Origin of the sequence: Dyella acidiphila, from assembly GCF_014863405.1 — a bacterium.
Classification (GTDB): Bacteria; Pseudomonadota; Gammaproteobacteria; order Xanthomonadales; family Rhodanobacteraceae; genus Dyella_B; species Dyella_B acidiphila.
The window spans coordinates 57672-114327 of record NZ_JACZZA010000010.1 but is presented as its reverse complement, the minus strand read 5'-3'; the positions used below and the strand labels follow the sequence as shown (position 1 = coordinate 114327).

General features: G+C 63.9%; 54 protein-coding genes (2 of these 54 only partly in view). 33 read left to right on the top strand and 21 right to left on the bottom strand.

What is annotated here, in order from left to right; genetic code table 11:
* On the top strand, window positions 1–206 hold the 3' portion of the coding sequence (locus IGX34_RS15920) for an MFS transporter (RefSeq protein WP_192556712.1). 1069 nt of this gene lie to the left of the window's left edge; 206 of the gene's 1275 nt are visible here — the last part of the coding sequence; its start codon lies beyond the left edge, outside the window; its stop codon occupies window positions 204–206.
* 324 nt (window positions 207–530) lie between these two features.
* On the top strand, window positions 531–1568 hold the full coding sequence (locus IGX34_RS15915; protein ID WP_192556711.1) for an AraC family transcriptional regulator: 1038 nt from the start codon (window positions 531–533) through the stop codon (window positions 1566–1568).
* Window positions 1569–1577: 9 nt separating this feature from the next.
* Here IGX34_RS15915 and IGX34_RS15910 read toward each other — a convergent pair whose 3' ends face one another.
* Genes IGX34_RS15910 through IGX34_RS15895 form a run of 4 tightly spaced genes read right to left on the bottom strand, consistent with a single transcriptional unit; the run spans window position 1578 to window position 3900 of the window.
* Window positions 1578–2114: a GTP-binding protein gene (locus IGX34_RS15910; protein WP_192556710.1), complete on the bottom strand. Its 537-nt coding sequence runs from the start codon at window positions 2112–2114 to the stop codon at window positions 1578–1580.
* Window positions 2101–3024, bottom strand: a complete 924-nt coding sequence (locus tag IGX34_RS15905; RefSeq protein ID WP_192556709.1) for a hypothetical protein — start codon at window positions 3022–3024, stop codon at window positions 2101–2103. The genes IGX34_RS15910 and IGX34_RS15905 overlap by 14 nt, the downstream gene beginning before the upstream one ends.
* Window positions 3025–3060: 36 nt before the next feature.
* Entirely contained in the window at window positions 3061–3420 is a 360-nt protein-coding gene (locus tag IGX34_RS15900) for a roadblock/LC7 domain-containing protein (RefSeq protein WP_192556708.1), read from the bottom strand.
* A gap of 33 nt (window positions 3421–3453) precedes the next feature.
* Window positions 3454–3900, bottom strand: a complete 447-nt coding sequence (locus IGX34_RS15895; RefSeq protein WP_192556707.1) for a roadblock/LC7 domain-containing protein — start codon at window positions 3898–3900, stop codon at window positions 3454–3456.
* A gap of 297 nt (window positions 3901–4197) precedes the next feature.
* On the opposite strand from IGX34_RS15895, the gene IGX34_RS15890 reads away from it, so the two are divergent.
* From IGX34_RS15890 to IGX34_RS22125, 9 genes are all read left to right on the top strand, one after another.
* Window positions 4198–4635 carry a type IV pilin protein gene (locus IGX34_RS15890; RefSeq protein WP_192556706.1) on the top strand — a complete coding sequence of 146 codons (438 nt, stop codon included), beginning with the start codon at window positions 4198–4200 and terminating at the stop codon, window positions 4633–4635.
* A 6-nt stretch (window positions 4636–4641) separates the two neighbouring features.
* Window positions 4642–5166: a pilus assembly FimT family protein gene (locus IGX34_RS15885; protein ID WP_192556705.1), complete on the top strand. Its 525-nt coding sequence runs from the start codon at window positions 4642–4644 to the stop codon at window positions 5164–5166.
* Entirely contained in the window at window positions 5141–5569 is a 429-nt protein-coding gene (locus IGX34_RS15880) for a hypothetical protein (protein ID WP_192556785.1), read from the top strand. Before IGX34_RS15885 ends, IGX34_RS15880 begins: the two co-directional genes overlap by 26 nt.
* Window positions 5569–6318 (top strand): PilW family protein, encoded by a 750-nt coding sequence (locus IGX34_RS15875; RefSeq protein ID WP_192556704.1) that lies wholly within the window; start codon window positions 5569–5571, stop codon window positions 6316–6318. The genes IGX34_RS15880 and IGX34_RS15875 overlap by 1 nt, the downstream gene beginning before the upstream one ends.
* A gap of 9 nt (window positions 6319–6327) precedes the next feature.
* Window positions 6328–8508 (top strand): beta strand repeat-containing protein, encoded by a 2181-nt coding sequence (locus tag IGX34_RS15870; protein WP_192556703.1) that lies wholly within the window; start codon window positions 6328–6330, stop codon window positions 8506–8508.
* A 67-nt stretch (window positions 8509–8575) separates the two neighbouring features.
* Window positions 8576–10930: a winged helix-turn-helix domain-containing protein gene (locus tag IGX34_RS15865; RefSeq protein ID WP_192556702.1), complete on the top strand. Its 2355-nt coding sequence runs from the start codon at window positions 8576–8578 to the stop codon at window positions 10928–10930.
* 585 nt (window positions 10931–11515) lie between these two features.
* A complete protein-coding gene (locus IGX34_RS15860; RefSeq protein ID WP_192556701.1) occupies window positions 11516–13183 on the top strand; it encodes a YadA family autotransporter adhesin in 1668 nt (555 codons plus the stop codon).
* Between the two features lie 426 nt (window positions 13184–13609).
* Window positions 13610–15958: a winged helix-turn-helix domain-containing protein gene (locus IGX34_RS15855; RefSeq protein ID WP_192556700.1), complete on the top strand. Its 2349-nt coding sequence runs from the start codon at window positions 13610–13612 to the stop codon at window positions 15956–15958.
* A gap of 176 nt (window positions 15959–16134) precedes the next feature.
* A complete protein-coding gene (locus IGX34_RS22125; RefSeq protein WP_225737513.1) occupies window positions 16135–16308 on the top strand; it encodes a hypothetical protein in 174 nt (57 codons plus the stop codon).
* 230 nt (window positions 16309–16538) lie between these two features.
* On the opposite strand, the gene IGX34_RS15845 is transcribed toward IGX34_RS22125, so the two are convergent.
* Complete coding sequence (locus tag IGX34_RS15845) at window positions 16539–17036, bottom strand: SgcJ/EcaC family oxidoreductase (protein WP_192556699.1); 498 nt, start codon at window positions 17034–17036, stop codon at window positions 16539–16541.
* Window positions 17037–17515: 479 nt separating this feature from the next.
* Here IGX34_RS15845 and IGX34_RS22455 point away from each other — a divergent pair, with 479 nt between their 5' ends.
* Window positions 17516–20860, top strand: a complete 3345-nt coding sequence (locus IGX34_RS22455; protein ID WP_192556698.1) for an autotransporter outer membrane beta-barrel domain-containing protein — start codon at window positions 17516–17518, stop codon at window positions 20858–20860.
* A gap of 128 nt (window positions 20861–20988) precedes the next feature.
* Window positions 20989–21513 carry a dihydrofolate reductase family protein gene (locus IGX34_RS15835; RefSeq protein ID WP_192556697.1) on the top strand — a complete coding sequence of 175 codons (525 nt, stop codon included), beginning with the start codon at window positions 20989–20991 and terminating at the stop codon, window positions 21511–21513.
* Window positions 21514–21547: 34 nt separating this feature from the next.
* Here the strand turns inward: IGX34_RS15835 and IGX34_RS15830 are convergent, their stop codons facing one another.
* The 5 genes from IGX34_RS15830 to IGX34_RS15810 form a co-directional block, all read right to left on the bottom strand.
* Window positions 21548–22969, bottom strand: a complete 1422-nt coding sequence (locus IGX34_RS15830; RefSeq protein ID WP_192556696.1) for a family 4 glycosyl hydrolase — start codon at window positions 22967–22969, stop codon at window positions 21548–21550.
* Entirely contained in the window at window positions 22947–23894 is a 948-nt protein-coding gene (locus IGX34_RS15825) for a carbohydrate kinase family protein (protein WP_225737512.1), read from the bottom strand. Before IGX34_RS15825 ends, IGX34_RS15830 begins: the two co-directional genes overlap by 23 nt.
* Window positions 23873–25249: an APC family permease gene (locus tag IGX34_RS15820; protein WP_192556695.1), complete on the bottom strand. Its 1377-nt coding sequence runs from the start codon at window positions 25247–25249 to the stop codon at window positions 23873–23875. Before IGX34_RS15820 ends, IGX34_RS15825 begins: the two co-directional genes overlap by 22 nt.
* Window positions 25249–27117 carry a beta-galactosidase gene (locus IGX34_RS15815; protein WP_192556694.1) on the bottom strand — a complete coding sequence of 623 codons (1869 nt, stop codon included), beginning with the start codon at window positions 27115–27117 and terminating at the stop codon, window positions 25249–25251. The genes IGX34_RS15820 and IGX34_RS15815 overlap by 1 nt, the downstream gene beginning before the upstream one ends.
* Window positions 27118–27314: 197 nt before the next feature.
* A complete protein-coding gene (locus IGX34_RS15810; protein ID WP_192556693.1) occupies window positions 27315–30293 on the bottom strand; it encodes a TonB-dependent receptor in 2979 nt (992 codons plus the stop codon).
* A gap of 851 nt (window positions 30294–31144) precedes the next feature.
* Here IGX34_RS15810 and IGX34_RS15805 point away from each other — a divergent pair.
* Both IGX34_RS15805 and IGX34_RS15800 read left to right on the top strand, forming a co-directional pair.
* Entirely contained in the window at window positions 31145–32467 is a 1323-nt protein-coding gene (locus IGX34_RS15805; protein WP_192556692.1) for an ABC transporter permease, read from the top strand.
* Between the two features lie 11 nt (window positions 32468–32478).
* Complete coding sequence (locus IGX34_RS15800; protein ID WP_192556691.1) at window positions 32479–33690, top strand: ABC transporter permease; 1212 nt, start codon at window positions 32479–32481, stop codon at window positions 33688–33690.
* A 6-nt stretch (window positions 33691–33696) separates the two neighbouring features.
* On the opposite strand, the gene IGX34_RS15795 is transcribed toward IGX34_RS15800, so the two are convergent.
* The gene (locus IGX34_RS15795; RefSeq protein ID WP_192556690.1) at window positions 33697–34041 is read right to left on the bottom strand and encodes a hypothetical protein; all 345 of its coding nucleotides are present in this window, start codon (window positions 34039–34041) and stop codon (window positions 33697–33699) included.
* Between the two features lie 203 nt (window positions 34042–34244).
* On the opposite strand from IGX34_RS15795, the gene IGX34_RS15790 reads away from it, so the two are divergent.
* Window positions 34245–34760, top strand: a complete 516-nt coding sequence (locus IGX34_RS15790; RefSeq protein WP_192556689.1) for a DUF4142 domain-containing protein — start codon at window positions 34245–34247, stop codon at window positions 34758–34760.
* Window positions 34761–35061: 301 nt separating this feature from the next.
* On the opposite strand, the gene IGX34_RS15785 is transcribed toward IGX34_RS15790, so the two are convergent.
* Window positions 35062–35757, bottom strand: a complete 696-nt coding sequence (locus IGX34_RS15785) for a UdgX family uracil-DNA binding protein (protein WP_192556688.1) — start codon at window positions 35755–35757, stop codon at window positions 35062–35064.
* A 301-nt stretch (window positions 35758–36058) separates the two neighbouring features.
* Between IGX34_RS15785 and IGX34_RS15780 the strand changes: the two genes are divergently transcribed.
* The 3 genes from IGX34_RS15780 to tkt all read left to right on the top strand — a co-directional run bounded on the left by IGX34_RS15780 (window position 36059) and on the right by tkt (window position 38844).
* Window positions 36059–36460 (top strand): hypothetical protein, encoded by a 402-nt coding sequence (locus tag IGX34_RS15780; protein WP_192556687.1) that lies wholly within the window; start codon window positions 36059–36061, stop codon window positions 36458–36460.
* A gap of 50 nt (window positions 36461–36510) precedes the next feature.
* Window positions 36511–36699, top strand: coding sequence for a hypothetical protein (locus IGX34_RS15775; RefSeq protein WP_192556686.1), 189 nt, complete (start codon window positions 36511–36513; stop codon window positions 36697–36699).
* Between the two features lie 96 nt (window positions 36700–36795).
* Window positions 36796–38844 carry a transketolase gene (gene tkt, locus IGX34_RS15770; protein ID WP_192556685.1) on the top strand — a complete coding sequence of 683 codons (2049 nt, stop codon included), beginning with the start codon at window positions 36796–36798 and terminating at the stop codon, window positions 38842–38844.
* Window positions 38845–38850: 6 nt separating this feature from the next.
* Here the strand turns inward: tkt and IGX34_RS15765 are convergent, their stop codons facing one another.
* Entirely contained in the window at window positions 38851–39036 is a 186-nt protein-coding gene (locus tag IGX34_RS15765) for a hypothetical protein (RefSeq protein WP_192556684.1), read from the bottom strand.
* A 171-nt stretch (window positions 39037–39207) separates the two neighbouring features.
* Here IGX34_RS15765 and IGX34_RS15760 point away from each other — a divergent pair, with 171 nt between their 5' ends.
* From IGX34_RS15760 to IGX34_RS15730, 7 genes are all read left to right on the top strand, one after another.
* Complete coding sequence (locus IGX34_RS15760) at window positions 39208–39570, top strand: response regulator (protein WP_192556683.1); 363 nt, start codon at window positions 39208–39210, stop codon at window positions 39568–39570.
* Between the two features lie 46 nt (window positions 39571–39616).
* Complete coding sequence (locus tag IGX34_RS15755; RefSeq protein ID WP_192556682.1) at window positions 39617–41518, top strand: CHASE3 domain-containing protein; 1902 nt, start codon at window positions 39617–39619, stop codon at window positions 41516–41518.
* 116 nt (window positions 41519–41634) lie between these two features.
* Complete coding sequence (locus IGX34_RS22380; protein ID WP_192556681.1) at window positions 41635–41976, top strand: glycine zipper 2TM domain-containing protein; 342 nt, start codon at window positions 41635–41637, stop codon at window positions 41974–41976.
* 287 nt (window positions 41977–42263) lie between these two features.
* A complete protein-coding gene (locus IGX34_RS15745) occupies window positions 42264–42554 on the top strand; it encodes a hypothetical protein (RefSeq protein ID WP_192556680.1) in 291 nt (96 codons plus the stop codon).
* Window positions 42551–42904, top strand: a complete 354-nt coding sequence (locus tag IGX34_RS15740; protein WP_192556679.1) for a hypothetical protein — start codon at window positions 42551–42553, stop codon at window positions 42902–42904. Before IGX34_RS15745 ends, IGX34_RS15740 begins: the two co-directional genes overlap by 4 nt.
* Window positions 42901–43692, top strand: a complete 792-nt coding sequence (locus tag IGX34_RS15735; RefSeq protein WP_192556678.1) for an SCO family protein — start codon at window positions 42901–42903, stop codon at window positions 43690–43692. The genes IGX34_RS15740 and IGX34_RS15735 overlap by 4 nt, the downstream gene beginning before the upstream one ends.
* On the top strand, window positions 43689–44138 hold the full coding sequence (locus IGX34_RS15730) for a cytochrome c oxidase subunit II transmembrane domain-containing protein (RefSeq protein WP_338015492.1): 450 nt from the start codon (window positions 43689–43691) through the stop codon (window positions 44136–44138). Before IGX34_RS15735 ends, IGX34_RS15730 begins: the two co-directional genes overlap by 4 nt.
* 50 nt (window positions 44139–44188) lie before the next feature.
* On the opposite strand, the gene IGX34_RS15725 is transcribed toward IGX34_RS15730, so the two are convergent.
* A complete protein-coding gene (locus IGX34_RS15725; RefSeq protein WP_192556676.1) occupies window positions 44189–44530 on the bottom strand; it encodes a PRC-barrel domain-containing protein in 342 nt (113 codons plus the stop codon).
* Between the two features lie 322 nt (window positions 44531–44852).
* Between IGX34_RS15725 and IGX34_RS15720 the strand changes: the two genes are divergently transcribed.
* Complete coding sequence (locus IGX34_RS15720) at window positions 44853–45014, top strand: hypothetical protein (protein ID WP_192556675.1); 162 nt, start codon at window positions 44853–44855, stop codon at window positions 45012–45014.
* Window positions 45015–45021: 7 nt separating this feature from the next.
* Here the strand turns inward: IGX34_RS15720 and IGX34_RS15715 are convergent, their stop codons facing one another.
* The gene (locus IGX34_RS15715) at window positions 45022–45312 is read right to left on the bottom strand and encodes a hypothetical protein (RefSeq protein ID WP_192556674.1); all 291 of its coding nucleotides are present in this window, start codon (window positions 45310–45312) and stop codon (window positions 45022–45024) included.
* Between the two features lie 236 nt (window positions 45313–45548).
* On the opposite strand from IGX34_RS15715, the gene IGX34_RS15710 reads away from it, so the two are divergent.
* On the top strand, window positions 45549–47489 hold the full coding sequence (locus tag IGX34_RS15710; RefSeq protein WP_192556673.1) for a glycoside hydrolase family 15 protein: 1941 nt from the start codon (window positions 45549–45551) through the stop codon (window positions 47487–47489).
* 108 nt (window positions 47490–47597) lie between these two features.
* Here IGX34_RS15710 and IGX34_RS15705 read toward each other — a convergent pair whose 3' ends face one another.
* Both IGX34_RS15705 and IGX34_RS15700 read right to left on the bottom strand, forming a co-directional pair.
* On the bottom strand, window positions 47598–47792 hold the full coding sequence (locus tag IGX34_RS15705) for a hypothetical protein (RefSeq protein WP_192556672.1): 195 nt from the start codon (window positions 47790–47792) through the stop codon (window positions 47598–47600).
* A gap of 55 nt (window positions 47793–47847) precedes the next feature.
* Window positions 47848–48417: a BON domain-containing protein gene (locus IGX34_RS15700; protein WP_192556671.1), complete on the bottom strand. Its 570-nt coding sequence runs from the start codon at window positions 48415–48417 to the stop codon at window positions 47848–47850.
* Between the two features lie 190 nt (window positions 48418–48607).
* On the opposite strand from IGX34_RS15700, the gene IGX34_RS15695 reads away from it, so the two are divergent.
* The 4 genes from IGX34_RS15695 (at window position 48608) to IGX34_RS15680 (ending at window position 53087) form a co-directional block, all read left to right on the top strand.
* Window positions 48608–49117 (top strand): CBS domain-containing protein, encoded by a 510-nt coding sequence (locus IGX34_RS15695; protein ID WP_338015494.1) that lies wholly within the window; start codon window positions 48608–48610, stop codon window positions 49115–49117.
* A 270-nt stretch (window positions 49118–49387) separates the two neighbouring features.
* Window positions 49388–51871 carry a PAS domain S-box protein gene (locus tag IGX34_RS15690; RefSeq protein ID WP_192556669.1) on the top strand — a complete coding sequence of 828 codons (2484 nt, stop codon included), beginning with the start codon at window positions 49388–49390 and terminating at the stop codon, window positions 51869–51871.
* 124 nt (window positions 51872–51995) lie between these two features.
* Window positions 51996–52193 (top strand): KGG domain-containing protein, encoded by a 198-nt coding sequence (locus tag IGX34_RS15685; RefSeq protein ID WP_192556668.1) that lies wholly within the window; start codon window positions 51996–51998, stop codon window positions 52191–52193.
* 153 nt (window positions 52194–52346) lie between these two features.
* A complete protein-coding gene (locus tag IGX34_RS15680) occupies window positions 52347–53087 on the top strand; it encodes a response regulator transcription factor (RefSeq protein WP_192556667.1) in 741 nt (246 codons plus the stop codon).
* A gap of 86 nt (window positions 53088–53173) precedes the next feature.
* Here the strand turns inward: IGX34_RS15680 and IGX34_RS15675 are convergent, their stop codons facing one another.
* Complete coding sequence (locus IGX34_RS15675; RefSeq protein WP_192556666.1) at window positions 53174–53581, bottom strand: BON domain-containing protein; 408 nt, start codon at window positions 53579–53581, stop codon at window positions 53174–53176.
* The gene (locus tag IGX34_RS15670; RefSeq protein ID WP_192556665.1) at window positions 53547–53927 is read right to left on the bottom strand and encodes a hypothetical protein; all 381 of its coding nucleotides are present in this window, start codon (window positions 53925–53927) and stop codon (window positions 53547–53549) included. The genes IGX34_RS15675 and IGX34_RS15670 overlap by 35 nt, the downstream gene beginning before the upstream one ends.
* 212 nt (window positions 53928–54139) lie before the next feature.
* Here IGX34_RS15670 and IGX34_RS15665 point away from each other — a divergent pair, with 212 nt between their 5' ends.
* Window positions 54140–54604 (top strand): PA2169 family four-helix-bundle protein, encoded by a 465-nt coding sequence (locus tag IGX34_RS15665; protein WP_192556664.1) that lies wholly within the window; start codon window positions 54140–54142, stop codon window positions 54602–54604.
* Window positions 54605–54613: 9 nt separating this feature from the next.
* Here the strand turns inward: IGX34_RS15665 and IGX34_RS15660 are convergent, their stop codons facing one another.
* Together IGX34_RS15660 and IGX34_RS15655 are read right to left on the bottom strand one after the other, a co-directional pair.
* On the bottom strand, window positions 54614–54778 hold the full coding sequence (locus IGX34_RS15660; protein WP_192556663.1) for a hypothetical protein: 165 nt from the start codon (window positions 54776–54778) through the stop codon (window positions 54614–54616).
* Window positions 54779–54977: 199 nt separating this feature from the next.
* Window positions 54978–56656 carry the 3' portion of a potassium transporter Kup gene (locus IGX34_RS15655; RefSeq protein WP_192556662.1) on the bottom strand. The gene runs 217 nt beyond the window's last position, so the window shows 1679 of its 1896 coding nt (coding positions 218–1896); its start codon lies beyond the right edge, outside the window — the gene reads right to left on this strand; it ends in the stop codon at window positions 54978–54980.

Here is a 56656-nt window from a genome sequence, read left to right as displayed (position 1 = left end):
CGGTGCTGCAATCGGCCATCGCGGAGCGCCACGGCATGGACTACGGCTACGCGCTGTTGCTGGTGGCCGGCACCGTAGCGGTGAGCTTGATACTGCTGATTGCGTTCGGACCGGAAGCACGCGGGGTCTCGATGGTGAACGCCGAGCTCGCCGTGCCCCCCGGTCACGCCATACCGGCGCCGGCACTGCGCGTCGGCGACACGTGAGCTCATCTGTCTCCCGCCCCTGCGAAGGCAGGGGCGGGTCGGGGTGGGGGCGTACGAGCTTGCGGCAGACTCCAGCAGCCACGCTCCGGGCATCCGCGGGGCTGTCATGACAAGGCATGACAACACCCTGTCACCGGGCCGCCAGCCGCATTTCGCACCATATAACCCACTGATTTCCCTCCTGTCATAACAAACGCATCGCCCATATAGCCAAAACGCATGTGCGATTCGCCGCTTGTCCCGAGCATCCCCTCAACTGGCGGCTGTCCAGTTCCGCAGACGGTTGCGGAACGGCCCCAGATCTTGCTGAAGGGGCGAGATGCGATGAACGATTGGTACCGGGCCGACGTGTCGGCCGAATATGCCGCGGGGCTGATGCAGTGGCTGGAGCGGCGTCACATTCCGGCGGAACAGGCGCTGGCCGACACCGGCATCGGCACGGCCCAGCTCGAAGGCGGCCTGCGCCTGACCACCCAGCAGGATGCCGCCTTGCTGGCCAACGCCGTCCGGCTCAGCGGCAATGCGGGCATCGGTTTCGAGCTGGGCCTGCACAGCCGCCTCACCTGGCATGGCCTGCTCGGCTTCGCGCTGATGAGCTGCCGCACGCTGGGCGAAGCACTGGAACTGTGGACGGAATACCTGGACCTGCGCACCGCCGGCTTTTGCCTGTCCAGCCACCGGCGCAACGGCCAGCTGGAATTGCACCTGCAGGATCTCTCGCCCGGCGCCCCCATGCGCGCCTGCGCGCTGGAGCGGCTGGTAACCATGACCGCCTGCCTCGGCGCCCAATTGACCGGCGAAGCGTTGCCGGAGGTGGAGATCTGGTTCAAGGACGAGCAGCCCGCCCATTTCGCCGCCTATGCCGAGCGCCTGCCGCGCACCCGCTACAGCACCGGCATGTGCCTGGTGCGCATGCCTGAGCGCTATCTGGAACTGCCGCTGGCCACCGCCAATGCGGTGGCCCTGCGCCAGGCCAAGGACCAGTTCGAGGACGAACGCCTGCGCCTGGGCCAGAGCGATTGCCTGGTAGTGCGCATCAAGAACCTGCTGCCGCTGGACAACGGCAGCTATCCCGGCATGGAAGAGGTATCGCAGGCGCTGTGCATGTCCAGCCGCACGCTCAAGCGCAAGCTGCGCCTGCTCGGCCTGAATTTCCGCCAGCTGGTCGACGAGGCGCGCAAGAGCGAAGTGCTGCGCGATGTGTTGAACACCGGCATGACCATCGATGAAATCGCCGAACGGCGCGGCTATTCGGATGCGGCCAATCTCACCCGCGCGTTCCGGCGCTGGACCGGCGAATCGCCCAGCCAATACCGGGCCAAGTTGCCGTACCGCCTGCAGCGCGGCGAAATCGCCGCCTGAAGCTATCCGCTACAGCAACAGCAACAAGGCGCGCACCAGTTGCATCACCTGTGCGCGGTCGCGCGAATCGATGCTGAAGATCGGCACGGCCAGATTCATCTGCTGCAGCAGTTGATGCAGCGTCTGCATGGAGAAGCGCGGCGCCAGATCCGCCTTGGTGACGCCGATCACGAACTTCAATCCCGGGCTGCTGCGTTGCAATTCCTTGATGCTGTGCACGCAGTCGGTATGCATCACGGCGGAGGATGCATCCAGCAACAGCACCGCACCGAGTGCGCCGCGCCCGACGATCGGCGCCATAAAGTCCAGATGATGTTGCCCGGGCAGGCCGTAGACGTGCAGCGTTTCCTCCTGGTCGAGCCGGATGGTGCTGTAGTCGAAGGCCACCGTAGTGGTCTGCTTGCTGCCGCCGTTGGCATCGGTCCAGGGCACGTCGGTGGAAATCGGCGGCGTATCGGCAATGGCGCGGATGGCGGTGGTCTTGCCGGCGCCGACCGGGCCGACAAACAGCAGCTTGATGGCGTAATCAGGTTCAGGCGTCAACATGGCCGATCCTCAATCCAAAATGGCGTGCAACGCGGCGCAGGATGGACGGTGCCGCCAGCGGTGCGGTGGCGGCGAACGCCGGCGATACCGGTGCTTCGTCGCTGTGCAAGGCGCCGCTGACCAGGGTTGCCCACAAGAACGCGTTTACCTGGCGCGCATCCATGCGGGTGTGCTGCGCCAGTTCCGGCATGCGCCAGGCCGAGCGATAGAGCAGGGCGGCCAGGCGCAGCGAATCCAGGTCGTCGGCCACGCCGCCAAGGTCGGGCCAGCGACGCAGGCGATAAGCAGCCCCATCCAGCAGCGGCAGGCTGGCCTGATGACGGCGGCAAGCCATCACCAGGAAACTTTCCAGACTGCGCGACACCAGCCATTCGTATTCGCGTTCGTTCTGCTGCGGGCGCAGGCCTGACAGCCACGAGCCGTCGAGCAGCCGCGCTTCCGCCGCCAGCAATTCGCTCATCGAACGTGCGTGGATGCGGCCGGCGGCGTGGCGCACGACCACGGCAATGTGGCCGTGGCGGGCCAGCACTTCCTCGTCGCAGCCGATCTCGTGCAGGCAGATGCCGAGCAGGCCATCCACACCTTCCACCGCGGCGGTGCCGGGCAGCAGCAGTTCCTGCAGTGTCCTGGCCATGCTCGCGGCGGGGGCGTGCCGATCGATGCGCGGCATGCCGTCGGCGTTCGGCGCATTGGTGTCGAAGCACAGCACCGGAATATCGCGCCGCTTGGCGACTTCGCAGGCCAGTCGCCCGTAGCCGTTATCCAGGTCGACGACGAGCAACTGACAAGGGCGGCCTTTCCATGCCTGCAGATGCACTTGCAGCTGGGCCGCAGCCAGCAATCCGCAAGCGAGTGAAAGGCGCAGTTCGAGTTCCTCGGGAACTCCCGCCACGCCGATCTGAATGTTCATGGGGCCGTACCTGCCAAAGAGAAAGCGTGCGTGTGCTCAGGAAAAGTCGAGCGACTTTTCAAAGCCCTTTAAGTGGTGGCGCGCCATTGCCAGGTTCGAGCGCTGCCGGTCGATGATCACGTAGAGAAAAACGTTCTTGTTCGATTCCAGCGGGCGGATCAGGTGGTACTGGCGTTCCAGGCTGATCAGGATGTCCTCGATCGCCTCGCCGAGCTTCAAGGCTTCGGCCACCCGGCGCTTGGCGCGCACCACCTCGGCATTGCCGGCGGCGGCCAGGTCCAGGTCGATGCCGGCATTGCTGTCGCCGGCCATGAGCATGCCGCTGTCGGCGTCGACCAGGGCGCTGGCGATATAGCCGTCGATGCCGCGCAGCGAATCAAGACTGAAAGTTGCCATGTGGTTTCCGTGAGTAAGTGAAAGGAGTGCCGTTCAGTCCGGCGTGCCGGCTTCGAGTGCATCGAGCGCGAGCGAAATTTTTTCGGCCAGGTCCAGCGCCATGCGCCTGGCTAGGGCCGGCATGATGGTTTGCCGCACGCCTACTGCCAGCACCAGCGACTGATGCGCGCGCGGGATGTGCACCACCGCGCAGGTGTAGTTGTGCATCGACAGCATGGCCGACTGGCAACCGCCGCCGGACAGTTCCCTGGACAGCGTTTCGCCCAGCGCCAGCAGCGAGGAAGTCATCGCCGCCAGGCGATGCGCATCCATGCCGGCCGGTGTGCGGCTGCTGAGCAGGCGCGCGTCGGCGGTGGCGATCAGCGCCAGGCTGATTTCGGGGCGGCTGTCGCACAGCGCGGCCAGCGCGTCTTCGCACAAGGGACGAAGCTGTTGCGCGCTGCTTGCTTGCATGGCGGCGACCATCGAAGAGTGATGCATGGCTGGGAGCCGCCCGTAGCGGCATGTGCGTCATCGCGCAGTTCGTTCAATGGGCGCATGATCCGCGGGCGCCGTTGCGGCAACCATTGCTGAAACAGCTCGTTTCGCTGTCACTTGAGGCCATCGATGCGCGCACGCCTGCAGATGGCCCACCCGGATAGGGAATGGGCCACTTCATGCCATGTCGATGTGCAGCCTTCAACACTACGATTTCGTCCTGTGTAAATCGTTGACGTAGTGCACATCAGCGAATGGCTACAGGGGCGAAATAGGGTGAAAAACCGGACTTCCCGTTCGATGCATCGGCATGCCGGCGGCTTTACGCTGATAGAGCTGATGACGGTGGTGGTGATCATTGCCGTGCTCGCGGCGATCGCCATCAGCACGTATGGCAGCTACATCACGCGCAGCAAGATCCAGTCGGCCAAGAGCGACCTCAGTGCGCTGGCGCTGAACCTGGAAAACGAATTCCAGCGCGAGCTGCAATACAGCGCGCACGCCACCAGCAGCACCGCCCAGACGCAGGCGGCCTACCAGGGCTGGCGTCCGGCCGAGGGCAAGGATTTCGTCTATACCGTTGCCTCCGCGTCGACCACCTACACGCTCACCGCCACCGGCATCGACGGTCCGCTGGCCAGCTGCGTGCTGACCTTGCCCAGTGCGAACGTGCAGCAGCGGATCGATCCGAACACGATCGGTTCGGTCAGCGGCTGCGGTTCGGTCACCACCTGGTGAGCCGCCATGCATCGACAACGGATGGTCTCAATTCGCGGTCTGAGCCTGATCGAACTGATGGTTACTTTGGCGCTGCTCGCCTTCCTGGTGATGGTCGGGCTGCCACTGACCAGCGCATGGGTGCAGTCGGCGCATCAGCGCGATGCGGCCGGCATGCTGACCGAAGGGCTGGGGCGCGCCAAGGCGCTGGCGCTGCGCAATCCGCAGGGGCTGACTGATCAGTCCCTGCCGGTGGCGGTGACCTGCCTGTCGGGCCGCAATCTCAGCGTGGTGGCCGCCGATGCGTCCGGCGCGGACTGCAGCCAGTCGCAGCAATGGGGCATGCAATTGCCGACCGATGCTTCGATCGTGCAGGCGCCGCTGCTGGCCAGTGCCTCCACCACGGCGGCAGCCGCGGTCGCCATGCAATGCGTGGCCTTCAACGAGCGCGGCATCGCGCTGTCCACCTCGGTGGGCAGCCTGACCTGCACGAGCTCATCTCTTAACGTGCTGGTGGGATCCCAAGATGCGTTCAACGTGCAGCTACCCTGAAGTGCGCAAGCAGCGCGGCGATGTCTTGCTGGAGGCGCTGATCAGCGTGCTGATCATGTCGATCATCGGCGCGGGCACCGCCTATATCACCTCGCGCATGGCGATCAGCGCGAAGAACGTGCGCACCAACGGCGCGGCGGTCACCCAGATGCGCGTGCTGCTGCAGCAATACGGGCCCGGCCTGTGCAGCGGCGCCGGCAACAACGGCATGGCCACGGTGGTGATGCCGGTCAATTTTTCGGCGCACCAGCTCGACGTGCAATGCTCCACGCCCGGCAATGTCACCGTCGGCGGACTGGCGGTGGCACAGCCTGCCAGCGTGGTGCTGTGCGTGCCGGGCAGCAATGGCGGCAGTTTCGAAGGCGCGATCAAGGTCGGCAGCGATGCCACGGTGACGTGCTGATGCGCAGCCCGCGGCCAGCGTCGGGTTTTACCCTGATCAGCATGCTGATCGGCTTGGTGATCGGGCTGCTGTCGATCGCCGCCATGCTGGTGCTGTACCAGACGCTGATCAGCACCTCGCACCAGGTCAATGCGCAGGCCAGGATCGATGGCCAGCTCGCCACCAGTTCGCTGGCCTCGCAGCAGCAATTGCAGCAGGCCGGCTTCGGTGTGGCCAGCGCGGCGGCCGGCACCGACCTGATCGTATTGAGCGATGCAGCCCTGATGGGTGGCAAGCTCAGCGGTACCGCAGTCACCTCGTATGCGGCCACGGTGAGCGGCAACGCAGTGATCTGGGGCTATAACCCGACCGGCGCATCCGCCGCATCCGATCCGTCCGCCTATGTGTGCGAAGGGTTGGTCATTACCGGCAACAGCGCAACCAGCAGCAGCGACCTGGACAGCACCGGCCTGACCTGGCTGGCGCCGGTGAGCTGCGGCAACGCGGCGCAGTGGCAAAGCCTCACCTGGCAGGCACATCAGCTGGCCTCGACCAGGAGCATCGGCACCGCCTCGAATTTTCAGCTGGCGCCGGCCACCTGCTGGCCGTACGGCCAGACCACGGCGATCAGCAGCCTGCAGGTGAGCTACTACCTGAAGGCCCAGAGCACTGCGGCCGCTTCGGGCGTGGCCTCTGCCTCCACCGCCGCATCCGCCCAGTTCGATGCGATCCCGGTGTTTTCCGTGTGCCTGCCGAACTTCAACTTGTGAGGGCTACGCATGTCCACACCATCCATTGCTAGCCGTGCCGCGCGCTCTCGCCAGCGCGGCGTGATGAACCTGCTGCTGGTCCTGTTGATCGGACTGGCGATGACGGTGACCTCCATCGGCGTGGTGCATGTGATGCGCAGCTCGCAGGAAGGACAGCTCAGCCTGCATGCAATGACGCCGGCGCAGCAATCGGCCTGGACCGGCGCGGAAATCGTGCGCCGCTACCTGGTGGTGGCCAGCGCCGACACAATTGCCAAGCTGTCGGGACCGCTGCAGGTCTCGGGCCTGTCGGGCCTTAGCGTCAGCATCGTCAGCGTGGCCAAGAACACCGCCAGCGGCAGCAGCGTATACCGGGTGGTGGCCAATATCGCCGGCGCCGCGGCAACCGCGACCAGCGCGTCGAGCACGGCCACCTTGCAGGTGGTGTACGACGTCACCCCCAATCCGGGCAGCAGCACCACCGGCAACGGCGGCTCGACCACGCCGGGCGTCAACATCAGCACCATCAACATCTACAAAAACCTGAACATGACCGGCGGCATCACGGTGCTCGGCGGCAACAATGCCAATTTGAATGTGCAGGGCGACGTCACGCTCGACAATGCTTCGATCACCGGCGTCAATTCGATCAACGCTACCGGCAATGTGCGCGTGGGCAGCGGCATCCACGTCAACCAGATTTATTCCAACGGCGACGTGACGGTGACCGGCAGCGCCAGCGTCAACCAGATCAGCGCGCTCGGCAATGTGATGGTGGATGGCGGCGCTAATCCCTTTGTGATCACCGCCAACGGCAGCGTGACCTTCGCCGGCGGCAGCGCGACGGCGGTAACCGCGATCGGCGATGTCGACGTTACCGCCGGCGGTGTGTCGATCGGCTCGATTACCACCATGGGCAACGTCAACTGGACTGGCAGCGGCGGCAGCGTATCCAGCATCAAGGCCAATGGCAGCGTCACCTATGCCGGCGGCAGCACCGGTTCCACCGCGATCACCGCGCAGGGCGATGTGACGCTGACTGGCGGCGGCGCACAGAGCGTGACCACCTCAGGCAATGTCAACGTCAACGGCTTCGGCGGCATCGGTGCCTTGCAGGCGCAGGGCAATCTCAACATCAATGCCTGGGGTTCGGGTGTCACCGGCATCATCGGCGGCACGCTGAACAAGGCCAGCCCGTACATGTCGTCGAACGTGCAGGTGTCGCCGGGATTCACCGTGTCGGTACCGGCGGTGGCGATCACGCCGCTGCAGCAGGTAACGATCAGCCGGCCGGCGATCGATGCCTATGCGCTGCAGTCGTCGGCCAACTATGTGTTCCAGGTGGTCAACGGCGCGATCCAGGTGACCGTGGCCAATGTCGTCGGCATCCAGGCCGGCACGTACTATCTTGGCTCCTATCCGTTCAGCAATGGCCGCGGCTACCAGGATTTTCTGTGTACGCAGCTGGTCACCGGCAGCTTGAATAGCAACGGTGTCGGCCAATGCAGCACGCCTGCCACGCCGGGGAATACCATCTGCCAGGGGCAGGCGACCGAGAACGACTGTCTTTCCTACGGCAACGGCGCGTGGACCGTCAGCGGCCGCAGCTTTGCGCGCGGCGTGCTGTGGTTCCAGGGCGATCTGAATCTCAGCAACGGCTATTACCTGGACACCGCCATTGCCACTGGCAGCATCACCACCAGCGGCAGCTTCCGCATCGATGCGCCCAACTACGCCGGCTACGCCGAAATGTGCACTAACAGCACGCCCTCCGGCATGACCCTGGATCCGGTGCAGGTAGCCGATTTCAACGGCGTCTATCCGAGCACCTTCTGCAACGCCTCCAGCCAGTCGCTGCTGGACAATCCCATCGGCAACGTGGCGCTGCTGGCCGGCGGCTATGTCAACGGCGTGTTTTCCGGCGGCAATATCACCGTGGGCGCCAGTTCGGTGATCAATGGCAGCGTGCTGGCCGGCAACGATCTGGATACCGGCGGCAGCACCTCGATCAACGGCTTCATCACCGCGGCGGCGCAAAACACCAGCGACACGCAGCCGGTGAGCCTCAGTGGCGCGACCCTGCTCAATTTCAGCCAGCTGCCGAGCAGCTACAACCCGGGCAGCGTGCCGTGCATGCAGAGCTGCGCATCCACCAACAACAATGGCAGCAATACCAATGCCAGCATCATCCGCTGGAGTCGCTATCTGTAGCGATCAGTGGGCTCGATGCAAGGCGGCCGGCGCAAGTTCGTTCGCCGCCTGATGATAAAATCCCCCCATGGGGAACCTCAGCTATCACTTCGGCCAGTTCAGCCTCAACCCGCTGGCGCGGGAATTGCGCCAGGACGGCGAGCTGGTGGCGCTGTCGGCCAGCGCCTTCGACTGCCTGGTCTACCTGATCGAACATCGCGAACGCCCGGTCGGCAAGGACGAGCTGATTTCCGCGGTATGGGGACGCGTCGACGTCAGCGACAGCCTGCTGGCGCAGACCATCGTGCGGCTGCGGCGCGCACTTGGCGATGCGGGCAGCGAGCAGCACATCATCAAGACGGTGGCGCGCGTCGGCTATCGCTGGACGATGGACATCCAGGTGGTCGAAGCGCCGGCCGAGGATGCCGCGCCGCTAGCTCAGGTGCAGGGCGAAGCATCGCCTGCGCTTGCGCCGACTGCCGCCGCACGCCGGTCCACGCGCACGTGGCTTTATCTGCTTGCCGTCGGTGCATGCGCGGTGATCGGCCTCGGTGCCTATGGCGTGTGGCGCAGCCATCATTCCGTGGCCGCGTCGTCGGCCATCCGTTTCGACAAAGGGTCGGCCATCGTGCTGCCTGCGGACGTGCATGCGCCGGCCGACTGGAACTGGCTGCACTTCGGCCTGATGGACCTGGTCTCCAGCCGCCTGCGCGATGCCAGCATTCCCACCGAAAACAGCCAGGCCGTGCTCGAATTGCTGAAGGACGCCGCGGGCACGCCAGCCGCCGAGCTGCCGGCACGCATGGGCTTTGCACTGACAGTGCAGCCGCAGGTCAGCTTGGACGGCGAGAACTGGCAGGCGACACTGGATGCACGCAGCGCGGACGGCCGCAGCTGGAAAGCGCAGGCCTCCTCCACCGATGTGCTCAAGGCGGTACGCGCTGCCAGTGATGTGCTGCTGGCCCAGCTGGGCTATGGCGTCAAAGGCGATGCGGCGCAGAGTTCGCTCTCGCGCCTGGAATATGTGCAGCGCATCGACGCGGCGCGGCTGGCGGGCCAGCCGGCGGTAGCGCGGGCGCTGCTGGAGCATGTGCCGGCCAATCTGCGCGACGATCCGGAGCTGGTGTTCATTGCGGCCGCAATCGATTGCGACGAAGGCAAGACCGCGGTGTGCAAGCAAGGCCTGCTCGATCTGCTCAAGCGCCTGGATCGCCAGCCCGATCCGGTGGTGCGCGGCGAGGTGCTGACCATTCTCGGCCTGATCTACCAACAGGAAGGCGATTTCGCCAAAAGCGTGGCCACGCTCACCGATGCCATCCATACGTTGGAAGGGCATGACAACGAAGCACTGGCCACCGCCTTGCTCGATCGCTCCTACGTGGAACAATTGCTGTGGAAACTGGAAGATGCCACCGCCGACATCGGCCGCGCCCACGTAACGTACGCGCTCGCGGGCGATGCGGTTGGCGCAGCCAAGACGGATTTCGAAATGGCCTTGATGGCCGAGCGCCGCGCGCAACCGGATGCCGCCATCAACTTGTTGCAGCGTGTCTACGAACGCTTTCAGCGCATGGGCATGCGTTCCATGCTGCCGTCGGTGCTGGATGGTATGGCCAATGCGCAGAAGATGCTGCTCAAGTATGCCGATGAGCTGGCGACCACCGATCGCTTCTGGCCGCTGGATGCGCACGATCTTGGTTTTATCGATCGCCAGATGCGGCGCGAGCTGAGCATGGTGCGCGCCATTGCGCTGGCCGACAACGGCCGCAGCGGCGAAGCCACTGCGCTGGCGCAATCGTTGGTCGACGATACCAGGCCGGACGATGACGACGGCTTGCTGGCCGAAACCCACAAGCTGCTGGCCGAGATTGCCTTCAGCATCGGTGACAACGAGCGCGCGGCGGCACTCGCCGCCAAGGCGTTGCTGCCGGTGCTCGCATCGGCCGACCAGCGCGACTACGCCTCGGTCTGGCTGACCCGGATCAATGCATTGCAGCAGGCCGGGCATACCGCCGATGTCGCGCGCGAAGCGGCCGCGATGCAGGCGTGGCGCGACCATCTCGCATTCCAGGACGACTGGGTGGATGTCTACGTGATCCAGGCCAGGGCGGCGCAACTGTGGAGCAGCGGCCAGCACGATGCTGCGTTGGCGCAGATGAAGACGGCGATGGAGCTGGCTGAAAAATTCGGTGTGCCCGACGTGGTGGTAAGCACCGGCGTGCCGTATGGGCTGGCGTTGCTTGCAGCCGGAAAGCTCGACCAGGCCATGGCGGTAAGCGGGCGCATGTCGATCTGGAGCAATGCCGATTGGCGTGCCGCGTGGCTGGAGGCGTGCATTTATCGCGCACTCGGACAGAACGATTCCTGGAACAGCGCGCGTGCCCGCACACAGCAGCTGGCCGGTGACCGGCCGTTGCCCGAGGCGCCCAGGCGGCTGCCCTAGTTGGATGGCCGGCGTGCAGGCAAAAAAAGGCGCCGGGAAGACATTTAGCGGAATGTCCACCGGCGCCGCCAGTCTAAACAACGGTTATAACGGGAGTAAAACTAACCGTTGTGCAAGCCACTCTCTTTGCCGGGTCGCAACGCTACTGCCGCAGATCGCGTCTGACTGTCGGCATCGATAAGGATGGATGCGCCTTCATCTTGCATGCGCCACCCATGCATGCACATGGCAGTGCGGGCCATATTCCAGTCTGTTCGGGACAAGCTGCCGCGCCCGCGTGATCTGCATCACAACGCTTGTCCCGCCAGGACAGAAATTGGGCCGCGTCTCCCCATGCCGTGCGCGTGCCGGCGTCTCTACGATGCACATGTATCCATGCTTTGGGCATAGGCGCTATCGGTACCGTTTGAACGTTTTACCGTCCCATTGCGCGCCAGGCGCAAGCGGGCATGCGCATCGAAGCGGCGCATGGCCGCTGCCTCCGTACTGATCCCAGCTTGCTGGATGTTCTGCAAGGTGCCGGGTGCTCCATGCCGTTTTGCAGTGCCCGGAATTTGTCGTGCCACGCCGCAGGGGGGCGTCACCATGAAAGTGCAAGCCATTCGCTCGAATTATCTGTTTTGCTGGGCCGGCGTGTTTGCCGCCATCGTGCCGGCGCTGCATGCGCAGGCGGCGACCAATACCAATAGTGTCACGCTCGGCACCGGCGCCACTGCGAAGAACAACTATGACCTTGCGCTCGGTTCGGGCGCCGTGGCGTCGGGCGATGGTTCGGCCGTGAATATGGCGGTGGCGGTCGGTTCGGGCTCGCAGGCCGACAAGGCCGGTTCGATTGCGATCGGCGATGCGTGGCAGGGCGGGGTAGTGGCATCGGGGCGCGATTCCATCGCCATCGGCACCACCGCCAGGGCGACCCAGCAAAGCGCACTCGCACTGGGCGTAGGTGCCAGCGCCACGCAGGCCAATGCGGTGGCGCTGGGTTCGGGTTCGGTCACGGCAGCCGCGGTGGGCACCAGCAGCCTGCTTATCAATGGCAGCACCTTCAGCGTTGCGGGCACCGCGCCCAGCTCGACCATCAGCATCGGCAATGTCGGCAGCGAGCGCAGCATCACCAATGTTGCGGCGGGACGCATCAGCGCCAGCAGCACCGATGCGGTAAACGGCAGCGAGCTGTTCGCCGCCACCAGCGCGATTGCCGCCGTCGGCAGCCAGGCCACCAGCCTGGGCAACAGCATGGCGCTGGCACTGGGCGGAACCAGCAGCTACAACAGCACCACCGGCACGCTCACCACCGCGTTGAGCTACGGCGGCAGCACCTATACCTCAGTGCAGAGTGTGCTCAGCCAGATCAACAGCTCGGTCAGCGCCGTCAATCAACAGCTCGATGCCGACAACACGGCCATCAGCCATCTGACGCAGGCGGTGAGTACGGTCAACAGCAGCGGCAATGGCGGCAAGTATTACCAGGCCAATGCCGCGGGTGCTGCGAGCTCGGCCAGCGGCAGCAACACCATTGCCGCCGGTGCTTCGGCGGTGGCGAGCGGCAACGGCAGCAACGCCATCGGCAATGGCAGCCAGGCTTCCGGCGCGGGCAGTACGGCAATCGGCACTGCTGCCCAGTCGAGCGGCAGCAATTCTGTGGCGATCGGCGCCGGTTCCAGCGACGGCGGTGCATCCAATGTGGTATCGGTCGGTTCGTCTACGCAGCAACGCCGCGTCACCGAGGTTGCCGCGGGCACGGCAGCCACCGATGCGGCCAACGTCGGCCAGCTCAATGCCGTGCAGGCGGCCACCGTGCAGTACGGCCGCGGCAGCGATGGCAGCGTCGATTACGGCGATATCACGCTGGGCGCGAACGGTGCGCCGGCACAGATTCACGATCTCGCCAACGGCACCGCGAGCGGCGATGCGGTCAACCTCGGCCAGCTCAATAGCGGCATCCAGACCGCGGAAAACTGGGCGCGCAGCTACACCGACCAGCGTCTGCAGGCGATCAGTCAGAACCTCAACAGCGTGGCCGTGCGTGCCAATGCAGGGGTTGCCTCGGCGATGGCCATGGCGGGTTTGCCGCAGGCTTATCGCCCGAACCAGAATGCGGCGGCCGTGGCTTTCGGTACGTTTCACGGACAGACCGGCATGGCGGTCGGCATGTCGACGGTGTCGGAAAGCGGGCGCTGGGTCTACAAACTCAATCTCACCGACAACACGCGCGGCGACGCCGGCGCAAGTGTCGGTGCAGCGGTGACCTGGTAGCGATGCGCGCGTAAAAATGGCGCCGACGATGTGAAGGGCATCGCCGGCGCCATCGGCCTGTGACGATCCCGGGCGGTGAGGGGGATCGTCGTGCATGGCGTTCCGTGCGGATGACGCCTTGCGCGAACATGGCGTCTGCATCGATGCATGGCATCGCGGAACGCCGATGCGTGACAAAGGCTAGAGGTTTGGCACGTCCTTGTAATTGTCCGTAACGGCGCCAGTGCCAGTTCGATTGGGCCATTTTCCGGCGGCTGTGATGCGGTTCGCAGCCGTCGCCGGTTTCGCTTTGAAATTCATGTGCTTGTGCTACATTCCGCGCCCCTCGACACGCGCTCTGCGCAAACGAGTAGGCTTTGCGCAGGCTTGGCTGTCTTTCGGCGGGCGAGCTGCGTCGCGTACCTCCAGGACGACGGTAAAAATCACATGGGAAGCCCGCTCTACCATTTCGACGATTTTTATCTCAATCCGCTGGCGCGCGAGCTGACGCGCCATGGCAACGCGGTCGCGCTCGCCGCCAGCGCCTTCGATTGCCTGGTGTATCTGGTCGAGCATCGCGAACGCCCGGTAGGCAAGGACGAATTGGTCGCCGCCGTGTGGGGGCGTGCCGACGTCAGCGAAAACCTGCTGGCACAAACCATCGCGCGTCTGCGCCGTGCCCTGGGCGACGACGGCAACGAGCAGCACTACATCAAGACCGTGGCGCGCGTGGGCTATCGCTGGATGCCCGAGACCACGGTGACCGTGCAGGATCAGCCCGTGACTGAAGCCGCCGCCGATACCAACGGCAGTATGGCCATCGCACCACCACGATCACAGCAGACACGGCGTTCCGTATTGATTGCCTTGTTGCTGATGCTGGCGCTCGCCGGCGGCTATCTGCTGTGGGAGCGGCAGCACACGCCGCCTGCACCCGTAGCGCTGCAGTTCAAGCAGGGGGCGGCCGTGGTGCTGCCGGCCGACGTGGATGCGCAGGAAGACTGGAAATGGCTGAGCCTGGGCCTGATGGATCTGATTTCCACCCGCCTGCGCGATGCGGCCGTGCCGACCGAAAACAGCCGCGATGTATTGGGTCTGCTCAGTCAGGGCGGCACCAGCGACGCACTGGCCTCCTTCGCTCTGGTAGTCCGTCCGCACGTAAGCCTGGTCGACAGCCATTGGCGCGTGCAGCTCCATGCCAGGAGCAGGGACGGACGCAACTGGCAGGTGGAAGCGGCCGATCGCGACGTGCTGGTGGCGACCCGCAACGCCAGCGGTTTGCTGCTGATGCAGCTGGGTCTCCAGCGCGGCAGCGATCGCCAGGCCGCGGGCGAATCGCAGCCGGAATACCTGCTGCGCATCGAAGCCGCGCAACTGGCCAACGAGCCCGCGCTGGCACGGCAACTGATCGACAACGCACCCGCCGCACTGCGCCAAACGCCGGAGCTGGCATTTCGCCAGGCTCAGCTCGATTGCGATATCGGCCAGCTCGCGCCGTGCGAACAGATTCTCACCGACCTGCGCAAGCAGCTCTCCGCCAGCGAGCAGCCGGTGCTGCGCGGCAAGGTGCTGACGGCGCTCTGGTATGTCTACAGCCGCAAGCAGCGCTTCGCTGAAGGCGAGGCCGCCCTCAGCGAGGCGATCCATCTGCTGCAGGGCCAAGCCGATACCGAGGCGCTGGCCGACGCCTATTTGAACCGCGCACACCTGGAACACTTTCAGGGCAAGGAAAACGAGGCCGCTTCCGACCTCGGTCTGGCGCGCGTCAATTACAACCTCGCCGGCAATACGGTGGGGCAGGCACGAGTGGATTACGCCATGGGCATGATCGCGCAGCGGCGCGAGCAGTACGGCATTGCGCTGCCGTTATTCCAGCGCGCGTATGAGCAGTACCAGCGCATGGGCGTGCACGTGCTGGTGCCGGTGGCACTGGACGGCATGGCCGCCACGCAGCGCATGCTGCTGCAATTTCCGGAAGAGCTGGCGGCTACCGATCGCTTCTGGCCGCTGGACCATAACCTGCTGGACGACTACACCCGCCATCAGCTCACCCTGACGCGCGCGCTTGCGCTGGCCGACAACGGCCGCAGCGCCGAGGCCAGGAGTTTGCTGGAACAGATGCTGACGCAGCTCGATGCAGCACAGGAGGCGGACGTAGCGGCACGAGCCCATATGCAGCTGGCCCAGCTCGCACTGGAGAGCGGCGATGCGCCGGCAGCCTTGCCGTTGATCGCCAAGGCCCTCGCCGGCACCGCCCTGCGCGGCGAGGACAATGCACACGACTATGCCCAGGCGTGGCTGATCCAGGTACAGGCTCTGCAGCGCAACGGCAAAACCGCGCAGATTGCGCCGGCCGTCGACGCCATGCGCGCGTGGTCCGCATCGCTGTCCGGACAGGATGCGTGGATTGCCATCATGCTGTTGCGCGCGCAGGCGCTGCAGGCCTGGAGCGAAGGACGGCATGAGCAGGCATTGGCGCTGCTCAAGCAGGCCATGGCCGACACCGACAAACTCGGTGTGCCCGAATTTACCGTTGCCGTCGGCCAGCAATATGCAACCGCACTGCTGGACAGCGGGCGGGTGGCCGAAGCGGTTGCCGTCAGCGGACAGCTTTCCACCTGGAGCAATCTGGACTGGCGCGCCGCATGGGTGGAGGCCAGCGTGTATCAGGCATTGCGGCAGAACGATGCGTGGCAGGCGTCGCGCAGCAGGGCGCAGCGGCTGGCCGGCGAGCGGGTGCTGGTGAACACGTCTGCGCCGCTCGCATCGAATGCTGCGGCTGGCACGCTGCGGTAAATCTTGGGTTTACGCAATCGATGTGACAAGCGATCAAGCTTGAATCACCAAGGCCATCGAGAAGTTCGGATTGGCGTAGCCGGCGAATCGGCATTCGCTGACATTCCATGCGCGCTTGTAGGTGCGCCAGTTGGATGGCCGGTTGCTCACGATGCTTCCGGGCGATGGAGGTGAGCATGGATAAAGGCCTTTTCGATGCGCTGACGCAGAGCATTGCCGAGATGGATCAGATCGGTCGCGGGAGGCGTACGCCAGCGCATAAAGCGGATACTGCTTCCAAGCAGGTGAAGCGCATTCGTGCGTTGACGAAGTTGTCGCAGGCCAAGTCCGCAAAAAATGCTCGATGTTGAGCTGGGTGCGCTACAAAACCGGGAGCAGGGCGCCGGAATCCTACCGGTCCTGCGCGCGCTTTGTTACGCACCATAGAGCGCGATCCGAAGCACGTATTGGCGGCATTGATTGATTGAGAAAAGCTCCGCCGCGATACGGGCGGGGCTGGACTGACGAGACTTGGGCTTGATGCCTGTCGCAACACATAGCCGCGCTGCACCTCGTCAGTCCAATCCTGCAGCTTGCGGCCTTAGCGCGTCCCTTCCGGCATCACCGACGAGTGATGATTGACGATCTTCCAGTCCGCGCCGATCTTCCTGTAGACATAGGTGTAGCGCGCATGCACGGTCTGCGCCTTGCCATCCTTGCTGATGAGGGCGAAGGTGTACACGCCGGTGTCCAGCGCCGCATCGTCCGACAGCAGCCGGATCTCGCGGTAGTTGATCACTGCTTGCGGCTTCATCTTCAGGAACTTCACGAAGTAATCCCTGATTTCCGCGGGGGTGGTGCGCACCTGGTTGGAGACGGTGGGTTCGAGCACAGCGTCCGGCGCATACAGCGCGGTGACCTGGTCGGCGTCGCCGGTGGCCAGCGTGGCATTCCATCGATCGAACAAGGCGGCAATTTCCGCTTGCTTGGGATCGGCCGGTTTTGCGGCCACCTCGGTGTAGACCTTCGGCACGTCGATATTGGCGGCAAAACTGGCGCTGCTGACCAGCAGTGCCATACACAGCACGAATTTGTTCATCGGTCCTTTTCCTGAAATTCTCGCGATGGGCAAGGCAAACGCTCGCCATCGCGCGCATGGTTGGATGTGATTGCCCGAACGCCGCTGGGGAAGGCGGGCGGGAAAGGGGAGTGGATGCCGGCATGCAGCGGCGGCAGCAGCAGGTGCCAACCATCGCGGAGAACCCTGGGCCACGGTCGGTCGCCGCATGCCGGCATCTGTCGCGAAGCTTTCGAAAACTGCGCGACGTGCAGCAGTCTGTCAGAAAGCGTGCAGGCAAGAAGATCCCGAAGATGACATGCGCCAGTCTTTTCGGGACGCGCTTGCACACCCGCGTCACGCCATGTGCGTGATGCATCGCACGCTTCGGCAGACGCTTGTCGGCAGCACCGGTGCTTGTCCTCAAATGACCATGACGCCGATCGGCATGCGCCACAGAATCGCCGCCGCATGCAGTCGTTTGATACGGCTGTATCGCACATGTTTCAGGGGGATTCGCCGTGAACAAGGACTGGGATGCGCAGAGCATCCAGCGCTGGCATGACTACCGGCGCGAGCCGCTGCATTTCGCACAGCTGCCCGAAGCGTGGCAGCTTTCCATCCAGGCGCATTACGAGGAAGCACTGCAACGGCAGCGGGCGCGCCAGCGCACGCGCATGCTGCCGCTTTCGATCCTGGCCAGCCTGGCGGCGCTGACTGCGGCCAGGGCCAAGGCAGCGCCCACCACTTACAGCAGCACCTTGACCGGTACCAGCGCGGATACGGCGTACACCACATCCACCGATGCGAACGGCAACCTGGTCTATCACTTCGCCAGCGGCGACAGCATCAGCACCACCGCCAGCGGTGTGGAAGATATCTATGGGGTGAACCTGCAGGCCGCCAGCCCGAAAGTGGTGTTGCAGGCAGGCAGCGACGGCGTCGGCCAGTTGAGCGTCGCCGCGCTGCGGCCGGTGGCCGGGGCCTGGGGCGTGGCCGAAGGCATCAGCGTGCAGGGCGGCGCCAGTCTTACCGTCAACGGCAATACCACGGTGCACGCGCAATCGGACGACGCGGTGCCGAACAGTTCGTCCATCGGCGTTAATGTCTACCAGGCGAGCGCCACCTTCAACGGCACCACCACCATCGTCACCGACACGCCGGGCTACTCGAAGGGGCTCAATGTCTATCAGGGGCAGGTGACCTTCAACGGCGACACCAGCATTACCGCGCAGGCGCGCGGCGCAGCCACGGATGCGATCTACAATTCCGGCGGCGGCCGCAGCAGCATCGTGATGAACGGCAATGTCACGCTCGTTTCGTATGGCATCTGGCCGAGCGACGATGTGCACGGCATCTACAACGACAACGTCAACAGCAAGCTGGCCATCAACGGCAATCTGTCGCTGACGGCCACTTCGAACGGCTCGACCGTGATGGGCATCCGCAACCAGGGCAACCTGAGCATCAGCGGCAATGCGTCGATCACCGCCAACGGGCCGCGCTCGGCCTTCGGCATCGACAATACCTACCGCACGTCGCGCCTGTATGTGGGCGGTGACTTGAGCGTTTCGGTCAGCAACGGCACCGGCTATATCCCCTTCGGTACGCCCACCGGCCTGAGCAATCTGTATGGCATGGGCAGTTCGATGACCTATGCCGGCGCGGCCAGCGTAAGCATCACGGCCACCACCGACAGTTATGCAATCAACAACAACGGCGTCGTCAGCTTCAATAATGCCGGCAAGAGCGTGGTCTTGCGCGCTGGCACCAGTTGCGCCAGCTGCACGGCCTATGGCATCGCCAACAATGGAGGCAGTGTCACGCTGGCCGGCGGCCTCGACGTGGCCGAAACCGGCGGCGCGCATCAGTACGCGATCTGGAATGCCGCCATGGATGGCGTGAGCGCGCAGCTCTCGGTCAACCAGGGCGGCACGCAGTCGGTAAAGGTGCAGGGCGATGTGCTGACCGGCAAGGTGAGCGATGGCGGCACGGTATATAGCGGCACCACCACGCTGAATTTCGATGACGCGAATTCGTATCTGAAGGGCCTGGTGCTTGCAGACAGCGGCACCTCCGGCACGGCGGTCTTCGCGGCGGGCGCCGCCGAGCTGTCGTTTACCCACGGCGCGAGCTGGATGCCGGTCGGCAGTGGCAGCATGCTCACCGATTTCGGTGCCGGCAGCCTTGCTATCGGCAGCGGCAGCAGCATCGACCTGGCGGCGAGCTGGGGCAGCTTTTCGCCCGGCAGCGTGCCGGCCTACAGCTATCGCACGCTGCAGATCGGCAGCAGCGACGCGCATGGCGCCAGCGTGCAGCTGGCCGATGGCGCGGCGTTCACGCTGCTCAGCGATATCCGCAACGGGCAGGCCGACAAGATTGTCTTTACCAGCGGCATCAGCTCGTTTGCGGCGAGCGGCACGCTGGGCATCCGTATCGCCTACGATCCGGTGCTCGATGCCACCTCATGGGTGAATGCCACGGCGCTGCAAAAGGGCGTGGCGATTGCCGCGTCTACGCCGATCGTGATCGCCGACGCTGGCGCCGCGGCCGGCGGAACGGCGCAGTTCCAGGCGGTGCAGGGACTGACCGGGCAGTGGAAGGCCACCTATGAGAATGCGCTGGTGCAGTTCTCCTATACGCCGCAGGTGAGCCTGAGTACGGACCGCAAGCAGGTATTGCTGACCGGCATCGATATTCTCGGCAACAACAGCGGTGCCAGCGGCAGCACCGCTGCGAGCGGCACCGGCAGCAACAGCACGAGTACTGGTAGCACGAGTACAGGCAGCACAAGTACCGGCAATACAACTAGCGCCACGGGTGGCAGTGCAGGTACAGGCTCGTCCGGCAGCCAAGCGGGCACCACTGTCGCGAGCAGCACCAAGCATCTGAATACGGCAGACGTGGGCGTCGTGCCGGCCAATGGCGCCGCCGTCATGACACCGGCCACCGGCGTGATGGTTGCCGCCGATACCGCGCGCGCGCTGGCCAATGCATGGCAGCTGGACGATGCGGCCGTGGATCGCCGCAGTGAATCCTTGCGACTGGATCAAGACGACACTGCCGCCGTGTGGACCGATGCCGGCGGCGGCGAATTGCATGGTGACGGCGAGGATGGCCGCTACCGGCAAAGCACCACGACGGCATCCATCGGCGCCGACCGGCGCAGCAACTACGACGGCGGCACCAACACCACCGGGCTGGTCTACACGCACGATCAATCGCGTGCCGAGGTGCCGAACGGCAGCGCCGAACTGCGCGGCGATTCGCTCGGGCTGTACAGCAGTTGGGTGTCTGCCGGCGGTGTGTTTGCGGATCTCGTGGCGCGGGCCGGGCACTGGCGTAGCAGCTACGTGGCCACCGACGCATTCGGCACCGCCGCCGCGCGCTACCGCTCGCCCTCGGCAAGCCTGTCATTGCGCGTGGGCCGGCGTCTGCGCAACCAGCGCGGCGGGTATATCGAGCCGCAGCTGCAGGCCGCATACGGATCGGTCGGCCACAGCAGTTACCGTGCCAGCAATGATGTGCGCTTCGACGTGCGCCAGAACCATAGCTTCCTCTCGCGTGCCGGCCTGCTGGCCGGCCAGACCTTGCCCGGCACCGGTACCGTCGCGGCGGATGTATACGCGCGGGCGGCGGTGGTGCATGTGGTGGGTGCCAGTCCCGACCTTACCGCCTCGCTCGATGGCGGCACGCTGCCGGTGCTGCTGCCGGCGCGGCATGCGACCACCGCGGAAGCGGCGGCGGGCGTGCAAGTGGCGCTGCCGGGGCATTGGCGGGTATTCGCCGAGGCGGGACATTCATCCAGTGGAGACACTCTTCCCGGTGGCTGGCGTGCCAGCGCAGGGGTGCGCGTGAGTTTTTAGCGGCGTTTGCCGGAATGACGGTAGGGGAATTGCCGGCGTTTACCTCGTCATCTAGCACAGGCGATCAAGCAGGCATGGTTGCAGCCCGCATGCTAATTTGACGGCCTACCCGCCTGGGAGCTGCCGCCATGATGACCTCCGTCTTCGTCGGAACCAGCCTGGATGGCTATATCGCGCGCCGCAACGGCGCCTACGATTTCCTTCCTGCCGGCGGCGGCGAACCGCACGGCTACGAGGAGTTCATCGCCACGGTCGATGTGCTGGTCATCGGGCGGCATACCTTCGAGGTCGTGCTGGCCTTGCCCGCGTGGCCTTATGGCGAGCGCCAGGTAATCGTGCTGAGCCATCGGCCGCTGGATATTTCCAGCATGGCGGTGGGACGCGTGGAGCGGATGGCCGGCGATGCGGCGGAAATTTTCGCGCAGCTCGCCGCCCGCGGCTTCAAGCACGCCTACATCGACGGCGGCGTGGCCGTGCAGGGCTTTCTGCGCGCCGGACTGGTCCGGCACATCACCGTGACGCGCGTGCCCGTGCTGATCGGCGAAGGCATCCCGCTGTTCGGTTCACTCCCGCACGATGTGCAGCTACGTCACGTGGCGACCCATGCGTACGGGAGCGGTCTGGTGAAATCCGAATACGAAGTGCTTGCCTGAGGGAAATGGGGAAGGCGGGGCTGCCGGTGTCTATTTAGCGATGCGGATGTCCGTGCATGGGGCCATGGCACAGGCATTCGCCATCGGCGTCGACACTGCCGAACATGTTGCGCAACAGCGCTTCGCTCGGCGTCCATTCGCCGATGGCCGGATGGATCAGCAGTGCCTTGCGTGCGGTCAGTCGCTGGTTGCCGATGGCGGCCTCGATGGCAGCGCGCTCATAGGCTTTAACCGCGTGCACCAGTCCGCGTACTTCATCCGGTAGTGGCGCAATCGGTTCGGGCACCACCGAATCCAGGCTGATGCGTGCGGCGGTTTCCACGATGTCGTCGTCGGGCAGGTCGGGCAGGGCGCCGCGGTTGCGTGTATTGACCACAATGGTGGCCGGCCTGGCGCCGGTCAGTGCGCTCATCACATCGATGGCGATGCGGTGATAGCCGGTGGCCGTGCGGAACGGATCCACATTGAGGCTGACGCCAGGATCGAAGGCCGAACCGCCTTCCGCTTCCAGTTTCATATACGAGCCGGAGCGCTGGTTGAGGTAAGCCGCATAGGCAGCCACCGCGCCGTCGCCGTCGCCGGCGTTGAGACGGCTCTTCAGCTCGTCGATCAGGATCTGGTTGAGCTGCTGGATTTCCGCACCACGGCTGCCGCCTTGCTGCTGCTGGTTGTGCAGGGCGCGCCGGCGTTCGTAATAGAAAAACAGGTATTCGGTGGGGATCAGCCGCAGCGAGCGGATCATGCTGAAGTCGAACAGCGGCGCCAGATACAGCTGGCGCAGCAGCTCGTCGCTGGCGAGCAGCTTGTCCATCACATCCACGCCGCGCACGCGCACGCCGCGCACCCAGCCCAGGTGATTGAGGCCGACATAATCGCAGTGCACATCGTGCAGTGGTTCGCCCAGCGCGGTGGCGATGTTGTGGAACAGCTCGGTCGGGGTATCGCAGATGCCGACCATCTTGGCGCGCGTATGGCTGGTCACGGCCTGGGTGATCAGGCCGGCGGGATTGGTGAAGTTCACCAGCCACGCATCCGGACTCAGGCGTTCCACCAGCCGGGCTTGTTCCAGCGCGGCCGGCACGGTGCGCAGCGCCATGGCCGCGCCGGCCGGACCGGTGGTCTCCTGGCCGGGATAGCCTTGTTCGATCGAGGCCTGCTCGTCGGCCGCGCGTCCGGCGATGCCGCCGACGCGGATGCTGTTCATCACGAACTGCGCGCCGTCGATCGCATCTTCCGCCGAGGTGGCTGCGCGCAGCTGCAACGAGCCGCCGGACTTGGCCACGATCGCCCGGCCCAATGCCACCATCACCGCCAGGCGGTCCTGGTCGGGGTCGTACAGCACCAGTTCCTTTGCGCCCAAGGCCTCGGTTGCTTCGTCCACACCGAAGATCACCAGCGGTGCGCGCACACCGCCGCCGCCGATCAGGGCGATCTTACGGTCCATAGATTTGCTCATACGTACTCCTTAGCGAAAACAGATCGGGGAGCCCTTCCAGTGCGCCGATCCGGGTGGTGCACAACGCGCCGCAGATGCAGGCGCGTTGCAGACAGTGTTCGATCGATTCGCCGTTCAGCACGCCATCGATAAAGCCGGCGTCGAAGGCATCGCCGGCGCCGGTCATGTCCACGGCATGCACCGGTGGCGGCGGCACGCGCAGCAAATCGTTGCGCACGATGGCCGCCGCGCCGGCGGCGCCCAGCTTGATCACGGCATGGCGCAAGCCCACCGACTGGGCCCAGTCGCGAAACGCTTCGGCGCTCTCGTCGCCGCTGAGCAGGCGTGCTTCGGCCTGGTTGGGGAAGAAATAGTCGACCGCGCGGCAGGTCCAGTGGTTGTCCGGGTCCTGCAGCCAGTCCGGACTGAAGCCGACATCCAGCGAGGTGGTGCAGCCGGCTTTATGCAGCAGCGGAAACAGGCGCCGCGCCAGGTCCGCCGCCAGCGGCATGGCGAAGTGCACATGGCGCGCAGCGATCAGCTCGCTGCGCGTGCCGGGATCGTCAAGCAGTTCGGTCAGGCGCCGGTTGGCGCCCGGATAGGTATAGAAACTGCGATCCTGCGCAGTGGATACGCTGACTGTCACGCCGGTATCCAGCGGGCTGCAGCGCAAGCCATCGGCCGACAGGCCGAAACTTTTCAGGCGCGACTTGAACCACTCGCGATCCGCTTCGCCGATCAGTCCCACCAGGCGCACGCGCCGTTGCAGCCGGGCCAGGCCGCAGGCGGTGTTGACGGTGCCGCCGCCGAGTTCGCGCAGATAGTGGTCGGTATGCACTTCCTCGCCTGGCGCCGGCCAGTGCTGGAAGCCGCTGAATACATGATCGGCGTAGATCTCGCCCACCACCACCACATCCCAGCGTTTCATGGTCTCTGGAACGGCCATGCTTTATGTCTCCATGCATCGATTGCGTAAATCAGCGCGCCGCCAAGCATGGTTGCTACGCCTGCGAGAATATGCCGCCAGGGGCTGGTGCATACGATGTACAGCCAGCCGATTACGCTGATCAGCACCGGCAGCGGATACAGCGGCATGCGGAAATGGTGCGGATCGCGCGGGCGCCGCCGCAGCAGCACGATGGCCAGGCACTGCGCCAGGTACTGGTACATGATCTGGATGATCATCAGCGCCGCGATCAGGTCGTCCAGCGGCAGCACGCAGGCCAGTGCCGAGATCGCGCCGGTAAATAGCAGCGCCACAGTGGGAAAGCGTCCGCGCGGATGCAACCGCGCAAAGATCGGAAAGAACTGGCCGGATGCGGCGGCGGCAAACGGCACGCGTGAATAGCCCAGCAATACCACCAGGGCCGAACCCCAGCTCGCCAGCAGGATCAGCAGCACCGCCACCATGCCGCCGGTGTGGCCGTAGATGGCCTGCATGAAATCGGCGACCACTGCCTTGGATTGCGCCGCCTGCTGCCACGGCAGCACGCCGAGCACCGACAGGTTCAAGCCCATGTACAGCACCGCCACGATCGGAATCGAGACCAATACGGCGAGCGGAATATTGCGCTGCGGCCGCTTGATCTCGCCGCCCAGCATGCAGACATTGTTGTAGCCGCCGTAGTCGTACACCGCGATCAGGCTGACCGTGCCCAGCCCCAGCCAGAATCCGTGCATATCGGTGCCGGCGTGCATAAAGCCGGCAAAGCGGTGCATATCGAAATGCAGCAGGCCGCTGAGCACGATCCACAGGCAGGCACCGATCACCACCACCGTGACCAGCAGCGACAGTCGCTGCACCGAATCGACCTTGCGATACAGCAAGGCGGTATTGACCAGGCAAAGCAGCGCAGCCGTGATCACCTGGCCGCGATGGTCCAGGCCCGGAAGCAGGAAGGCCAGGTATTGCGCAAAGCCGACCGCGGCCGAGCCGATCGACAGCGGTGCAGTCAGCACGGTCTGCCATAGGTAGAGAAAGCCGAACAGGCGTCCCGCACCTTCGCTGCCGTAAGCGGTGCGCAGGTAATGATAAGGGCCGCCGGATTCGGGAATGGCCGAACCCAGTTCCGCCCACACCATGCCGTCGCACAGGCACAACAGCGCGCCGGCCAGCCAGCCGACCAGCACCATGGGACCGGCCAGCGCCGATAGCGCCAGCGGAATGGTGATGAAGGGCCCCACGCCGATCATGTTCAACAGATTGGCCGAGAGGCCGCCCCAGAAACCCAGCGCACGCGGCGGCGCCGATGCGGTTGCGCTGTGCTCGGTAGCGGCGGAGGTCTGGCCGATGGAATTCATCACGCTGTCCCCGCCAGATTGCTGGCACAGCGCACCGGTGCTGCCGTGGTCTGGTGCAGGTCCAGGATCAGGATCTGGTTGTCGCCGTCGCTCAGCCATTCGGCCGGGCAATACAGGCATTGCTGCGGACCGATATGCCAGTAGCGTCCCAGCAGATGGCCGTTGACCCAGACATAGCCCTTGTTCCAGGCGCGCAGGTCGATATAGACATCGCCCTGTCGGTGCAGGCGCATGTTCGCTTTGAAGAACAGTCCGGGTCGAGCGGGCTGCGCGAGCGTGGGCTTCAGGCCGGCGATAAAAGCTTCATCCAGCGGCAGACCGTAAACCTGCCAGTCGCGCAGCGCCGTGCCATCGAGCTGCACGCTGCCGACCAGGCCTTTGGCGTCGCCGACCTGCGGCCCGAAATTGATATGACCGAAGCTGTCGACCAGGATCTCCAACTGCATTGCGTCCTGCTGGCCGGCATGCGCCAGGTGCAGGGTCGGCGAGCTGTGCAGGCGCGGATCGCGCACGCGCGAAATATGGCCGCGTTCGTTCTGGTCGACGTGCACTACCGCGTAATCGCGCACGCCATCGATATGCAGCGCATGGCCGCGCTTGACGGTCTTGCGGTACACGACGATGCCCTGGTTTTGCCGCAGCAAGGCTTCGTTGCCGGCCGGCACGTGCGTGCTGACCGGCGCGGGCAGGTTGTCCCAGAGCGAGGCATACGCTGCCGGCAACACGTCGGCAAACGCACCCTTGGGGCAGGGCGGCGGCAGCGCCGGTGCATCGGCGCCGCCGATGATCGCGCGCAATGCGTGATAAGCCGGCGTGGGGTCGCCGCATTCGTCGATCGGCGCGGCGTAGTCGTAGCTGGTGATCACCGGCTGGAAGTTGGAGCCGTCGTCATCCGCATTCGCGCCGGCGCTGAGGCCGAAATTGGTGCCACCGTGCACCACATACAGATTGAAGGAATAGCCGCCGGCGATCAGCTTGCGCATCACCTCGGCATTGCTCTTGCGGGCGAATTCGCGCTCGCCCCAGTGGGTAAGCCAGCCGGGATAGGATTCGCCCACCCACACCGGCGCATGCGGTGCGGAAGATAGTGCGGCGCGCAGCTGCGGCGGTTCGGCGCCATCCAGGCCGAGCGCGGCATCGGGCAGGTAGGCATGGCGGCGCTTGAAATCCGGTGGCGTCTCGCTGAGCGAAAACGGTCCGTCGATGCCGTGCGACCGCCACAAATCGCGCACCGCTTCAAGATAGCCGACATCGGCGGCGAACGAGGAATATTCGTTTTCGATCTGAAGCATCAGCACCGGACCGCCGGCCGCTGCCATCAGCGGAGCGATCTTCGGCGCTACCGCGGCGATATAGCGCTGCACGCCTGCCATGTAGTCGGCGTCGTGCCGGTCGCGCAGCTTGACCCCAGGCTTGCGCAGCAGATAGGCCGGCAGGCCGCCCATATCCCACTCGGCGCATACATAGGGACCGGGGCGCAGATACACCCACATGCCCTCTGCCTGGCACAGTTGGATAAAGGCGGCAAAGTCGCGGTTCCCCGAGCTGAGATCGAACACGCCCGGCTCGCCTTCCAGCTGGTTCCACATGATGTACAGCGCAATGGTATTGAGCCCCATTGCCTTGGCCATGCGGATGCGATGGTGCCAGTACGAGCGGGGAATGCGCGCCGGATGCATTTCGCCGCTGCGGATCTGGAACGGCTGGCCATCCATCACGAAGTCGTGCGCGCGCAGGGTGAATGCATGCGGCTTGCCATCGGCAAGCGGCGTCGCGACCGGCGTGCCTTGGCCGCCCGCGGCGAGCACGCGGCCATCCAGCGCCAGCGTGGACAGGAGGGCGAAGCTGATGAATTCGCGACGTTTCATGCGTGGGCCTGACTGCTGTGCTTTTCCCTCTCCCCTGCAGGGAGATGGCAGGGTGAGGGGACAAGGCTTGCGGCGAACTATTTCTGTGCGTGATGGTTGGTTTTGGGCTTTCGAGCGATGGTTGGCATAGCGCGAGGGTGGCCCCTCACCCCAGCCCTCTCCCCGCAGGGAAGAGGGCGAAGTGCGGAGGCCTTCGCTTAGAAGTTGTACTTCACCGTCAGCAACGACGTCATGCCGGTATCGACGATATCGGAGATGGTGAGGTTGTGCTTGCCGATATGCGCCCAGTAGCTGTAGTTGTTGGCCAGGTTGGAAATGGAGAAATCCACCTGCAGGCCATTGTGGAACACGTAGCCGGCATGCAGGTCCAGGCGCTTGATCGGGCGGATCCACAGATCGTCCCAGGAAGCGCCCTGGTTCAGATAGTCGTAGTTCGCCAGCCATGCGCTGGTGTAGTGATAACTCAGGTTGAGCGAGAAGCCGTTCTTTTCGTAGAACACTTCCGCATTGGCCATGAACTTGGGCGCGCTCTGCATTTCCTCGTCCTGGAAACCGGGCGTGCCCAGGTTTACATGCGTGTTCTGGCGCGTGGCATTGAAGCCCACGCCGAAGCCATCGAACGGATCGGGCAGGAACTTGAACTTCTGGTGCGTATCCAGCTCCAGGCCGTAGACGCGCGCATTGCCGCCGTTTTCCGGCGTCTGGTACAGCACCGTGCCCTGGTCGCTGGTGCTGGAATTGGCCTGCTCGCCGCCGGCATCGTAGATGTAATGACTGAGGTGCTTGTAGAAGCCGGCCAGCGAGGCATAGCCGCCGTTGTTATTGGTCCATTGGCCGGACAGGTCGAGGTTGGTGGCCTTGATGGCCTTCAGGTTGGGATTGCCGCGCGTGATGGTGGTGACACCGTCGGACACGCTGATTTCCGAGCCGCTGCCCAGCTGGTACAGCGACGGCCGCGTATAGCTCTGCCACAGCCCGGCGCGATACACCGCGCCGTCGCCCTGGCGGTAGTTGAGGAAGATGCTCGGCAGCGGTTCGTCGTAATGGGTGTAGTTGGTCTGGAAATAGCCGGGAACATCGTTGCCGGCGCTGTCCTGCGGCGACACCCAGTAGGTGTTGTGGATATCGGTATGTTCGAAACGGAAGCCGGGAATGATTTCCAGATTGCCGATATTGAACGTGGCCTTGGCGTAGAGCGCGCTGACCGCTTCCACACCGCGCAGGCTGTCGCAGTAATAGTTATTGATGTAGTAGCTGTTGCCGCAGGTGTCCAGGTCGCTGTTCACCAGGTATTGCTGGATCAGGTTGCTGACGCCCGATTCGCTGACCTTGGGCGATTTCCAGTTGTACTGGCCGGGGAAGATCGCGCTGTAGCTGCCGTTGAAGATGCCCAGGTCGCCCAGCGTGGTGACGCCGTCGTTGATGCCGGCGGTGGACCAGTCGCGGTCGCTGAAATTGCGCACGCTCTCGGCAAACTTGGCGCCGAACTGGATCGACGACAGTGCGCCGTCGGTGAAGTCATAGCGGAAATCGAGCTTGGCGCCGCCCTTGCGCTGGCCCGAATAGATCTTGGTCAGTTCGCCGTCGTCATTGGCATACAGCGAGGGGATGTTGTTGACCTGGGCCAGCAGCGCCGGCGTGAGCTGGGGATAGGGGAAGCCGCCGGCGCCGTAGCTCATCAGCGAGCCGCCGCTGTAGGGGAAATTGGTCTGCGAATACTTGTCTTCGCGGCCGTCGATTTCCACGTGATCGGGACGATCGTTGTCGCCGAAGCTGTAGAACACGTTCGGCGAAATGGTCCAGCCGCCGATGGTCTTGTCGGCGCCGAGCTGGAAGGTGGTGAGGTCGGCCACTTCCGGGTTGGTTTCATACCAGTAGCGCGCGGCAATACGCCCGATATTGGGCTGGTACACGCCGGTATTGCCGATTTCCTGGTACGTCACGTTCTGCGGAATCAGCTGGGTGAAGGAGGTGTCTTCCGAGGTGACGGCATAGGCGTAGGTCATGCGCAGATAGGCGCTGAGCGTTTCGTCCACTTTCCAGTCGAACGAGAAATTGCCGCCGTAGCGGCGCTCGTAGCCGGGCACGACGCCCACGTCCATGCCGATGCTGGTGAGATTCTTGGCCGGGTTGTAGCCGGGTGCGCTATTGCCGGCGGCATCGGTGCGTGCAAACGCCCACGAACCGTCGTTGAGCGCGCTGGTGGCGGCGGCTTCTTCGCTGTTCACATAGCTGCGATAGTCGTAATCCGCGCTGGCGTAGACACCGAACTGCTTTTCGCTGCCGAACTTGGTCTGGAAGTCCGCCGCGGCGCCGCCGCCCAGTCCGCTCTGGTTGTAATCCTGCGCACGGCTTTCCGAGCGCCCGCTGACCTGCACGCTGCCGCTGGTGTCCTTGGCGAAGTCGAACGCGGTAGGCGTGCGGAAATCCACGGTGCCGCCGATCGCATCGCCGTCCATGTCGGCGGTGGAAGTCTTGTTCATCACGATCGTCTGCAGCCCCGACGGCGGCAGCAGGCTCAACTGCACGCTGCGGCTGTACGGCATGCCTTGCGCCACTTCCACGCCGTTGATCAGGTTCACGTCGTAGTCGGCGGGCAGGCCGCGCACGGTGGCATACACGCCTTCGCCGCGCGCCGCGCCGTCGATGCCGGAGAAATAACCGGAGCCGGTATTGGTCACGTTCACGCCGGGAATCAGGCCCAGTGCTTCGGCCACGTTATGCACGGCGGTGTATTGCAGATCGGCCGCCGACAGCACGTTGACCGTGTTGGGCGCGTCCATCTGCATGCTGGAAGCGTCGTAGCGGTTGGCCGCTACGGTAAGTCCCTTCAGTTCGGCCACCTTCTTCATGCTCAGCGCCACATTGGCCTGGCCGCTGGCATCGACGGTCAGCGCCGAATTGGCGGTAGCGAAACCGGCCACATTCGCCGACACGGTATAGCTGCCTGCGGGCACATTGGCGAAAACGAAGTTGCCGTTCTTGTCGGTGGTGGTCGTGTAGTTGGTGCCGGTGAGCGATACGCGCGCATTGGCGACCGGTGCACCGCCGGCATCTTGTTGCAGATGGCCATGCACGTCGGTGGCGAAGGCCTGGGCGGCGGCGAAGAGGGAAACAAGTCCGGCGGATAACGCGAGCGCCAATTGTTTACGGCTGAGGGCAGCAGCGGATTTCATTGTAATTCTCCGGGAAAGGGGTGCGACCGTCCGACGGGCTCATCCCGCGGCGCATGGTCTTGCATGGGCATGACGCCACGACAACCCTTTCTGCGATAGGCGCACCAGGCGGCCTGCGCGATGCAAGCCGTCAATCCATCAGCCGGGTGACAACCAGACGCCGGCCCGATTACATCGGCCGGAAAGGCGAGTCGTTAGCTCAGGAGGGAGTTTTCAGGCGGCAAACGGCGGCGAATAGCCGGCGATGCATTTGCCACGCGCGCGCAGCGCGCTTTTCTTGGCCTGGTCGCGTACAGACATCGATTTGCACTGCCGCTTTGCCGAGCAGGCAGGGGCAACCACCGCGCACGCGCAGCTCGCTGGACTTTCAATTAGGAGACAGCGGTTCATCTACCGGTCCTATCAAGCGATGAGCGACAGTGTTCAGTTACAGCCGAAGGAAAGAATCCTGCGGTGATGAGTTTCCCCTTACTCCAGACCGTTGCGTGGAAACGCGCCCCTGTTCGGTATGGAGGAAGACCTTGGATCCATGACTGGTATCAGCCTGGCGTCCATCAAGGCCTATGCTTATACCTATACCTTCTAGCAACGCAGCAAGTCAACAAGCCGTGAAGACATTGCGCGTTGTAGTGCTTGCCATTGCGAGTCGGCTGATCGATGGCCATGCCATCTATATGCATGTCCGCTTGTCCGCAGCGATTGTCCGCGGACACTCGCGCACGGTCTGCCATGGACGGAAAGCGCCTTGATGTATAAGGACGTTTTTTTGGAATGAGCAGCTGGCATGCGCCTTGCTGCCTGTCGTTTGGGGCCATGCTGTCCGCGCAGTGGATGCGGACCGGGGAGGAGGGATGTTCGCTTACTACATGCAGTTGGCATTTCGCGGGCTGAGGCGCAACCGGGTGCTGACCTCGCTGATGATCCTGGCGATTGCCGTGGGCATTGGCGCGAGCATGACCACGCTGACGGTGATGCACATACTTTCCGGCGATCCGCTGCCGGGCCGCAGCGGCCAGCTGTTCTATCCGCAGGTGGATGCCGATCCGGATCACAAGGACAGCCAGGATCCCCTGGACATGATGGATTTCCATTCCGCCTTCGACCTGTGGTCGGCACATCGCGCCGATCGTCAGGCCTTGATCGGCCATGCCGATATGCGCGTGACCGCACCCTCGGCCAACCTGCCTGCTTTGAAGCTATTGGTGCTGGCTACTACCGCGGATTTCTTTCCGATGTTCGAGGTGCCGTTCCAGTACGGACACGGCTGGAGCGCAGCGGACGATACGGCGCGCAACAGGGTGGTGGTGATTTCCGATGACTTGAACAGAAAACTGTTTGGCGGCGCCGACAGCGTCGGCCGCATTCTGCGCCTGCGCGGCAGCGACATGACCATCATCGGCGTGCTCAAGCCGTGGCGTCCGTCACCCTTGTTCTATTCCGTGGCGGGCGGCCGCTACGTCGATGGCGACAGCTCCGATTTCTACAGCAAGCCGGAGGACGTGATGATGCCGTTCTCCAGCGGCCTGGATGTCGCCAAGAATGAATTCGAGCTGTTCACCTGCTGGCACATGCCCGATCTGAATGCGCCACAGCAGGATTCGCCCTGCGCGTGGGTAAGCTTGTGGGTGCAATTGAACGATGTCGCCAAGGTAGATGCTTATCGGCACTTCGTGGCCGACTACGCCGCACAGCAGATGTCGCTGGGACGCTTCAACCACGCCGGCAATACACGCATGCGCAATCTGATGCAGTGGCTGGATTTCAATCACGTGGTGCCGAGCGACGTAAAGCTGGAAACCTGGCTGGCGTTCTCCTTCCTGGTGATCTGCCTGTTCAATACGGTGGGACTGTTGCTGGTGAAATTCCTGCACCGCGGCGGCGAGATCGGCGTGCGGCGCGCGCTGGGTGCGACCCGTTCGGCCGTATTCGTGCAGTGCCTGGCGGAAGCCTCGGTGATCGGCCTGCTCGGCGGGTTCGCCGGCTGGCTGCTGACCTTGCTCGGCTTGTGGATCGTGCGCCGGCAGCCGGCGGCGTATGCCGATCTGGTGCATCTGGATCTGTCGATGTTTCTGACCACCTTCGCGGCGGCAATCGCTGCCACGCTGATTGCCGGGCTGCTGCCGGCATTCCGCGCCAGCCGCGTCGCGCCGGCCCTGCAGCTGAAGACGCTATAAGGACGCCTGCGATGGATATTGCCCCGATTTTCTCCGCCTTGCGCCGTCATCGCCTGGCCACCATGCTGATTGCGATGGAGATCGCGCTGGCTTGCGCGGTGCTGTGCAATGCCTGCTTCCTGATCGCCTGTCGCCTGCAGCAGATGCACATCCACAGCGGTGTGGATGAAACCTCGCTGGCGCAGATCAAGCTCGATTGCGAAGACTGCAACGAAGTGGATCTCAACGCGCGCGTGCTGTCGGCGCTGCGCCAGGTACCTGGCGTGCAGGCGGTCAGCGTGATCAATGCGGTGCCGTTCGGCGAGCATGCGGGCACCGCCGGTATTTCGCTGGATCCGGCCGGGCTCAAGCATGGTGGCGTGGTCGACTTCTATGCGGCCGGCCCCGGCAGCTTCGAGGCGCTGGGGCTGCACCTGATTGCCGGTCCCCCGCCGGCTGCGGACGACTATCGCGGCATGGCCGAGTTCGTGCCCAGCGACGCGTCGGTGTGGGTGACGCGCGCGCTGGCCACGCATCTGTGGCAGGGCGCCGATCCGCTGGGCAAAGAATTCTGGATGGATAAATTCCACTTCCGCGTGGCCGGCGTGATCGAACACCTGGCGCGCCCTGGCGGTGGCGAAGGCGGTCCGGATACGCGCGAATGGTCGGTGTATGTACCCGCGTTGCCCGGCAAACATCTCTCGGGCAACTATCTGCTGCGCGCACAGCCGGCAGAGCTCGGACGCGTGCTGCGCGATGCGCGTGCGGCGGCCATCAAAGCCGCACCCGAGGCGGTGCTCGATCAGCAGCAGAGCCGCACCTTGCCCGATTTGCGCAGCGGTTATTTTGCGCAGGACGTGGCCATGACCGGCATTCTGGTCGGCGTGATCGCCGCGCTGCTGCTGGTCACCGCGCTGGGCATCGTGGGCCTGGCCAGTTTCTGGGTGGCGCAGCGGCGCCGGCAGATCGGCGTGCGCCGTGCGCTGGGTGCGACGCGCGGCGACATCCTGCGCTATTTCCAGACCGAAAATTTTCTGATCGTCAGCATGGGCGTGGCCATCGGCATGGTGCTCGCCTACGGCCTCAATATCTGGCTGATGCTGGCGTATGAACTGCCGCGCCTGCCGGTGTATTACCTGCCCATCGGCGTGGCGGTGCTGTGGCTGCTCGGCCAGCTCGCCGTGCTTGCGCCGGCGCAGCGTGCCGCCGCCGTGCCGCCGGTGGTGGCGACCCGCGGCGAATAGCGGCAGCTACATATCGGGATATTCCTGCGCCACGTTTTTCTCGGTCACGTCGATCAGGTAGGCACCGGCATCCTTGAGCACCGAGCACACATCGTTGATCGAGTTGTGATCTTTCAGCGCCACCGCAAGCGTGGTGCTGCCGCTTAGCGGGGGCGCCTCGGGCGGTTCTTCGGTGCGTAGGTCATACGACGGAGCGGCGACATCCTGCGGCGATGCGCTGGCGTCGAATTCCGCCTGTTCGGGGACATGGATGGTCACCCGCTCGCGCTGCACCCCATAGGCCTGCAGTTTGTTGGCCGAGGTGATGGCTTCCAGTTGCGTGTGGAAATAGGCCACGAGGAAATCGCCCATGATGGATGCTCCGTGCGGTACGTCATCGCGCCACCATAGATTCGAATGGATTAGGCCTGCGTGACGAAAACAGGAGAATCTCATGCACCGGTTTGCGCGAATGAATACTTGCGAGCGTTTCATTTCATTCGCTTTACGCAGACACGAGGGTTACGAAAGCGCTGATAGCGTCAAGGCCACGTTCACGAGTGGAGAGACGCACAATGATTTCCCTTAGCAAGCAGGTGGCGATGCTGTCCCTGGCCGGGGCCATGGCGTTTTCCGGAGCGCTGTACGCGCAGGCCGACAGCGCCGCCATGGCGGCCGGCGGCGATGCGCAATTCGTGGTGAAGGCGTCGGCGGCAGGCGATACGGAAGTGATTGCCAGCCGCCTGGCGGCGGCGAATGCGCAATCGGCCAAGGTGAAAACCTTTGCCGCCACCATGGTGCGCGATCACACCGCGGCCAACGACAAGCTGCGCACCATCGCGCAGAAGAACGGCTTCACCATGGCCGGCGCGGCGACAGTCGAGCAGCAGCCCGACCTGATGAAACTGCAGTCGCTGCACGGCGCGGATTTCGATAAGGCGTATACCGCCATGATGCAGAAGGATCATCAAGATGCCGTGGCGCTGTTCAACAATGAATCCAGCAGTGGCCAGAATGCCGCCTTGAAGACCTTTGCGGCACAAACGTTGCCGACCCTGCAGCATCACCTCAGCATGGCGCAGGCCTTGTAGGCAACACATGCCTGCGGCATGGGCGGCGGGCCGCCGGGGTCGCCGACCGGCGGCGGCCCGGGTTCGGGCTCGGTCAGCGGCGGCCGCTGCGGCGTGGGATTGGGCGGTTCGGCCGGCGGTATCTCCGGCGGCGGCGCGGGCGGCTTTATCGGGTCCGGGGAGGGCGCGGGGGTGTGGGCGTAGATCGTGAAGTGCATGAAGATCCTGGAACGTAGTTGCAGGCGGTTTCGACTATGGCAGTGACGGCGTGCAAGGCGCAGGAATTTTTTGTGAGCACGGCTGCGGGAACAATGGCGCGGGCTTATGCTTTTTGTTCAAGCTGCAGCCGCGCACTTTGCAGATGCTGCACCAGCTGCTGGAACATCTCTTCGCGTAACGCCGAACTCCTGGCGCGCAGGATCGCCGATGGATGCCAGGTGCCCAGGCCGACAAAGCGCGGCAGTTGCCGCCATACGCCCAGCTCGCTGGTTAGCCGGAAATCGCGGCCGAACAGCGTCTGCGCCGCCATCGCGCCGAGTGCGATCACTGCCACCGGCTGCAGCTGCAGCATTTCCGCGGCCAGCCAGCGGCGGCAGATGGCTTGTTCGGCGGCGCTCGCGCGTTTGTGCAGGCGTGTCTTGCCATGGCGCTCGAATTTGAAATGCTTCATGACATTGGTCAGGTAGATATCCGTGTGCTGCAGCTCGGCGGCATCCAGCGCGCGCTGCAACAGCGCGCCTGCCGGCCCGGTGAAGGGCCGCCCCTGTTTGTCTTCGCGATCGCCGGGTTGTTCGCCTATCAGCATCAGCGGAGCATTGGCGCGCCCTTTGCCGAATACGGTCTGGGTGGCCGGCGCCCATAACGGACAGGCCTGACAGCGCATTGCGCGATTCTTCAGCGTATGCAGATTGCCGCGGGGAATCGAAGCGACTGGCAACGCCAGCGGATTGTTCGCATCGGCGGCACGATGCGTCGCTGCGAACAGCAGTCGTTGCGCACTGGTTGTGTAATCAGGCATCACCGTGTCAATGGATGAGGCGAAATGCACCGCGCTTGTCTGCGCCGAAGCGGTGGTTCTCGCGAACAAGCGATGAATGCAGCGTCTAGCAAACTAGCATCGCGCGATGTTGCCGGGACGTGATGAAAAGCTCCCCCATTTTGCGAATACGCATTGTCGTCGTCGGCGGCGATCGATTGCGCAGTCCGCAACGTCGCCATTGCATCGATCTTATTTTCACTTATCGCAAACCGCCGTGGTTGCAAGGTCGGGTTCATGCATTGGCGTGCGATCAGCGCGCGCCGCCACGGCGGAGAACTTCATGACGGAGAAAGTAGGCGATTTCATACTCCAGCGCCTTAGCGATTGGGGTATCCGGCGCGTGTTCGGTTATCCGAAGTTTCCCTCGGCGCAGGATGTGGAAGCGTTTCCGTATGCGGTCTATGCGGAAATGCTCGGCTTCAAGGGCATTCGCGTCGACAGCCAGGAAGGCATTGGCGCCGCGTGGGAAGAAGCGCTGCGTGCCAACCGCCCCGTGCTGATCGAGTTCATCACCGATCCGGATGTGCCGCCATTGCCGCCGCACATCACCTGGAGCCAGGCCAAGGCCTATATGACGGCGCTGGCCAAGGCCGATCCCGATCGCCTTGGCGTGATCAAGCAGAGCACGCGGCAGGCGCTGGCCGGACTGTTCTCCAGCGGCAAAGACGGCGAGTCCGACTAAGCGCGGGCCTGAACAGGGTCTGCTGGATTACCGAATCGGAGAACCCAAGCATGCAAATCGATCATAAATGCGCCTACGCGCCCTGCGAATGCATGATCAGCAGCGAGCAGGAGTATTGCAGCGAATCCTGCCGCTACAACGACACGCGCGTCGGCGCGCGCGTCACCGAAGAGGAATGCGATTGCGGGCACGATGGCTGCGCCGAAGAAGCGCAGGACGCCGCCGGCGGTGTCACCTAGCGTTTGTGACTGCGGATACATCGCACGCTCACGACCGGCTAACTGCGCGCTGGTCAGGCTGCGTGCTGCCCATCACTGTTACGCCGTGGCTGCCTTATGTCCAAGATTGATCAGCAATGTATCGACACCATCCGCTTCCTGGCGGTAGATATGGTGGAAAAAGCCAATAGCGGCCATCCCGGCCTGCCGCTTGACGCGGCCCCGATGGCGTATGTGCTGTGGTCGCATTTCCTGCGTCACAATCCGCACAATCCGCAATGGCCTAACCGCGACCGCTTCGTGCTTTCGGCCGGCCATGGCTCGGCCCTGCTGTACAGCCTGCTGTTTCTCGCCGGCTACGATCTTTCGCTGGATGACCTGCAACACTTCCGGCAATGGGGCAGCAAAACCCCCGGCCACCCCGAACGCGGGCATACGCCCGGCGTGGAAGTCACTACCGGCCCGCTGGGGCAGGGCTTTGCCAACGCCGTCGGCATGGCGATAGCGGAGGCGCATCTGGCGGCACGCTACAACCGCGAGCGGTACAAGGTGGTGGATCACTACACCTATGTGCTGGCCAGCGATGGCGACCTGATGGAAGGTGTCGCCTCGGAAGCGGCCTCGCTCGCCGGTCATCTCAAATTGGGCAAGCTTATTTGCCTGTACGACGACAACGAGGTGACCCTGGCCGGCAGTACCAGCGTCACCTTCACCGAAAACTGCGAACAGCGGTTCCAGGCATACGGCTGGCATACGGTGCTGGTCGAAGACGGCAACGACCTGGCCAGTATCGAGCAGGCCATCCATCAGGCGCAGCGCGAAGTGGCGCGGCCGTCGCTGATCCGCGTGCACACCCATATCGGCTTCGGCTCGCCCGTGCAGGACAGCTACAAGGCGCACGGCTCGCCGCTGGGCAAGGATGCGGTACGCGCCACCAAGCAGAAACTCGGTTGGCCGCTGGAGCCGGACTTCTTCGTGCCGGGCGAGGTATTCGCCTATATGCGCGAAGCGGTGAAGCTGGGTGCCGACCTGGAAAACGAATGGATGCAATGCATGAGCGGCTATCTCACCGACTATCCGCAACTGCATGCCGAATTGATGACGCGCTTGAACGGCGAGTTGCCGCCGGGCTGGGATGCACATATCCCGCATTTCGACGCCGATCCCGAAGGGCTTGCCACGCGTGAAGCATCCGGCAAGGTGATGAACGCGATGGCCCCGCATCTGCCGGCACTGGTCGGCGGCTCGGCCGACCTCGATCCGTCGACCAAGACGGCATTGAGCGAATTCGGCAATTTCGATCCGCCACAGACCGGGCAGCTAGAGCCCCTGCAGATACCGCAATCGGAATGGGCCTATACCGGGCGCAATATCCATTTCGGCGTACGCGAACATGCGATGGGCTCGATCGTCAACGGCCTGGCCGCGCATGGCGGATTCATCCCCTACGGCGCCACCTTTCTGGTGTTTTCCGATTACATGCGGCCGCCGATCCGCCTCGCCGCGCTGATGGGCCTGCATGTGGTGCATGTATTCACCCATGACAGCATCGCGCTGGGCGAGGACGGCCCCACCCATCAACCGGTGGAACACCTGGCGGGATTGCGCGCCATGCCGAATGCGCTGGTGATTCGTCCGGCCGATGCGAACGAAACGGCAGTGGCGTGGAAAGTTGCGGTGCAATCGCAGGATCGGCCAGTACTGCTGGCGTTGACGCGGCAGAAGGTGCCGACGCTGGATCGCAACGTATGCGGATCGGCCGAAGGCTTGCGCCAAGGTGCCTATATCTTGCGCGACGCGCCGGATGGGCGCCCTCAATTGCTGCTGATGGCGAGCGGTTCGGAGGTAAGCCTGATCCTTGCCGCCGCCGAGCAGCTGGCGCAGGAAGGCCTGGCCGTGCGCTGCATTTCGATGCCGTGCCAGGAACTGTTCGATGCGCTGCCGCAGGCGCAGCGCGATGAAGTGCTGCCGCCCGCCATTACCGCGCGCGTGGCGGTGGAGGCGGCATCGCCCTTCGGCTGGGACAAGTACCTGGGAGGACAGGGCATCATGCTGGGCATCGACCGCTTCGGCGCTTCGGCCAGCGACAAGGTGCTGCTGCGCGAATTCGGTTTCACCGCTGAGCACGTATGCGCTGCTGCGCGCGCCGTGTGCCAAGGCCATTGAAGCTACCTACGCCGGCGGCTCGCTCGTGAGGGCGGGGCGCCGCCGACGCTGCCAGGGGATAGCCAGCAGCAGAGCCGCCGTCGGCGACACCGCCGGCCGGGCCTCCTGATGCCGATAGGCGCGATAGGCGCCGTAGAACAGCATCAGGCACAGCAGGATAAAAAACACGATCAAGGCGATTCGCTTGTGCACGGCAGCCCCATGGCTTGCGACATTACCAAGCTAAGCAGGTAGTTGTGGGCCGCACGTGAATAAAAAGAGCGCGACAGTATTTGAATGTGTACGCGTTCTTCACATAATGTGCAGGCCCGGATGATTAAATTTCCGCTTCGCGTGACGCCCCAACCTCAGCGAGAGGTACTGATGGCAACGACAGTGCTGCTGGTGGACGACCAGCCGGAAGTTCTTGAAGTCACCGCCTACATGTTGGAGGACGCCGGCTATAACGTGCTTTGCGCCAACGATTCGGAACAGGCGCGCGAAATGGTGGCCGGCCGGCGCGATATCGGCGTGATCATCACCGACCTGCATCTTCCACATGGCACCAGCGGCATCGATATGGGCCTGGCGTTGCGCCGCGAAGGCCTGGTCTGTCCGCTGCTGGTGGTTTCCGGTGCGCTGGCGCCGGAGCAGATCGACCAGCATGCGTGGGTCAGCTATTTGTCCAAACCTTTCGGCAGGGAAGCGTTGCTGCAGAAGATCACCGCGCTCGCGTGTGGTCCATAATCGCCCGCCTTGTCGTGCACACGGCTGCTGGCGCTGAGCCGGGTTCATGAGCGCCAGGCTGTCCCAACTTTCGTTGCCGCTGAAGGCGGCTCAGCGCCGGCTTGGCACCGATATCCTCGGCTGCGTGGTGTTGCTGGCGCTGATCTGCGGCCTGGCCGTGGCCAGCCTGCTTTCCAGCGAACGCGCGGCCGCATGGGCCGACCAATCCTGGCAGACCCGGCAGACCGCACTGCAGTTGCTCAGCGCAATGAAAGATGCCGAGACCGGCCAGCGCGGCTATCTGCTGACGAACGATGCGAGCTACCTTGTGCCGTATTTCGAAGCCCGGCGCGAAATCGGCGGCTTGAAAAAGCAGCTGTCTGGCCTGGTCACCGACAATCCCACCCATCAGAAACAGCTGAGCGAGCTGTATCCGCTGATCGATGCCAAGCTGGACGAGCTGTCGAGCACCATCGAAGACCGCATGAGCCATCGCAGCGAGATCTCCATGGCCCTGGTGCACTCCAACCTGGGCCGCAACCTGATGGACGAGATCCGCGCGAACGTGGACGAGTTCATCCGCATCGAAGACCAGATGCTGCGCGAGCGCATCGCACAGGCGCAGATGCATCGCAACCTGATGCTGGCTGCGGTGCTGGCGATGATCGTGCTGGCCGCGGCCATCGCCTTGATCATGCTGCGCCGGGCGCGGCGCTACGTGGACGAGGTGCAGGCTGCCAATCAGTCGCTGCAGTCGGAAATACAGCAGCGCGAAACGGCCGAATCGCAGTTGCGCCAGTCGCAGAAAATGGAAGCTCTGGGTCAGCTCACCGGCGGGGTGGCACACGATTTCAACAATATGCTGGCGATCATCGTCGGCAATCTGGAAATGCTGATGCGGCGCCTGCCCGAGCAGGATGCGCGCTCGCGCACGCTGGCCGAAAATGCCCACAGCGGCGCCATGCGCGCAGCCGAACTGACCCGTGGCCTGCTGGCGTTTTCGCGCCAGCAGCCACTTAAACCCAAGACGCTGGATGTCAATCAGTGCGTGCGCGACATGTCGGTGATGCTGCATCGGGCGCTGGGCGAGGATATCCAGATCGAAATCGTGCAGGGCGTGGGCTTGTGGCATGCCTATGTCGACCGGCCGCAACTGGAGAGTGCGATTCTCAACCTGACCGTGAACAGCCGCGATGCGATGAACGGCTCCGGCCGCATCACCATCGAGACCGCCAATGCCTTGCTCGACCAGGCCTATGCGGATGCCCACGGAGAGGTGGAGGCCGGCCAGTATGTGATGGTGGCGGTGACCGATACTGGCGCCGGCATGTCGCCGGAAGTGATCGAGCGTGCGTTCGATCCGTTCTTTACCACCAAGGAAGTGGGACGCGGCACTGGCCTGGGCCTGAGTCAGGTGCATGGCTTTATCAAGCAATCGCGCGGGCACGTGAAGATCTATAGCGAGCCGGGCGTAGGCACCAATATCAAGCTCTATCTGCCGCGCGACCTGTACTGCAAGGCCGATGCGGAGCTGGAGCGTCCGGCCGCGCCGGAATTGCCGCTGGCCCAGCGGCGCAAGGTGCTGGTGGTGGAGGACGACGCCGACGTGCGCAATTTCGTGCTCGCAGCCCTGCAGGATCTGGGCTATGAGACGGCCGAAGCGGATGGCGCGACCACGGCGCTGGCGAAGATCGCCGAAGATGCGCAGATCAATGTCTTGTTGACCGATGTAGTGATGCCAGGAATCAGCGGCCGCGAATTGATGGAGGCGGCCCGCAAGCTGCGCCCCGACATGCCGGTGCTATGCATGACCGGCTATACCCGCAATGCCGTCGTGCATAACGGTGTGCTCGATCATGGCGTGCACCTGCTCAGCAAGCCGTTCACCCTGGATGACCTGGCGCGCGAATTGCGCGCAGCCATTTTCCATCATCCGTCCACGGCATCCGCGCCGGACGCCGACAGCTAGCGGTTAGGCCCGCGCTCAGTGTGCTGCCGAAGGTCGTCATGCCGCCTCGACATGACGGCAACCTTCGCTGTGACAGGGTGATTGCATCGGAACCCCGGCAACGGAGGTGATGCGCGATGAAATCCCTATCTGTCTTCGCTTTGGCTGCCCTGCTGGCAGGCGGCTGCGCTGGCCTGCATGCACAAAGCACCTACAGCACGCCGCAGAGCGGTACGCGCGAGGTATGCCATACGGTGCAAGTGGAAGATGCGCCCAAGGACAATCATCAGATCGCCGGCACCGCGGTGGGTGCGGTGGCGGGCGGCTTGCTTGGCCACACCGTCGGCAAGGGCAAAGGCAATCTGCTGGCGACCGCAGGCGGTGTGGTGGCGGGTGGCTATGCGGGCAAGAAGGTGCAGGAAAACCATCAGGCCAACCATCCCACTTATCACTATGAGAAGCGGTGTCATCAGGAGTGATGTGATGTGCAGCCGCCCAACCTCGCGCGACTATCCAGGCGGTCAAACTCGTGTGTGACTCCCCAAGCCGTCAAACCCCGCGCGACTATCCAAGCGGTCAAACTCGCGCGTGACTCCCCAAACCGTCGTCCCGGCGAAGGCCGGGATCCAGTGACTTCGCTCTTTCAACCCAACTTCATCGGCCAAAAAAGGCACTGGGTCCCGGCCTTCGCCGGGATGACGGGGGGGTAATACGGGATGACGGGGGCGCGGAATGACGGCTGGGTAGTGCGGGACGGCTGCCGCGCATGGCCGCGCACTGGCCACGGCTGGCGATCGCACTGGTAATACTAGGCCTGGGTGTGCCGTTTTTCGCCTTGCTGCCGGTGAAGGCCAAGTCGTCGTGGCGTGTAGCGATGATCGTGGCGGCGGTCACTTTGATTGCACAGGCCATCAACACCGCCTGGTTGATCCTGCCAGGCAGGGTTGCGCAAGGCGCCGTGCAGGGCTGGGGCGATCCCTTCCTTTGCGCCGGGTTGCTCGGAGTTTGCGCGATCAGGTATCGCGTATTGCTGTTGAGCGAGGTGCGTCTGTCGTGAACGCGCAAGGCCACGAAAAACACCACATCGACGCGCCCGTGCTGACCAGGCTGGGCGTGGGCTTTGCCTGCGCGGTGGCGCTGATCCTGCTGCTGATGGCGCTGCTGTGGCAGCACATGGTGCCGCGCTACCCGGCGGTGCCGGCGCAACAGGTGCCCGCACCACCACGCCTGCAGGCGACGCCGCCGGCCGATCGTGCCGTGCTCGATCGCGCGCAACGGCAGCAGCTGAACAGCTATGGCTGGGTGAACCAGGGCAGCGGCGTCGCCCGTATTCCGATCGAACGCGCCATGCAGGTGCTGGCCACCCAGCACGACAAGGCGCCGGCATCCAGCGGAAGCGCCCGATGAAAGCGAGCATGCTGGCGGTGCTGTGGCTGTTGCTGATGCACGCTGCGTTCGCCGGCGCGCCGCCGCCGACCGATCTGCTGGCGCGTGCCGGCATCCAGCAGCACCTGGGCGCGCAGCTGCCGGTGCAGATGCATTTTGTGGATGCCGACGGCACCCAGGCGACGCTTGCGCAATGGATGGATGGCCGGCCCACGATCCTGATGCTGGGCTATTTCGACTGCCCCAATTTATGTGGCGTCACCCAGCAGGCGATGGCGCACGCGCTGGCCCTGGGCAAGCTGCAGGCCGGCAAGGACGTCAGCGTGATCTTCCTCAGCATCGATCCGCGCGAATCGGCGGACGATGCGCGCCAGGCGCAGCGCCACCTGCTGCAGAGCAACTATGCCGGCAACGCCGGTGCCTGGCATTTCCTGATGGGCAGCGATGCCTCGATCCACGCTGTGGCCGCCGCGGTCGGCGAACGCTACGACTACGACGACACCATCAAGCAATACATGCATCCGGCCGGCGCCATGATCGTGCGGCCCGACGGTGTAGTGAACCAGTATTTGATGGGCGTGAGCTTTGTGCCGCGCACGGTCCGGCTGGCAGTGGTGGCCGCATCGCACGGCACGCTTGGCAACCTGGTCGACCAGCTGGTGTTGCTGTGCTGTGGTTACGACCCCACCACCGGCCGCTACACGCTGACCATCGTGCACATGATGCAGTGGCTGGGCGTGGCCTTCGTAAGCCTGCTGGCGGTGCTGGTGGTGCTACTGCGCTACGGGCGGCGGGGCGCGACTGGATGATGGTACCGACATTGCCCGAGGCGTCGAACTTTGCGCCTTCGCTCGATCGCATGTTCGACGCCATGCTGGTGCTGTGCGGCACGGTGGCAGTGGGCGTGTTTGCCGTGATGTTCTGGATGTGCGTGAAATTCCGCCGTGGCAGTAACGCCGACCGCAGCGCACCGCCGACCAACGCCATGCATATCGAATTGCTGTGGACGCTGGTGCCGTTTCTGCTGTTTGTCGGCATCTTCGGCTGGAGCATCGACCTGTGGGCGCGCCTGCGCTCGCCGCCGGCCTACAGCCTCACCCTACCGGATCGCTGGCGGGAAATGTTTCTTCCAGTGCCAGATCGTGGTTATCGCTCTCGTGCCGTTTGCGTGCTTCGCGGTTCTGCTTGCTTTCTTTTTCGGAGGATGAAGCGGGATCATGGGGATGGCAGATATCTTTGCGGTCGTGCGACATGATGGCTCTCGCAAGCTGCGGCCCTGGCCGGGAAGGCCAGGGCCGCGAGCATTCAATGTTTGTAGTACTCCCGGATCTGGCTGATGAACTGGGTGTCGGCAAAGTTCGGCCAGTGGTCCTTGTCGAAGCCGGGTGCGTCTTTCAGCCGCTGCTTGTCCACATTCAGCAGCAGCTGCTTGTTGGCGCCGTCGACCTGGATCGCGTCCCAGGGCACGGCAAACAATTTATCGCCCATGCCGAGCACGCCGCCAAAGGAAAGCACGCCGTAGGCGATGGTGCCGGTGTCGGTGTCGATCATGATGTCCTTCAGATCGCCGAGCGATTCGCCCTGCAGGTTCTTGACGGCGTCGCCGGTAAGCGTGGATGCGGTAAGGAAATGCGGAGAACTGACCATAGTTGAATTCCTGTCGAAGCAGGCGTCTGCCTGTGTTGGGGTTGCAAGTCTTCGCGTAGCCAAGTCTGTCCTCGCGGCGCAGTTCGTCCATCGCGGAGGCGGCGGCGCTCCTGAGTACGGAGGCGGCCACAGTGAGGGGACTTTCGTGGACACCGGCCGCGAGGGCAGGGAGTTAGTGTGCGCGGACGAGCGTGAGCAAAAAGCCTGCTGCCGGTGATGAAATGCCGGCAGCGTGTTTGCGGTTTTATTCACGACCCCTGGGCGTTGCGCCGCGCATGCTGCGCACGCCGCCTCGGTTGGCGCCAAGCATGAAGCAACTGCCATGAAAAAGCCTGCACAACGGCCCGAAACCCTGCCGCGCAGATCCGGCTACGCAGAGCCGCATCCGCAGACCAACAAGCGCAATCAAGAATCGCCGGACGCCAATACCCCGCACGAACCGCAGAATGTTCCGCAGCGCAGGTCGCTGCCGTCATCGCATTGAGTGCGGATCAATCGTCTTCGATAAATTCCGGCTCGATGCCACGCTGCGCACAGGCCGCCTGTGCGGCGCGGCGTACGGCGTGGAGCGCGTTGTCGTCGTCCAGCTGGATGTCGAGTGAATGCAGTGTTGGATGGGCATCGGCCGGGCGCGCCACGGTTGCCGGACTTTGCCGGCCCATCTGCGGCACCAGGTCATCTGCCTGCGCGATGTTCTGCACGCCATGCAGGCCACGGATATGCGCGGCGATATGTTCCAGGTCGGTCCGGTTGGCAATCAGGCGCATCAGCAGATGAGGCATCGTAGAACTCACGTTGCGGCTTGTTCATGCCTGTCGCCACGGTATGTGGATGGACATCATGAGCGTGCGATGCACACATCAACGGCGGGTGATAAAGATCGCTGCCGTGGGACCGGGTCCCGTCCATCGGCGCCGCCATGCACATGCTTATCACCTGGCGCTAACTCGGCATTTTCATGTCCATGACATGCAACGGGCTAGCCTGCGCAGCACACGCCCCGGCCACCTGGCATGCTATGGCTCTTCATGACATCAACGATTACGCGGCAGTGGGCGATTGCCATGGCTTTGCGCTGGTCGCCGCGGACGGTTCGCTCGATTGGTGCGCATTGCCCGATCTGGACGCCGAGCCGGTCTGCTGCCGGCTGCTGGACGATCGCATCGGTGGCTATCTGGAGACACGCCCGCACGAGGCATTCCGCGCCGAACGCCGCTATCTGCCCGACACCAATGTGCTCGAGACCTTGCTGAGCACCGATCGCGGCAGCGCGCGCATCATCGATTTCATGCCACTGGGGCGCGCTGGCGCGCAGGCAGGCAACAGCTTTGTGCAGATCGCCGCGCCACACTGGTTTGTGCGGATTGTGGAGGTCATACACGGCCAGATGCAGATCGATATCCGCATGCTGCCGTGCCTGCATTGGGGCGAGCAACGCGCGCAGCTGCGCGATATGCAATATGGCGTGGCCTGGGACGGCGGTGGCCTGTTGTGCGACCGGCCGCTGGAGGCGCGCGACTACTGGGCCGGCGGCAGCGTGAACCTGCAGGCTGGCGAACGCATGCGACTGATCCTCTCCACCCGGGTGCCGGACCATGCCCAGGCAGCGCTGGATAGCGTCGATCCACTGCTGGCCATCACCACGCATTTCTGGCACGAATGGATCGCCCGCTGCCGCTATCGCGGCCCGTATGCCGGGGAAGTGCGCCGCAGCGCGCTTGCGCTGAAACTGCTGTGCTACGCGCCCACCGGCGCGATTGCCGCAGCGGGCACGACTTCATTACCGGAAATGCTGGGCGGCGACCGCAACTGGGATTACCGCCTGAGCTGGATCCGCGATTCCACCCTCAGCCTGTTCGCCTTGTCGGCGCTGGGCTTTATGGATGAGCCGGAGGAGTTTTGCGATTTCGTTTTTCGGCACGCCGCCGCCGACATCATCCCTTCGCAGATCGTGTATGGCATCCGCGGCGAACGCGAACTGACCGAGTGCGACAAGCCGGCCCTGCAGGGCTTCGGCGGCAGCCGCCCGGTACGGGTGGGCAATGCGGCATACCTGCAAGACCAGTTCGACGTGTTCGGCGAACTGCTTGACTGGATGCTGCTGCGCAAAACCCTCGGCGCCGCGTTCTCATCCGAACAGCTGGCGCTGCTGGCGCGCACGGCTGACCATGTGGCGGCCAATTGGCGGCGGCCGTGCAGCGATTTCTGGGAGCGCCGCAATGCCCCGGCGCATTATGTTTACAGCAAGATGATGAGCTGGGTGGCGCTGGATCGGGCCTGTGTGCTCCTCGATGACGAGCGCCGCTATGGCGAGGAGATGGACGCCATGGTGGAGGAGGTGCACCGGCACGCGATGGCGCCATCCGGCTATCTGCGCCAGCTGTATGACCGCGACGACGTGGGCGCCTTGTCGCTGCGTGTGCCGCTGATCAATTTTCCGCTGCCGGATAACTGCCTGGCGGCGACCATCGAAGAAGTGTTGCGTGAGCTCGATACCGGCACGGGCGTGTATCGCTATAAAGGCGACGATGGCCTGCAATCGGGTGAGGGTACTTTCGTCGCCTGCGGTTTCTGGCTGGTAGATGCCTTGCTGTTTGCCGGACGCCGGCAGGAGGCGCGCGACCGTTTCGAGCGCATGCTCAAGCTGGCCAGCCCGCTCGGCCTGTACGCCGAGGAAGCGGATGCGCAGAGCGGCCGCCAGCTGGGCAATTTTCCGCAGGCGCTTTCGCATCTGGCGCTGATCCATAGCGCCGTGCTGCTGGAAATCGTCGAGCACCATGGCGAGGAGGCGCTGGGCGGCACGCATTCGCATCGCGTGCATCGCGCCACCACCGTGCTGCAAGGTCTGGATGAAACCGACGAAGATGCACCCGCGCCGAGCGCAGCATCGGTGCTGGATCTTGCGGCACTGGGCCTGGTCGCGCCCGCTGCGCGCGAGCGTCAAACACCGGCGATGTAAGCCGGGAATACGACGTCAATCATCTTTATCGCGTCGGCGCGCGAGCACCGCCAGTGCGCCCAATACGCCGGCAGCGCCAAGCAGCTGCGTGCGATGGGAAGTCAGCCATCAGTGCAAGCTGCGGCTGCGGGCTTCCGGTTCGAAGCGCCCGCGCATGCCGTAATCGCTCGGCACCGGTTCGCACAGATTGTCGCGCCGCCATTCGGGCAGCGGTTGCTCGTCCATCTGGCCGGCATAGCCGTCGCGCACCAGCACGCGATCGACCAGGCTGGGAAAGAACTTTCTGCCGGTAACGATCTGCACGCTGCATGCCTGGCCGTTGGCAGCCAACCGGACATGCACCGTGACGCATGCGGCTCTAGGTGTCGCTCCAGCGCGCGTACTCGCTTTTGCCGCGAACAGTCAGCCGGTTGCACACCGCGGTGACGCCGGGAATGGTTTCCAGCGCCTGCTCGATCCGGCTGCGCGTGGCGCCCTGCTTGACGTCGCCGTCAAGATTCACGGTGCCGCGCTGCACGCTGACCTCGATCGATTCGGTGTCGGCATCGTCGAGATCGGCGATCACGTCATGGATGTCGTCGAGAATGGCCAGGTCGCCACGTGCCTCGTGTTCGCCGACGCGCGGCTGGCTGTCGCGGTCCATATCCTCCGGCAGCGTGTCGAGCAACTCGCGTTGCGAGTCTTCGGGAAACTGCGGGTTGGGCACGCCTGGGCGCAGATCTTCTTTGTCCAGGTAGGATTCTTCATCGTCCGCGTAGGTGTTGTAGCTGCCCTCGGGCGGCGTCATGCGGTCCTGACTGTAATTGACGTCGTCCAGACGCAATGGGCCTTGGGTGGGCTCCTGGGGATCGCGCAAGCCCAGGTGCTCGGTCGCATCTTGCGCATTGGCGGGCGAGGCATTGCGATCGGCCGGCGCGGGGCGGCGCATGGTGCGGGTTTGCGCGCGATTTTCTGGTTGGCTATGGGGCTTGTGGTTCACGTGCCTGGCGCTCGATGACAACAGGATTGGCACGGTAAGCAGCAGGCCGTTGCCGGCTGGTGAACCAAATGTAGCCGGCATTTTGTGGTTGGCGAAGTGAACGGCGGTGTTGACGATTACAAGGCAAGTTTTTCACAAAATGAGGGCTAGCTTGCTCAGAACAGGCGCATCCAGCGCCGCGTCGGGCGGGGAGTTCCGGCGGTTTGAAGCCTGCTCCCGCGAGGTCGATATGCAAGCTAAGGACATCATGACGAGCCATCCGCGCTGTTGCGCTGCCGGTGATTCTGTCGAAGCTGTGGCAGCCCTGATGCGCGAAGCGGATGTCGGCGAAATCCCTGTCGTCGATGCACAGCGCAAATTGCTGGGCGTGATTACCGACCGCGACATCATCGTGCGTTGCGTAGCTGCCGGCGATGCGCCCGGCAGCAGCCGCGTGCAGGACTACATGACCGCTCCGGCGCAACAGCTGGGCGAGGATGCCTCGCTCGAGCAGTTGGCCAATCTGATGGTGCACGAAGCGATCCGCCGTGTGCCGATCACCGATGGCGAAGGCCGCCTGAGTGGCATGGTCGCGCTGGCTGATCTGGAACGGACCAAGGCGCGTTCGCTCAAGTCACGGATCGCCCGCGGGGTGTCACGCCCGCCGTGACCTTCATGACAAATAATGCGACACAGCGTACACGGGCTTTGGGGTTGATTCAGAACCGCGCTAAGCAGGACGCAGCTCGGCCCAGGCACTCCCGGCGCTCACCTGAACTACGCATGCGCTTCTCCCGCGAGCAAACCACGGTCCAAAAACAAGTAACCAAATCCGTTGAACAGTCTTTATAAACATTCGATTCACAAGTCCTTCACCCTGAAGCGGGGCATCGTTCGCGATCAGCGGACGATGGCCAGGGCTTCCGCGGGAGGCAGCAGCGTGACACAGCAAGAAAAGCCACCCAACGCAAGCGACGAGCGCGTGTTTGGATTCATTCCGGCCCAGGCCCTGTTGAAGGCGCTGCCTGTACCGATTTATGTGACCGATGCACAGGGGCGAGTGGTGTATTTCAATGCCGCGGCTGTGCGGTTCGCCGGTCGTGAGCCCGCATTGGGCGAACTGTGGAGCGTAACCTGGCGGCTGTTCGATGCGGACGGCAGCCCGCTTGCCCCCGAGCACAGCCCGATGGCCATCGCCTTGCATGAAGGCCGTGTGGTGCGCGACGTGGAATCCATCGCGGAGCGGCCGGATGGGTCGCGCGTATCTTTCATGCCTTATCCGACCCCGTTGTTCGACGAGCAGGGCGAATTGGTCGGCGGTATCAATGCGCTGATCGATCTCACCGACCAGAAACGTTCGGAAGCGGCACTGGCGCAATCGCTGGCCCTGCGCGAACAGCGCGTGCGCGCGCAGTCCTTCGAGGGCGGGGTCGCGATGCACGGTCTGAGCCGCCCGGAGCGCGATTTCCAGTTGCTGGTGCGCAGCGTGACCGACTACGCCATCTTCATGCTCGACGCCGAGGGCTATATCACCAGCTGGAACATTGGCGCGGAGAAGATCAAAGGCTATAGCGAAGCCGAAATTCTCGGTCAGCACTTTTCCCGCTTCTACACCACCGAAGACCGCGCCGACGGTATTCCGCAACTGGCCCTGGCCAGGGCCTTGCACGATGGCCGCTACGAAGCCGAGGGCTGGCGCGTGCGCAAGGACGGCACCCGCTTCTGGGCCAATGTGGTGATCGATCCAGTCTGGGATCAGGACAACCTGGTCGGCTTCGCCAAGGTGACGCGCGACGCCACCACGCGGCGTGCCGCCGAGGTGGCGCTGATGGAAAGCGAGCGGCGTGCGCGCGGCATCCTGGATACCGCGCTGGATGCGTTCGTGCAGGTGGACGAAGCTGGCCTGATTACCGAATGGAACCCGCAGGCGCACGCGCTGTTCGGCTGGTCGCGCGAAGCTGCGGTGGGCAAGAGCCTGGCTTGGCTATGCTTTTCGCCCGATGACGTCGATACCCACGATTGGTTCGTGACCGCGCTGCACGGCGATCTGCGCCATCCCACGCACCAGGTGGTGGTGATCGACCGCAGCCATCAGCAGTTCCCGGTGGAACTGAGCGTGAGTGCGCTCGCGCTCGCCTCCGGGCGCCTGATGAATATCTTCATCCGCGACGTGACCGAAAAGCTGCAAATGGAAACCCAACTGCGCCAGGCGCAGAAAATGGAAGCCATGGGCCAGCTGACCGGTGGCATTGCGCACGACTTCAACAACATCCTGCAGGGTATCAGCGGTTCGCTGGAAGTGATCTCGATGCTGGCTGCACGTGGGCAGCAGGAGCGCAGCGAAAAGCATATCCGCAATGCCCTGGAAAGCGTGAAGCGCGCGGCCTCGCTGACCCATCGCCTGCTGGCGTTCGCGCGGCGCCAGTCGCTGGATCCGCAGCCGGTCGACGTCACCAATCTGCTGGGTGGCATGACCGAATTGCTGCGCCATACGCTGGGCGAGCAGATTGCGCTGGAGCTGGTGCTTTCCAGTGATCTGTGGGAAGCACGCTGCGATCCCAACCAACTGGAAAATGCCTTGCTCAATCTGGCCATCAACGCGCGTGACGCCATGCCCGGCGGCGGCCGTTTGCGCATCGAAGCCAATAACGCGCTGGACCGCGATCCGGAGAGCCCGAGCCTGGATGCGGTCGATCAGCCTTACGTGAAAGTCGCCATTACCGATACGGGGATAGGCATGAGCGAGGAGGTGCGCCAGCGTGCCTTCGATCCGTTCTACACCACCAAGGCGGCGGGCGAAGGCACCGGACTGGGCCTGTCGATGGTGTACGGTTTCGCGCGCCAGTCGCGCGGCTATTGCACGATCGAAAGCGAGCAGGGCATCGGCACTTGCGTGGAGCTGTATCTGCCGCGCTATGTCGGCGAAAAGCAGCGCGCGCCGGTACCGGTGCGCGCAAGCAAGCCGCACTTTGTGCAGGGTGAGCACATCCTGGTAGTGGAAGACGAGGCGGTGATCCGCAACGTGATCACCGAAGTGCTGAGCAACCTCGGCTACGAAATCACCCAGGCGGTGGATGGACTGGAAGGCGTGTCGATTGCTGTCTCCGATTATCCGATCGACCTGATCATCACCGACATCGGCCTGCCCGGCGTCAACGGCCGCAGCGTGGCCGAAGCCGCGCGCGACCGGCGCCCCGGCCTGCCGGTGCTGCTGATTACCGGCTACGACGCCAGCGCCGATTCGGCGCCGCTCGATCTGCCGGCCGGCACGGCCTTGCTGTCCAAGCCGTTCACGGTGGACAAATTGCGCGAACAAGTGAGCCGACTGCTCGAATGGCGGCGTGAGAATGCCGCGGCGCCGGCCGATGACGAGACGCTGCAGCTCAACGGTGCCGAACCTGATGCTTCGATCCAAAGATCGTGAGCGCTGCGCTCGCTGAGGCGAAGACATTTATCACATCAATATCCAGTTCGATTGACTACCGGGTTGATAGGGTAGGCCCCGTTCGCAGCAACGCGGACGTTGTACCGATCAACCGGAGTTAGTTATGACCAGCAAGACAGAAAATCGCGGCTTCGCCTCGATGGATCAAGAACAACAACGCAAGATCGCCAGCAAGGGCGGCAAGGCCGGTGGGGGTGACCATGCCACCCCTGAGCAACACGTCGCGGCCGGCAGGAAGAGCAGCGGCGGCACCCATGAGCAGCACGTCAGGGCCGGCCAGCAGAGCCATAAGAACGTCTGATGCGGCCCTCGCAACGGATCAGGGGCGGCCAACCGCCCCTAACGTTTTTTGAACTTCTAATGCACAACTTCTAGGCGCTTACGTCACAACTCATATGCGGTTGCAGGGGCTAAGCTCGATCTTCATGGTGATGTGAAGATCAGCGAGGGCATTATGTTTCGATCAGAAGAACATACGGGAATATTGCTGCTTATTGAGGATAGCCGAGAGGTAGCCGAGTCGGTCGGCGATTATCTGGACTGTTGCGGATACTCGGTGGATTTCGCCGCCGACGGCATCAGCGGCCTTCACCTGGCCGTCACCAACAGCTATGACGCCATCATCCTGGATTTGCGCATCCCGGGCATCGACGGCCTGGACGTGTGCCGCAAGCTGCGCGGCGACGCCAAGAATTCCACCCCCATCCTGATGCTTACCGGCCGCAATATGCTCGACGACAAGCTGATGGGCCTGCAGGCCGGTGCAGACGATTACCTGGTCAAGCCCTTCGAAGTGCGCGAGCTGGAAGCGCGTATCCGCGCACTGATCCGCCGCGACCGCCGCCAGGTGTCAACCGAGACCCTGAGCGTGGGCGACCTGAGCTTCGACACCGCCACCTTGCGCCTGACGCGCGCCGGCAAGGAACTTACCGTGTCGCCGATCGGCCTGCGCATTCTCGGCATCCTGATGCGCGAGTCGCCGCGCGTGGTCAACCGGCGCGACATCGAGCGCGAAATCTGGGGCGACACCTTGCCCGATTCCGACACCTTGCGCTCGCATCTGTACAACCTGCGCCGGGTGATCGACAAACCGTTCGCCCGCCCGCTGCTGCACACGATCCACTCGGCCGGCTACCGCCTGGCCGATCTGAGTGAAGAAGGCGGCAGCAGCAAGGCGACGACCGCTGCGGCCTGAGCCCAGCGATCTTCTCTGTTATCCATGCAAAGACGCCCCGTGATGTCAATCACGGGGCGTCGCTATGTCGGCGGCGCGGATTGAACTTATAGCTGGCTCGATCCTTCGCGCTGCTGCGGTTGACGACGGTCGACGCGAATCCGGTTGTCCACATCCTTTACGCCATTGACGTGCCAGGAGCAGTCTTCGGCACCATATTTCATCACGCGATCGGACACGGTGCCTTGCAGTAGCACTACGCCGTTCTCCACCGTGACATCCAGATGGCGCGCATCGACTTCCGGATGGTCGGTGAGCCGGTCGCAGACGTCATCGCGGACGCGCTCGTCGGAACGGGTGTAATTCTGCGGACCGATGCCGCGATGCGCGCCTTGCTGGCGTTCCTGCCGCCGATGGGCATCGCTGCGGTGGCGGGGGCGTGCGAAATCTTCATCGGCAATCCAGCTTTCCGGACCCAGGTCATATTGCTGCGAATGGCCGTACGGGCCGTGCATGCCCGGCGCAACCTGATCGTTGCCTAGCCGTCCACGGCGCGCTGCGATAGCTGCCTTCCCAACCTTCCTGGAAGCGTGAGCGGGGGGCGCGCTGGTCGTCGCCGAAATACGCATCGCCGTAACCGTAGCCTTCCTCGAAATAACTGTTGTCTTGAGTAGGCGCCGCTTCTTCGCGGGCGGCACGCGGACTCCAGCGCAAAGCCTCGGCATCGGGCCAGCGGTCCCAGTCCGGGTTGTCGCGCATGCTGCGCGGCGAGCGGCGGCCGGATTCCTGGCGGTGCTGTTCATGCTCATGCTGCGGGCGTGCGCCTTGCCGCTGCGGGAATCGGAAATAGTCTCGAATCATGGCGGTTTCTCCAGCGAGGTTCTGCTCGATGCGTTGCCGGGGATGATCGGTCTTCGCGCCTTTATGCGAGGTGGAGGCATCGTCGCCGGCTTGTCTTCGCGCACCTGCCGGCGTGCCTGAACAGATTCGGCGATAACCGCGTCTTTACTCATGAAGTACTGCATGTAAACGCTTATTACGCAGAATGAAGCGCGTACTCAACGCGGAGACGCATGCCTGTGGCCCAACGGCACTATGACATCCGGGTGCTCAATCGCCTGATCAGCCTCACCCTCGACAGCGCCGAGCAATACAGCCAGGCAATGGGCGATGCGCGCAGCGCCGAGTTGACGCAGGTGCTGCGGATCCGCTGCCGCGAACGCCTGGCGTTGTCCGCCAGATTGCGCGATCAGGTCGATGCGATCGGCGGCGATCCCAAGGACGACGGCAGCCTGGTCGCGCCCTTGCAGCGCGCGATGAGCAATCTGTATTACGTGCTGCATGAAGGCGACTGGGCGGTGGTCGAGGAAGTGGACCGCCGCGAAGGCCTGCTCAAGCAGAAATATTGCGATGTGCTGCAGGAAGGGCATCTGTCGCCGCAACCGCGCGAGACCGTGCTGGGGGCTTACGAAACCATCCAGTCCGCGCGCGAGGAACTGGCCAAGCTCAAGCGCATCTTCCGGCGCGGGCACCGTTGAGCCGGTGGTTTAGTGCGTGGATTTCTTCGCCGGCTTGGGCTTGTCTTCGTTCTTGGGCGGCGACTTGATGCCGCCGGCGCGCTGCAGGTCGGAATCGAGCGAAGCCACGCGTTCCTGCTCGAACTTGACGTTCTTGCGGCGGCGACGTTCGACGGCTTCGTTGCGGAGAGTCATGGGAAAGGCCGTGGGTGCGTTGGGAGAATCATCGCAAGCGCAGCCTCAAGGTTGCGCGGTGGTTTCGTCAACGACGTGTGCCGGATCACGCTTGAGGCGCGCACTGCCTTTGCGGGTAGCTTCAAACCCGTATGGATGTCATTCCTGCGAAAGCGGGCATGACGTCATCGTGTAGCGAGCGGTATCAATACGGCAACGCTCACAAATCCACCCTGGTCCCGATCTCCACCAGCCGCCGCGCCGGCATCCCGTAATAAAGCACCGCCGGCAATGCGTTCCGATACAGATAGATGAACACCATCTTGCGCCAGCGCCACATCTGGCCCTTTTTCTGCGCCGCGGTGAGCTCATCGAACCCGACAAAATAAGTCAGCTGCTCCGGCTCCAGCACGGGATCGAAACCCAGTTCGCGCAGCCGCGCCGGCACATCGATATGCTCGTTGAAGCCGAAGCGCAGATGCACCCAGTAGAAACCGTTGCCCAGATCCTGCAGCTCGCTGCGCTGTTTTTCCCCGACTCGCGAGCTGTCGCCCCCGTCGTCGATATGCAAAAAGATATTGCGCTGATGCAGCACCTGGTTATGCCGCAGATTCTGCAGCAGGGCGTGCGGCGCCCACTTGCGGCTGCGGGTCATGAACACCGCGGTGCCGTCGGCGCGCAGCGGGGAATCGGCCATGGTCTTGGCGATTACACCATCCAGCCGTTCCTCCCTGGCATGCAGCCGCTGGATAGTCAGCATGCGCCCGCGCCGCCAGGTAGTCATGATCAGCATGGCGATCGCCGCCACCACTAGCGGGAACCAGCCGCCTTGCGGCAGTTTCAGCAGGTTCGCCGCGACAAAGGCGCCATCGATGATGCCGAACAGCAAGCCGAATCCGACCAGCCTGAAAATGCCCCAGCGCCACTGGCGCTTGGCCACCAACAGCAGCAGCGCGGTAGTGATCAGCATGGTGCCGCTGACGGCGATGCCATAGGCGCCGCCCAATCGCTGCGAGGAACGAAAGGCCAGTACCGCCACCATCACGGCCACGAACAAGATCATGTTGATGGCCGGCAGATAGATCTGGCCTTCCATTTCCTTGGACGTATGCAGGACGCGCGCACGCGGCAGATAGCCGAGCTGGATGCTTTGGCGCACCATCGAGAACGTGCCCGATACCACCGCCTGCGACGCGATCACCGTGGCGAGGGTGGCCAGCACGATCATCGGATAGAGCAGGGTATGCGGCACCAGCGCAAAAAACGGCTGGCCGCTCTGGCCGGGCTGCGCCATCAGCCGCGCGCCCTGGCCGAAATAATTCAGCAGCAGGGCCGGCAGCGCCAGGCATAGCCAGGAAACGCGAATCGGCCGCGTGCCGAAGTGGCCGATATCGGCATACAGCGCCTCCGCGCCGGTCAGCACCAGCACCACCGCGCCCAGCGACGCGAATCCCTTGAAGCCGTTGTGCTGCATGTACAGCACCGCGTAATACGGATTGACCGCCTCGAATATCTTGGGATTCTGCACGATCGCGACGACGCCGAGCGCCGCGATGGAAAGCAGCCACAGCGTCATGATCGGGCCGAACAGATGGCCCAGCAGCGCACTGCCGCCGCGTTGAAGCAGAAACAGCCCGATCAGGATCGTCACCGCGATCGGCAAGACCCATTCTTTCATCGCGGGTGAGGCCAACTGCAGGCCTTCGACCGCCGATAGCACCGAGATGGCCGGAGTGATCACGCTGTCGCCGAAGAACAGCGCCGCGCCAGCCAGTCCCACCATGATGGTCAGCCAGGTCAGGCGCCCGTGTCCGCGCATGGCGCCACGGGCGAGCGCGCCCAGCGCCATCATGCCGCCTTCGCCATGATTGTCCGCGCGCATCACCACCAGCACGTATT

Excerpts from the sequence above, each read along its gene's own strand:
- IGX34_RS15675 (WP_192556666.1), bottom strand. The coding sequence starts at position 53,581 with ATGCACGGCCCGTACGGCCATTCGCAGCAATATGACCTGGGTCCGGAA.
- IGX34_RS15785 (WP_192556688.1), bottom strand. The coding sequence starts at position 35,757 with ATGCCTGATTACACAACCAGTGCGCAACGACTGCTGTTCGCAGCGACG.
- IGX34_RS15760 (WP_192556683.1), top strand. The coding sequence starts at position 39,208 with ATGGCAACGACAGTGCTGCTGGTGGACGACCAGCCGGAAGTTCTTGAA.
- IGX34_RS15700 (WP_192556671.1), bottom strand. The coding sequence starts at position 48,417 with ATGCGCCGCCCCGCGCCGGCCGATCGCAATGCCTCGCCCGCCAATGCG.
- IGX34_RS15825 (WP_225737512.1), bottom strand. The coding sequence starts at position 23,894 with ATGGCCGTTCCAGAGACCATGAAACGCTGGGATGTGGTGGTGGTGGGC.
- IGX34_RS15810 (WP_192556693.1), bottom strand. The coding sequence starts at position 30,293 with ATGAAATCCGCTGCTGCCCTCAGCCGTAAACAATTGGCGCTCGCGTTA.
- IGX34_RS15660 (WP_192556663.1), bottom strand. The coding sequence starts at position 54,778 with ATGACTCTCCGCAACGAAGCCGTCGAACGTCGCCGCCGCAAGAACGTC.
- IGX34_RS15895 (WP_192556707.1), bottom strand. The coding sequence starts at position 3,900 with ATGCATCACTCTTCGATGGTCGCCGCCATGCAAGCAAGCAGCGCGCAA.
- IGX34_RS15720 (WP_192556675.1), top strand. The coding sequence starts at position 44,853 with ATGAAAAAGCCTGCACAACGGCCCGAAACCCTGCCGCGCAGATCCGGC.
- IGX34_RS15745 (WP_192556680.1), top strand. The coding sequence starts at position 42,264 with ATGGCCGCGCACTGGCCACGGCTGGCGATCGCACTGGTAATACTAGGC.
- IGX34_RS15735 (WP_192556678.1), top strand. The coding sequence starts at position 42,901 with ATGAAAGCGAGCATGCTGGCGGTGCTGTGGCTGTTGCTGATGCACGCT.
- IGX34_RS15875 (WP_192556704.1), top strand. The coding sequence starts at position 5,569 with ATGCGCAGCCCGCGGCCAGCGTCGGGTTTTACCCTGATCAGCATGCTG.
- IGX34_RS22380 (WP_192556681.1), top strand. The coding sequence starts at position 41,635 with ATGAAATCCCTATCTGTCTTCGCTTTGGCTGCCCTGCTGGCAGGCGGC.
- IGX34_RS22125 (WP_225737513.1), top strand. The coding sequence starts at position 16,135 with ATGGATAAAGGCCTTTTCGATGCGCTGACGCAGAGCATTGCCGAGATG.
- IGX34_RS15905 (WP_192556709.1), bottom strand. The coding sequence starts at position 3,024 with ATGAACATTCAGATCGGCGTGGCGGGAGTTCCCGAGGAACTCGAACTG.
- IGX34_RS15890 (WP_192556706.1), top strand. The coding sequence starts at position 4,198 with ATGCATCGGCATGCCGGCGGCTTTACGCTGATAGAGCTGATGACGGTG.
- IGX34_RS15670 (WP_192556665.1), bottom strand. The coding sequence starts at position 53,927 with ATGATTCGAGACTATTTCCGATTCCCGCAGCGGCAAGGCGCACGCCCG.
- IGX34_RS15775 (WP_192556686.1), top strand. The coding sequence starts at position 36,511 with ATGCAAATCGATCATAAATGCGCCTACGCGCCCTGCGAATGCATGATC.
- IGX34_RS15725 (WP_192556676.1), bottom strand. The coding sequence starts at position 44,530 with ATGGTCAGTTCTCCGCATTTCCTTACCGCATCCACGCTTACCGGCGAC.
- IGX34_RS15710 (WP_192556673.1), top strand. The coding sequence starts at position 45,549 with ATGGCTCTTCATGACATCAACGATTACGCGGCAGTGGGCGATTGCCAT.
- IGX34_RS15830 (WP_192556696.1), bottom strand. The coding sequence starts at position 22,969 with ATGAGCAAATCTATGGACCGTAAGATCGCCCTGATCGGCGGCGGCGGT.
- IGX34_RS15755 (WP_192556682.1), top strand. The coding sequence starts at position 39,617 with ATGAGCGCCAGGCTGTCCCAACTTTCGTTGCCGCTGAAGGCGGCTCAG.
- IGX34_RS15790 (WP_192556689.1), top strand. The coding sequence starts at position 34,245 with ATGATTTCCCTTAGCAAGCAGGTGGCGATGCTGTCCCTGGCCGGGGCC.
- tkt (WP_192556685.1), top strand. The coding sequence starts at position 36,796 with ATGTCCAAGATTGATCAGCAATGTATCGACACCATCCGCTTCCTGGCG.
- IGX34_RS15685 (WP_192556668.1), top strand. The coding sequence starts at position 51,996 with ATGACCAGCAAGACAGAAAATCGCGGCTTCGCCTCGATGGATCAAGAA.
- IGX34_RS15800 (WP_192556691.1), top strand. The coding sequence starts at position 32,479 with ATGGATATTGCCCCGATTTTCTCCGCCTTGCGCCGTCATCGCCTGGCC.
- IGX34_RS15805 (WP_192556692.1), top strand. The coding sequence starts at position 31,145 with ATGTTCGCTTACTACATGCAGTTGGCATTTCGCGGGCTGAGGCGCAAC.
- IGX34_RS15860 (WP_192556701.1), top strand. The coding sequence starts at position 11,516 with ATGAAAGTGCAAGCCATTCGCTCGAATTATCTGTTTTGCTGGGCCGGC.
- IGX34_RS15880 (WP_192556785.1), top strand. The coding sequence starts at position 5,141 with ATGCGTTCAACGTGCAGCTACCCTGAAGTGCGCAAGCAGCGCGGCGAT.
- IGX34_RS15730 (WP_338015492.1), top strand. The coding sequence starts at position 43,689 with ATGATGGTACCGACATTGCCCGAGGCGTCGAACTTTGCGCCTTCGCTC.
- IGX34_RS15915 (WP_192556711.1), top strand. The coding sequence starts at position 531 with ATGAACGATTGGTACCGGGCCGACGTGTCGGCCGAATATGCCGCGGGG.
- IGX34_RS15835 (WP_192556697.1), top strand. The coding sequence starts at position 20,989 with ATGATGACCTCCGTCTTCGTCGGAACCAGCCTGGATGGCTATATCGCG.
- IGX34_RS15855 (WP_192556700.1), top strand. The coding sequence starts at position 13,610 with ATGGGAAGCCCGCTCTACCATTTCGACGATTTTTATCTCAATCCGCTG.
- IGX34_RS15885 (WP_192556705.1), top strand. The coding sequence starts at position 4,642 with ATGCATCGACAACGGATGGTCTCAATTCGCGGTCTGAGCCTGATCGAA.
- IGX34_RS15870 (WP_192556703.1), top strand. The coding sequence starts at position 6,328 with ATGTCCACACCATCCATTGCTAGCCGTGCCGCGCGCTCTCGCCAGCGC.
- IGX34_RS15910 (WP_192556710.1), bottom strand. The coding sequence starts at position 2,114 with ATGTTGACGCCTGAACCTGATTACGCCATCAAGCTGCTGTTTGTCGGC.
- IGX34_RS15845 (WP_192556699.1), bottom strand. The coding sequence starts at position 17,036 with ATGAACAAATTCGTGCTGTGTATGGCACTGCTGGTCAGCAGCGCCAGT.
- IGX34_RS15715 (WP_192556674.1), bottom strand. The coding sequence starts at position 45,312 with ATGCCTCATCTGCTGATGCGCCTGATTGCCAACCGGACCGACCTGGAA.
- IGX34_RS15665 (WP_192556664.1), top strand. The coding sequence starts at position 54,140 with ATGCCTGTGGCCCAACGGCACTATGACATCCGGGTGCTCAATCGCCTG.
- IGX34_RS15815 (WP_192556694.1), bottom strand. The coding sequence starts at position 27,117 with ATGAAACGTCGCGAATTCATCAGCTTCGCCCTCCTGTCCACGCTGGCG.
- IGX34_RS15780 (WP_192556687.1), top strand. The coding sequence starts at position 36,059 with ATGACGGAGAAAGTAGGCGATTTCATACTCCAGCGCCTTAGCGATTGG.
- IGX34_RS15795 (WP_192556690.1), bottom strand. The coding sequence starts at position 34,041 with ATGGGCGATTTCCTCGTGGCCTATTTCCACACGCAACTGGAAGCCATC.
- IGX34_RS15820 (WP_192556695.1), bottom strand. The coding sequence starts at position 25,249 with ATGAATTCCATCGGCCAGACCTCCGCCGCTACCGAGCACAGCGCAACC.
- IGX34_RS15695 (WP_338015494.1), top strand. The coding sequence starts at position 48,608 with ATGAGGGCTAGCTTGCTCAGAACAGGCGCATCCAGCGCCGCGTCGGGC.
- IGX34_RS15680 (WP_192556667.1), top strand. The coding sequence starts at position 52,347 with ATGTTTCGATCAGAAGAACATACGGGAATATTGCTGCTTATTGAGGAT.
- IGX34_RS15865 (WP_192556702.1), top strand. The coding sequence starts at position 8,576 with ATGGGGAACCTCAGCTATCACTTCGGCCAGTTCAGCCTCAACCCGCTG.
- IGX34_RS15900 (WP_192556708.1), bottom strand. The coding sequence starts at position 3,420 with ATGGCAACTTTCAGTCTTGATTCGCTGCGCGGCATCGACGGCTATATC.